Source organism: Blastococcus sp. SYSU D01042, assembly GCF_054050515.1.
In genome coordinates this window covers 107,940-161,770 of sequence record NZ_JBJGZM010000009.1, presented here as the reverse complement: position 1 = coordinate 161,770, position 53,831 = coordinate 107,940, and the positions used below count along the sequence as shown (strand labels likewise).

Here is a 53,831-nt window from a genome sequence, read left to right as displayed (position 1 = left end):
GCGGGTCCTACGTCGGGGAGATCGCGAAGCAGCACTGGGCGCTGATCTCCCGCCTCGCCGACGCCGGCGTCCGGGTCGAGGTGCCGCTCTACGGCCTCGCCCCCCAGCACACCTACCGCGAGGCCTATCCGCTCGTCACCGAGGTGTACCGCGACCTGCTCGGCGAGGTCGACGCCTCGATGATCACCGTCGCCGGGGACTCGGCGGGCGGGGGACTGGCGCTCGGCTTCGCCCAGACCCTCGCCGCCGAGGGGCTGCCCCAGCCGCGCAAGCTGGTGCTCCTCTCGCCCTGGCTGGACCTCACGCTGAGCCACCCCGACCTGCCGGCGCTCGAGCCGCGCGACCCGTGGCTGAACATCGACGGCACCGTCGAGGCGGGCAAGGCGTGGGCGGGCGGCGACGACCCCACGCAGCCGCGGCTGAGCCCGGTCAACGGCGAGCTCTCCGGGCTGCCGCCCGTGGACGTCTACGTGGGCACCCACGAGCTGTGCCTGCCCGACGTGCTGCTGCTGCAGGAGCGCGGTGCCGCTGCCGGCGCGCAGCTGCGCGTGACCGTCTGCCCGGGCGCGGGGCACGTCTACCCGCTGGTCCCCGCCCCGGAGGGCCGGGCCGAGGCCCGCCGGATCGTCGAGGAGATCGCCCGCGGCTGACCGGCGGTGACCCGCGACCCGGTCGCCCGTCCGGGCGACGCCGGCCGGTCGGACATCATGGCCGGGTGATCACGATCGGGGGAGCACCCGGAACCGGCGCCTCCCGGGTCTCGTTGCGCTGACCATGACCTCGGACGGGAGCCGGCGGCCGGTGACGGTCGCGCGGGACGGCGCGTGGGCGGAGTGGGCGCCCAGCGGCCGCACGGCCGTCCCGTTCATCGTGCTGCTGGTCATCGTGGCCAACCTGGTCGGCGTCGGCACCGTCGTGCTGCTGCTCGTCGGGGTGGACGACGGCAGCGGCGCCGGCGGTCGCAGCGAGGTGCTCTGGACCGCCGCGGCCTACCTCCTGCTCGCCCTGCCGGCCGGCACGGCGGCGGGGCTGCGCCGCCAGCGGTCGACCAACCGCTGGCTGATGGCCGGCCGCGAGCCGAGCGGAGCCGAGGCCGGCCAGGCGCTGCGCCTGCCGCTGGACGTCGCGCTCATCGCCGCCTGGATCTGGTTCGTCGGGGCGGTGCTCACCGGCACGGTCGCCGCGCTCGTCCTCCCCGAGCCGCTGGTCGGGCTGCGCGTCGGCGTCGCGGTCACCCTGGGCGGCGTCGTCACCGCCGGCGTCACCTACCTGCTCACCGCCCGGGCCGCCCGCGCCGTGACCGCGCGCGCTCTCGCCGCGCACCCCCCGGCCGGCGCGCTGGTGCTCGGTGTCCGGCCGCGCCTGCTGCTCACCTGGGCGCTCACCAGCGGGGTGCCGCTGCTCGGCGTCGTCCTGCTCTTCCTCGACCCGAGCAACCCCGACGGGCCGGGGCAGCGGGCCGTCGTCTTCCTCGTGCTGGTCGCCCTGCTCGTGGGCGCGCTGGCCACGCTGCTCACCGCCCGCGCGGTGGGGCAGCCGCTGCGCGCCCTGCGCCGGGCGGTGCAGCAGGTCGGGCGCGGCGACTACGCCGTCGACGTGCTGGTGGACGACGCCGGCGAGATCGGGCTGCTGCAGGAGGGCGTCAACACGATGGCCGCCGGCCTGGCCGAGCGGGAGCGGCTGCGCGACCTGTTCGGCCGGCACGTGGGGGCGAGCGTGGCCCAGGAGGCGCTGCGGACCGGGGCGAGCCTGGGCGGCGAGGAGCGCACCGTGGCCGCGCTGTTCGTCGACATCGCGGGCTCCACCTCGCTGGTCCGCCGCACGGGGCCGGAGCAGATGGTGGGGTTGCTCAACCGCTTCTTCGCCGTCGTCGTCGAGGCTGTGGAGGACGAGGGCGGGCTGGTGAACAAGTTCGAGGGCGACGCCGCGCTGTGCGTCTTCGGTGCCCCGGCCGACCACCCGGACCCGGCCGGCGCCGCGCTGCGGGCCGCCCGCCGCATCTGCGACGCCGTCGCGGACGCCGGTGAGGTGGACGTGGGGATCGGCGTGGCGTGCGGGCCGGTGTGGGCCGGTCAGGTGGGTGCGGCCAGCCGGCTGGAGTACACGGTCATCGGTGACCCGGTGAACGAGGCGGCGCGCCTGACCGAGCTGGCCAAGGACCACCCCGGCCGCGTCGTGGCCAGCGCGGCGACGGTGGCCGCGGCTGCCGACGAGCGCGGGCACTGGACCGCCGGCCGGGCGGTCACCCTCCGCGGCCGGGACGAGGAGACGCGCACCTACGTGCGGGCCTGAGGCCGCGCTAGACCTGGGTCGAGGAGGGCTGGGTCGGCGGGCGGTTCGGCCTGCCGGGGTCGTGCGACTTGACCACGACCAGCACGTCCTCGGGCTGCAGGGTGCCGATGAGGGGGTCGTCGAAGCGCAGCGTGCGGCCGCCGCGGGTCACCGACAGCACGATGTCGCGCAGGTCGCGGGGGCCCAGGCCGACCTCGCTCGCCGTCGCCGTCCGCTGGTGGAGGTCCAGGCCCTGACCGCCGGTGACCAGGTCCTCGACCACGGCGACGACGCGGGGCGAGTCGGTGGAGAGGCCGAGCAGCCGCCCGGAGGTCGCCGAGGTCGTGATGACCGTGTCGGCGCCGGACTGGCGGAGCAGGTTGGCGTTCTCCTCCTCCCGCACGCTGGTGGTGATCGGCACGCTCGGGTTCAGCTGCCGCACGGTCAGGGTGATCATGACCGCGGCGTCGTCGCGGTTGGCGGCGACGATGACCGCCCGGGCGCGCTCCACCGAGGCCCGGCGGAGCACCTCGGTGCGGCCGGCGTCGCCGACGATGCCGGTCATGCCCAGCGAGTTGGCCTCGTCGATGGCCCGCGGCTCCGGGTCGACGACCACGATCTTGTCGGCGGGCGTCCCGCTCGCGACCAGGGAGCGGATGGCGCTGCGGCCCTTGGTGCCGTAGCCGCACACGATGACGTGCTGGCGCACGCGGGACCTCCAGCGTCGGATGCGGAACTCCTCCCGCGAGCGCGCGGTCAGCGCCTCGAGGGTGGTCCCGATGAGCACGATCAGGAACATGATGCGCAGCGGGGTGATCAGCAGGATGTTGGTCAGCCGCGCCTCGGGCGAGACCGGGGTGATGTCGCCGTAACCGGTCGTGGAGAGCGTGACCGTGGCGTAGTACGTGGCGTCGAGCAGCGAGATCGGGCCGCCCTTGCTGTCCTCGTACCCGTCCCGGTCGATGTACACGATGAGCACGACGACGACGAGGACGATGCCGGCGATCCACACCCGGCGCAGCACCTGGCGGACCGGCGAGACCTCCTCGTGGGCGATCCGGACGCCGGCGTGCTCGGTCTCGACGCCCTCCCGCTCCATCTCCACGCCGCGGACAGTAATCAGGGGAAGGCCCGCACGCGCGCCGCCGCCCCGCCTGCGTCATCCGGACGGGGCGGTCGCAGTTCTGTGACGATGTGCCCATGAGCGACCAGCGCACGGCCCTCGTCCTCGGCGGCGGCGGCATCACCGGCATCGCGTGGGAGATCGGCCTGCTGGCCGGCCTGGCCGAGGCCGGGGTGGACCTGACCACCGCCGACCTGGTGGTCGGCACCTCCGCCGGATCGGTCGTCGGCGCCCAGGTGACCGCCGGGGCGGACCTGGAGGCGATGTTCGGCCGCCAGCTGGAGCCGCCCGCGCAGGAGAAGGTCGCGCGCATGTCGCGGGCCAACCTCGCCCGCTACGCCTGGGCGATGCTGGTCAGCCGCGGCCGGGACGAGGAGTTCCGCCGCCGGGTGGGGCAGGTCGCCCTGGCTGCCGAGAAGGCGGGGCTGACACCGTCCGAGCAGGAGCGGCTCGACGTCATCGGCTCCCGGCTGATCGGCCGGGAGTGGCCCGACCGGCAGCTCACCGTCACCGCCGTGGACGCCGCCACCGGGGAGTTCGTGCCGTTCGACCGGACGTCCGGGGTGCCGCTGCTGCACGCGGTCGCCGCCAGCTGCGCCGTGCCGGGCGTCTACCCGCCGGTGACCATCGGCGACCGGCGCTACGTCGACGGCGGCATGCGCTCCCCGGCCAACGCCGACCTCGCGCAGGGGTACGACCGGCTGGTCGTGCTCGCCCCCATCCCGCGGGGTGTGGGGCCGCTGGTCAGCGTCGACGCCCAGGTCTCGGGCATGGTGTCGGCACGGGTCGCCGTCGTCTCGCCCGACGCGGGCAGCCGCGCGGCGATCGGGCGCAACGTGCTCGACCCCGCCGCGCGGGCCGGCTCCGCCCGGGCCGGCCGTGCCCAGGCCGCCGACGTGCTCGCCCGCGTCGCCGACGTCTGGACGGGCTGAGCCCCCTAGACGACCGGCTCGGCCACCAGCGAGCCGGCCGAGTGCGCCGTGCGCAGCTCGGTCTTGAGCACCTTGCCGCTCGGGTTGCGGGGCAGCGCACCGACCACCGAGTACTCGCGCGGGTTCTTGTACCGGGCCAGCCGCTCGCGGCACCAGGCCGCGAGCTCCTCCGGCGTGGGCGGGTCGTCCGGGTCGCGCGGCGCGAGGACGGCCAGCGGCGCCTCGCCGTACCTCGTGTCGGGCACCCCGATGAGCGCGACCTCGCCGACCTTCGGGTGGGCGGCGAGGACGTCCTCCACCTCGGCGCAGTAGATGTTCTCCCCGCCGCTGATGATCATGTCCTTCTTGCGGTCGACGACGTAGAAGTAGCCGTCCTCGTCCTGCCGCACGAGGTCACCGGAGTGGAACCAGCCGCCGGCGAAGGCCTCGGCGGTGGCCTCCGGCTTGCCCCAGTACTCCTTCATCACCATCGGGCTGCGGTAGACGATCTCGCCCACCTCGCCGCGGGGGACGTCCAGCATGGCGTCGTCGACCACGCGCACCTCGACGTTGAGGATCGGGGTGCCGATCGAGCCGATCTTGCGCACCGAGTCCTCGCCGCGCAGCAGGCAGGTGACCGGGCTGCACTCGGTCTGCCCGAAGGCGGTCACCACCTCGGCCTGGGGGAACGCGTCGATGAGCGCCCGCAGCAGCGTCGTCGAGGCCGGCGCGGCACCCCAGGAGACCCGGCGCAGGTGCGAGAGGTCGCGGTCGGCGATGCCGGGGACGGCGAGGACGGCGGCCCACATCGCGGGGACCAGGAAGATGCTGGAGACCTGCTCCCGCTCCATCAGGTCCAGCGTCTCGGCCGGGTCGAAGGCGCCGGACCTGATGATCACGTGCGTGCCGCCGAGCAGCAGCGGCGGCATGCCGCCGGCCAGGCCGGCGATGTGGAACAGCGGCGCGCCCGGGACGCCGACGCGGTCCTCGGGGTCCCAGCCGAGGGTGGTGATCTGGCTGAAGGCGTGCATGAGCAGGTTCCGGTGGGTGAGCACCGCGCCCTTCGGGCGGCCGGTGGTCCCCGACGTGTACATGAGGAACGCGGGCCCGTCCTCGTCGACGACCACGTCGAGGGGCTCGTCGCCGGCCTCGGCCAGCGCGTCCTCGTAGTCCCCGCCGATCACCAGCGTGCTGGTCACCTCCGGCGCCAGGTCGCGCGCCTTCGCGGCGACCTCGGCCAGGGCGGTGTCGACGACCAGCGCGACGGCGCCCGAGTCGGTGAGCACGTAGGCGACCTCGTCGGGCACCAGCCGGAAGTTGACCGGGACGACGATCGCGCCCAGCCGCACGCCGGCCAGGTAGGCCTCCCAGGTCTCCATGCCGTTGAGCGCCAGGACGGCGACCCGGTCGCCGGCGCCCACGCCGCGCTCCCGCAGCGCGCGGGCCAGCCGGGTCACCCGCTCGTCGAGCTCGCCGTAGCTGCGGCCGCGGCCGCCGAAGCGCAGGGCGGTCAGGTCCGGGTTCTTCCGCGCGTGCCGGGCGAGCTGGTCGCTCAGGGTCATGCCCCGGCCCTGCAGCACGGGGATCTCGACGCTCACGGGCGCTCCTGGGGCCGGCCGGGTGTGACCTGCGTCATGCTGGCGCTGCGCCCCGGGGCGGTCAAGCGTCGTCGTCGAGCTCCAGCAGCCGCACGGCCAGCCGCTTCCAGAGCGGCAGGTGCGGATCGGTGCTGGCCGGCCGGGGCTCGAAGGCGTAGACCAGGGCCACCCCGCGCATGCTGGTGAACAGCAGCTCGGTGAGGTCGGCGTAGACCGGCGAGGCGGCGATCTCCGGCCCCCAGATGCCGTCGCCCACCGCGGCGATCGCCGCCCGCAGCCGGCCCTCGCCGCCGCGCAGCGCCGCCCGAAGCGCGGGATCGGTGCGCGCGGCGGTCCACAGCTCGGTCGCCGCCCAGAACGGCGGCTCCTGGAACGTCGCCCACATCAGGTCGATCGCGCGGTCCACCCGCTCCCGGCCGGTGGGCCCGTCGGCCATGAGCGCCACCGACCGGCGGCGCACCTCGTCGAGCTTCGTCGTCGCCAGGTGGTCGGCAGCGGCGACGAGCAGCTCGGCGCGGGAGGGGAAGTGGTGCAGCAGCCGGCCGCGGGAGACGCCGGCGCGGGCCTGGACGGCGAGCGTGGAGGCGCCGGCGTAGCCGTCCTCTACCAGGCACGCCACCGCGGCGTCGAGGATCAGCAACCGGCTGTCGGCGGTGCGCGTCGACCGGGAGCGCGGTGCGGTCGGCTGGGCGGGGACGGCCATCCGTCGAACCTTAGGGCGGCTTCCGTCGCAGCGACAGTCATCGTTGACTGCCCGGGGGCGGGCTGCCACGCTGCCGGGGGTCCGCAGCACCCGACCGAGGGACGGAGGACGGGGCGTGCAGCTGACGGAGCTCCGCTACGAGGTCGCCGACCGGGTCGCCACGATCCGGCTGCACCGGCCGGACCGGCTCAACGCGTTCACCCCGACCATGGCCGACGAGCTGGCCCGGGTGGCCGCGGCGGCCGACGCGGACGACGAGGTCCGGGTCGTGGTCGTCACCGGCTCGGGCCGGGGCTTCTGCGCCGGGGCGGATCTCTCGGGCGGGCCGGGCAGCTTCGCCGACCGGCGCTCGCGGGCCCTGCCGCCGGGACCGCTGCGCGAGGAGATCGCAGGCTACCGGCGGGACGCCGGCGGGGTGGCGGCGCTCGCCTTCGCCGCCCTGCGCAAGCCGGTGATCGCCGCGGTCAACGGCCCGGCCGTCGGCATCGGGGCGACGCTCACCCTGCCCATGGACATCCGGATCGCCGCCGCGTCGGCCCGGTTCGGCTTCGTGTTCGGCAAGGTCGGCCTCGTGCCGGAGGCGGCGTCGTCGTGGTTCCTGCCCCGGGTCGTCGGCATCAGCCAGGCCATGGAGTGGGTGGCCACCGGGCGGGTCTTCGGCGCCGAGGAGGCGCTGCGCGGCGGGCTGGTCTCGCGTGTGGTGGAGGACGACGAGCTGCTGCCCACCGCCCACGCGCTGGCCGGCGAGATCGTCGCGAACACCAGCGGGGTCGCGGTGGGGGCCGCCCGGCAGCTCCTGTGGTCGATGCTCGGCGCGCCCACGCCCTGGGACGCGCACCGTGCCGACTCCCGGGCGATCGTCGAGCTCGGCGAGGGCGCGGACAGCGCCGAGGGCGTGGCCGCCTTCCTGGAGAAGCGGCCGCCACGCTTCACCGCCCCGCTGGGGGACGGCGAGATGGCGGGTGTCCCGCGCTGGCCCGCGCCGCCGCCGGACGTGCAGCCCGGCGGCTGACCGGGCGCCGTCTGCCCGGACCTTCCGCACGGGCCGCCCGGCTCACCGCGACCCGACGAGCGGCGCGGGCACCTCGGGGCGCGGCGCTGGCGGGAGCCAGGGGACGTCCACCCGCAGGGTGTCGGCGGGCTCCTCGGGCTGCTCGGGCCCGACGGTGTCGACGACGGGACGGCGACGGGCGGCCGCCACGTGGATCGCCTTGGACGCGGCCGCCACGCCCACGAGGACGACCGCGAGGCTGCTGAGGAACGCGGCGTAGAGCTGGTGCTTGGCGAGCTCGTAGTAGCCGTCGCCGAGCGCGCTGACGCACAGCAGGAGGGCTCCGCCGCCGGTGAGGAACAGCGTCACGCCCCAGGCCCGACGGCGACCGGAGAGCGCCTGGTAGGCGCCCACGAGGCCGGTCGCACCCCAGAACAGCGGCAGCCACGGCCAGGCCAGCGGCGCCAGCGCGGCCTGCAGCCGTTCGGCGGGGTTGGGCCGGGCGGCGAGCTCGGGCTCGGTGGCCGCCGGGTCGTGGACGTTGGACAGGTAGTCCGGTCGCGTCGCGGTGGTCGCCTCGACCCCGCCGCGCACCAGCTCTGCCGCGCGGACCGGGTGCCGGAGCAGGAAGCCGGCGATGTTGCCCCGGGTGAGCTGGTCCTCGCTGGCCAGGAAGGCGGGCTCCAGCCAGCCGGCGCGGGGGTCCCAGGCGGTCATGCCCGCGTAGACCTCCAGCGAGGGGTCCATGCCCAGCTTGACCAGGTCCGCGCGCGGGTCGGACGACTGCGCGAGGACGGTGCCGAACCACAGGTTCCAGGTGTTGCCCCGGGTGAAGCCCTCGCCGGTCGAGGAGAGGTAGAGCGCGCCCGAGAGCAGCAGGACGACGGACAGTGCGGCGCCGAGCAGCCGGCGGCCGGGGCGCCAGACCAGCAGGGGGGCGACGAGGGCGACGAGCGGGACGAGCTGGTTCTTGTCCAGGACGACCAGCCAGGCGATCGCCGCCAATACCACGACGTGCCGCGTGCCCACCCGTTCGGCCGCGGCCAGCCAGATGGCTGCCGCCAGCAGTGCGACGAGCCCGAGCAGCCCGGCGGCGTCCGAGAACGGGCTGTTGAAGTACGCCACGAAGGTGATGTCCAGGACGACGACGGAGATCGCCGCGCCCACGGCCGCCCGTGCGCGGAGCGACCCGGGCCAGGCCAGCACGACGGCGCCGACGAAGAGGCCGAGCAGGACGCTGTCGACGACGCCGAGAACGCGCAGGTCGAACCCGCCGCCGCCGAGGGTGCTGCGGTAGAGCCACACGACGGGCTGGAGGACCCACTCCCAGGAGGAGTAGGCCCGGAAGGTCGAGTCGTCGCAGGTCCGGCCGGGATCCATGGGCACGTACTGCCAGGCGGTGCTGGTGAAGGTGAGTGCGGGGTCCGACCGCAGACCGAACTTGCACATCAACCGGGTGCCGTCGCCGTTGTCCGCGACGCCGACGGTGCGGCCGGCGAACAGCTGGGCCCAGGACAGCACGGTCACCACGATCGCGAACAGGGCCGCCAGTGGCCGCGGGCCCCGGGCGCCGCCGAGGCGCTCCCGCCATGGCCGTCGGGCGGCAGCCGGGGTTTCGCTGTTCGTGATCACCCGGTCACCTTAAGCAGCCGAGCGCCGCCCGCCCGGCTTACGGGCCGGAGCGGTCTTGCTGGTGCTACCTCCCGGGGCGGGCGGGCCAGCTGGGGTTCAGGTGCACGAGCAGCGTCTCGCCGAAGTCGCGCATGTTCTCGACCTGCTGCGGGGTGAGCTGGTCGAACAGGTGCCGGCGGACGCTCTCGACGTGGACCGGCGCGGCCGCCTCGAGCGCGGCGAAGCCCTCGTCGGTGAGGACGGCGAGCTGCCCCCGACCGTCCTCCGGGCAGACCTGCCGGCGTACCCAGTCGCGCTCCTCGAGCCGGGCGACCGCGTGCGAGAGGCGGCTGCGGGAGGACAGGCAGCGGTCGGCCAGCTCGCTCATCCGCATCCGGCGCTCGGGGGTCTCGGAGAGCGCGACCAGGATCTCGTAGTAGGCGTGCGAGATGCCGGTGGCGTGGGTCAGCTCCCGGTCGAGGCGGTCCTGGAGCAGCTGGGCGCTGAACAGCCACGCCCGCCAGGCCCGCTGCTCGTCGGCGTCGAGCCAGCGGGTCCCCCCGGGGTCGGGGGTGCCGGCAGGGGCGGACGACACGTGCGCGGTCATGCCCCCATCCTACTGGCGGAATAGTTCAGCTCTCAACTACGCTACGGTGCACCAGAAGGTCAAACGCTCAACAATCTGGAGAACACCATGACCAGCACCATCGCCCAGATCCCTGGCTACGTCGTCGGCACCTGGGACATCGACGCCAGCCACTCCACCGTCGGCTTCTCGGTCCGCCACATGATGGTGAGCAAGGTCCGCGGCTACTTCCGCGACTTCTCCGGCGAGCTCGTCACCGCCGAGGACCCGGCCCGGTCCAGCGTCACCGCGCGGATCAACATGGACTCGATCGACACCCGGCAGGAGCAGCGCGACGCGCACATCCGCTCCGCCGACTTCTTCGACGTGGGCAACCACACCGAGATGACCTTCCGCTCCACCGCGGTGGCCGCCGACGGCGACGACTGGACCGTCACCGGCGACCTGACCATCAAGGGCATCACCAAGCCCGTCACGCTGGCACTCGAGCTCAACGGCTTCGGCCCGGACGCCTACGGCGGCACCCGCGCCGGCTTCTCCGCCAAGACCGAGATCTCCCGCAAGGAGTACGGCGTCGACATCGACATGCCGATGGACGGCGGCGGCGTCGTCGTCGGCGACAAGATCACCGTCGAGCTCGAGATCGAGGCCGTGCTCCGCACCGCCTGAGGAAGACCCCGTCCCCCTCACCCCTCGCGAGCTCGGGGGTGGGCCTCGGGACGGGCCGGTTCGAGCGACACCCGAGAGGCCCCGGACGCACCGCCGTCCGGGGCCTCTCGCGCGTCCTCCGTCACCGCTGGGATCAGGTGACCTGATCCCAGCTGCGGGCGTCGGGGACCATGGGGGCATGTCGACCGCCGGTCTCGTCCGCACCCGCTTCCCCTCGGCCGTGCTGGTCGCCGTCGGGCTGGCCGCCGGCTTCGGCATCGCGCAGGGGACCGGCATCCGCGCGCTCGGCGGTGCTGTCTTCGCCGCCGCGGGGGTCGCCGCCGGCGTGCTGTGGCTGCGCCGGAAGGGCGCGGCCACCGCGGTCGCGCTGGCCGCCCTCTACGTCGGCGCCTTCGTGCTGGCCCACGTGCTCGCCATCGGCGTCGGCATGCCGGCCTGGCTGGCGGTGAGCCTGGTCACTCTGACCGCCGCAGGGGTCACCTTCGGGGTGGCCGACGCCACTCGGGGGCCGGACCCGGCCGCCTGAGCGACTACTCTGGGAAGGTCGCCGGGCCGGCGGCCGTTGAACGAGATGCCGCGAGCCGACGCCGCGGATCCCCGAATCCCCTGAGGTGCCCTTCCGCATGCCCACCCGCGACGACCTGCGCAACGTGGCGATCATCGCTCACGTCGACCACGGCAAGACGACCCTGGTCGACGCCCTCCTCCGCCAGGCAGGCGCCCTCGGGCGCGCCAAGGGCGAGGGGACGGACAACGACTCCACGCAGGACCGCGTGATGGACTCGATGGACCTCGAGCGCGAACGCGGCATCACCATCCTGGCCAAGAACACCGCGATCCACCTGGCCGACGAGAACGGCAACCCCGTCGTCGTCAACATCGTCGACACCCCGGGTCACGCCGACTTCGGCGGCGAGGTCGAGCGCGGCCTGTCGATGGTCGACGGCGTCTGCCTGCTCGTCGACGCCTCCGAGGGCCCGCTCCCGCAGACCCGCTTCGTGCTGCGCAAGGCGCTCGGCAAGGGGATGCCGGTCATCCTCGCGGTCAACAAGACCGACCGCGCCGACGCGCGCATCGCCGAGGTCGTCGACGAGTGCTACGAGCTGTTCATGGAGCTCATGGAGGACGCCGGCCTGGACGCCGACAACCTCGACTTCCCGATCGTCTACTGCAGCGGTCGGTCCGGGCGGGCGTCGCTGACGCGCCCCGAGAACGGCACCGAGCCGGACAACGAGGACCTCGCCCCGCTGGTCAAGACGCTCCTGGACACTGTCCCGGCGCCGGTCTACGACGCCGAGGAGCCGCTGCGCGCGCAGGTCACCAACCTCGACGCCTCTCCGTTCCTCGGCCGCCTCGCCCTGCTGCGCATCCACTCCGGTGAGATGAAGCGTGGCCAGCAGGTGGCCTGGTGCAAGGTCGACGGCACCCTCAAGAACGTCAAGATCACCGAGCTGCTGGTGACCGAGGGCCTGACCCGCACGCCGGCCGACAGCGCCGGCCCCGGCGAGCTGGTCGCCATCGCCGGTATCGAGGACATCATGATCGGCGACACGCTCGCCGACCCGAACGACCCGCGTCCGCTGCCGCCGCTGACCGTCGACGAGCCCTCGATCTCGATCACCATCGGGATCAACACCTCGCCGCTGTCGGGCAAGTCGGGCAAGAAGCTCACCGCCCGCCTGGTGAAGAACCGCCTCGACCAGGAGCTGGTCGGCAACGTCAGCGTGCGCATGCTGCCCACCGACCGCCCCGACACCTGGGAGATGCAGGGCCGTGGCGAGCTGGCCCTGGCCATCCTGGTCGAGCAGCTCCGCCGGGAGGACTTCGAGCTGACGGTCGGCCGCCCGACCGTCGTCACCAAGACCATCGACGGCAAGCTGCACGAGCCGGTCGAGCGGGTCACCATCGACACCCCCGGCGAGTACGTCGGCACGCTGACCCAGGCCCTGGCCACGCGCCGGGGCCGGCTGGAGAACCTGGTGCACCACGACACCGGCTGGGCGCGGATGGAGTACCTCGTCCCGTCCCGCGGGCTCATCGGGTTCCGCACCGAGTTCCTCACCGAGACCCGCGGCACCGGCGTCCTCAACAGCAACTTCGAGGCCTACGAGCCGTGGCTGGGCGACATGCGCGCCCGCCCGACCGGGTCGCTGGTCGCCGACCGCCAGGGCGTGGCGACGACCTACTCGATGTTCTCGCTGCAGGAGCGCGGCCAGCTCATGGTCCAGCCGGGCACCGAGGTCTACGAGGGCATGATCGTCGGTGAGAACTCCCGTCCGGACGACATGGACGTGAACATCACCAAGGAGAAGAAGCTCACCAACATGCGCAAGTCCACCTCCGAGGAGCTCGAGCGGCTGATCCCGCCGCGCGTGCTCAACCTGGAGCAGGCGCTGGAGTTCTGCGCCGAGGACGAGTGCGTCGAGGTCACGCCGGCCACGGTCCGGATCCGCAAGATCGTGCTCGACCAGACCGAGCGCGGCAAGGCGAAGAACAAGAAGCCGAAGCCGGCCTGACCCGGCTCGCAGGAGGCCCCCGGTGCGCACCGCGCGCCGGGGCCCTCCTGCTTTTCCGCGGAAGAGCGGCCCGCTTCTCCGCGGAAAAGCGGAGGGTGAGGAGGGGGGTGTGGCGAGCCGCGCACGGGTCGTGACGACCGGCCGGACGGGCCCGGCACGCCGGTCCGGAGCTCCCCGGGACCCGCGCGTCGCGCCGCCTACGTTCTCCTCGGGGCCATGGGTCGTGGCCCGGGGGACGAGGCACGAGAGGCGGCCGCACGCATGACGACGATCACCCGAACGGCTCCGGTGGAGAACCACTTCCGGGGCGGGATCGATGTGCGGGTGAGCCTGCGGGACGGTGCCGGTGACGGGAACTCCGCCTTCGACGGCGCGTGGTTCCCGCGCAGCCGCGACCTCGAGGTCGAGCTGCCCGAACTGATCGCCGAGCTGGACCGCCGCGGCGTGCGGATCGAGCGCTTCACCTACTCGCTCGACGGCTGGCAGGCCGCGCCGCGCAAGCTCGTCGCCGGCGACCGCGTCGTCCGCACCGGCGGCTTCCGCAGCATGGACCCGCTGGTCGTCTGCCTGACCTGGGGCGGGGGCGCCCAGCGCGCCGACCTGCTCGTCGTCCCGCCGGAGACCGACGTGCTCACCGGCGCCCGCGCGCTGCGGCTGTGCATGCGCCGCGGGTTGCCGCGCTCGCCGCAGATGGTGCTGGCCGCCGCCCGGTCGACGCCGCTGCCGCAGGTCCCGCAGGTCCACCGCCGCGCGGTCTAGCGGCGGCTACGCCCGTCGCGAACCCGCTGGACGCCGGGGGAGCGGGTCCGCTGCGCTGGGGCCATGCGGCTCCTGGTCATCGGCGGTACCCAGTTCCTCGGCCGGCACGTGGTGGACGCGGCGCTCGACCGCGGTCACGACGTCGCCACCTTCACCCGCGGCGTCTCCGGGCCGCCGCCCGACGGCGTGCGCGCGCTGCACGGCGACCGCGACGACGCCGGCGCGCTGCCCCGGGCGCTCGACGGCTGGGCGCCGGAGCTCGTCGTCGACACCTCCTGCCGCACCCGCGCGGCAGCCGACCACGCAGCGGCGGCGCTGGGCGGCGTACGCGGCTACGCCTTCGTCAGCAGCCTGAACGCCTACCGGGGCTGGCCGCCCGGCCCGATCGGGCGGGAGGACGACGAGCCGACCTGGGACACCGACGAGGACGCGTACGGGCCGGACAAGGCCCACGCCGAGCGGGTGCTGGCCGCGGCCGTCGGCCCGGGCTTCCTCACCGCGCGCGCCGGGCTCGTCGTCGGGCCCTTCGACTACGTCCACCGCCTCGGGTGGTGGCTGGAGCGCATCGCCCGGGGCGGCCGCGTCGTCGTCCCGGCCGAGGGGATGGAGCAGCCGATCGCGCTGGTCGACGCCCGCGACCTGGCCGGCTGGCTGGTCGCGATGGCCGAGCAGGGCCGCGGCGGAGCGGTGAACGCGACCGGGCCCGCCGGGATGACGACGTTCGCGGGCCTGCTCGAGCTGTGCCGCGAGGTCACCGGCGGCGACGCGGAGTGGGTGCCGGTCGCCGAGGACGAGCTGCTGGCCACCGGCGTGCAGCCGTGGCTGCACCTGCCGCTGTGGTTGCCGGCCGCGGACGCACGGGCGGCGTGGGACGTGGACACCACCCGCGCCCGGGAGCTCGGGCTGCCGAGCCGGCCGCTGGAGGCGACGGTCGCCGACACCTGGGCCTGGCTGCGCACCGGGACGCGGCAGCAGTACTCGCCGATGGGGCTACCGGAACCGGGGCTGCCGGCCGACCTCGAGGCGCGGCTGCTCACCCGCTCGGATCAGCGAACCTGATCGTGGAACGTCCTCCCTCACGGTGTGCGGTGAGGGAGGACGCTCGATGACCAGGTCAGCTGATCCCCAGCGCGGGGACGAGCTAGTCGCGCGGGGCGCTGGGCCGACCGGCCGGGACGCGCTCGGCGGCCGGTCCGTCGGTCTCCGCGACGACGTTGCGCTCGGCGGCAGCGGTCTCGGCGGCGAGGGCGTCGGCCGACTCCGCGGCGACGTCCTTGCGGTACTCCCGGAAGGAGTGCACGACGGCCAGCGCCCACACCGCGGCGATGAGCGCGTAGACGGCGTAGCGGGTGCCCTCCGCGGCGTCGATCCAGTCGCTCCGGAGCAGCGTCCGCGAGTTGGTGAGGATGATCAGCCCACCGACGAACGAGCCGAGCATGCGCGGCGGGATGTGCCGGACCAGCCACGCCGCGATCGGTGCGGCGACCGAGCCGCCGATGAGCAGCGCCGCGACCCAGGCGAAGTCGATGCCCTGGGACCCGAGCGCGAACAGGAACCCGAGGCTCGCCGCCAGGGCGACGATGAACTCCGCGGTGCTCACCGAGCCGATGACCTTGCGCGGCTCCATCCGCCCGCTGGCCAGCAGGGCCGGGGTCCCCACCGGGCCCCAGCCCCCGCCGCCCGTGGCGTCGACGAATCCGGCGACCAGGCCCAGCGGGCCGAGGAAGCGCTTGCGGACCGGCTTGCCGAGGTTGCGCCGGTCCACACCGCGGAGGGTGAACCGGATCAGCAGGTAGACCCCCAGCGTCACGAGGACGACCGACATCACGGGGGCGGCGACCTCGGTGGAGAGGTTGGACAGGAAGGTCGCACCGGCGAAGGCGCCGATCGCGCCGGGGATGCCGATCTTGGCGACGACCTTCCAGTCGACGTTGCCGAACTTCCAGTGCGAGAGGCCGGACGCCAGGGTCGTCCCGATCTCCGCGAGGTGGACCGTGGCCGAGGCGGCCGCCGGGTTGGTGCCGATGGCCAGCAGCAGCGTCGTCGAGGTGACGCCGTAGGCCATGCCGAGGCTGCCGTCGACGAGCTGGGCGCCCAGGCCGACGAGGGCGAGCAGAACGAGGGTCTTCACGGGGAACTGACTCCGGGTCTCAAGGAGGAGGGCGCGGGCGCACGACGGCCCGCGGAGGTGGCAGGGGTGAGACGAGGGGCGCCGGGAGACGGCGCGGGGAGCTCAGCAGCCCGGACAGGCGGCGGCGCAGACGCGGAGCAGATCGACGTGCAGGCGGCTCACCAGGAGCAGCGTCGTCGGTCGCGTCACGGCGGTATGTCTACCAGATCGATGCGCTTAGGGAGAAAGCGGCGTCCAGCCAGTGGGATCAGGCGCGGAGCAGGTCGTTCCGGATGGTCGCCCAGGCCACCGCGCCACCCACCGCGAACAGCGCGGCGCACACCACCATCGCGGCGCGGAAGCCGTCGGTGAGCGCCGCGGGCTGCGCGTAGTCGGTCCCCGAGAGCCCGACGGCGACCGGGAGCGCGGCGACGGTCAGCAGCTGGGCGGCGCGGGCCACGGCGTTGTTGACCCCGCTGGCCACCCCGGCCAGCGCGTCGGGGGCGGCGCCGAGCACGCTGGCGGTCAGCGGCGCGACGGTCAGGGCCATGCCGAGGCCCTGCAGCACCGCGCCGGGGAACACCTCCATCCAGTACGGCTGCCCGCCGTCGACGCCGACGAGCAGGAGCGTGCCGGCGGCGACCACGAGCGGGCCGGCGGTCATCGGCAGCCGCGGGCCGATCCGCTGCGCCAGCGCGCCGGCCCGGGGGGAGAGCAGGGTGATCAGCAGGATCGTGGGCAGGGTCGCCGCCCCGGCCGCGGTCGCGCCGTAGCCGAGCACCCCCTGCAGCTGCAGCACGACGAACAGCGAGCTGCCGCCGAGCGCGCCGTAGACGGCGAGGGTGACCAGGTTGGCGCCGGTGAACTGCCGGTCGGCGAACAGCCGCGGCGGCAGCATGGGCGAGGCCACCTGCCGCTCGCGGACGACGAAGGCCACCCCGGCGACCGCCGCGAGGGCACCGGCCACAACGACGGGCAGCCCGCCCCGGTCCTCCCCGGCGGTGATCAGCGCGTAGGTCAGGGCACCGAGCGCGACCGCGCCGAGCACCGCGCCCAGGACGTCGAAACGGCCGTGCGGCCCGGGGTCCCGGCTCTCCGGCACGTGCCGGCCCGCGAGCAGGACCAGCAGCGCGAGCGGCACGTTGACCAGGAAGATCAACCGCCAGCTGACCAGGTCGATCAGCGCCCCGCCGATGAACGGCCCGACGAGCGGGGCGACGCCGGAGAGGGAGGACCACACGCCGATCGCCGTCGGCCGGTCCTCGCGGCGGAACGAGGACTGGATGAGGGCCAGGCTGCCCGGCGTCAGCAGCGCCCCGCCGACGCCCTGCAGCGCGCGGGCGGCGATCAGCTGGCCGGGGGTCTGCGCCAGGCCGCACAGCACGGACGCCGCCGCGAACCAGAGGACGCCGACCAGGAAGACCCGGCGGCGTCCGTAGCGGTCGCCGAGCGAGCCCCCGAGGAGGATCAGCGCGGCCAGCGGCAGCGTGTAGCCGTTGATGATCCACTGCAGGTCCGACAGCGAGGCGCCCAGCTCGCGGCCGAGCGTCGGCAGCGCCACCTGGACGGCGGTGGCGTCGAGGAACGCCATGCCCGAGGCGAGCACCGTGGCGGTGAGCAGCCACCGGCCCGGCGCGGTGCCGAGGGCGACCGAGGACGGTGCGGGGTCCACGGCGCCGGTCACGGGCCTAGCCGACCACGAAGTCGGTCAGGAAGTAGGCGACCGCGGCCACGGAGCCCGCCGCCGGGAGCGTGACGATCCACGCCACCACGATGTTGCCCGCCACGCCCCAGCGCACGGCCGAGAGCCGCCGCGTCGAGCCCACGCCCATGATCGAGGTGGTGGTGATGTGCGTCGTCGACACCGGGACGGCGAACACCGTCGCGGTCGTCACCATGACGCCCGAGGCCACCGTCTGCGCGGCGAAGCCGCCGGCGGGCGTCAGCTGGATGATCCGCCGGCCCAGGGTCCGCATGATGCGGAAGCCTCCCGCGTAGGTGCCGGCGCTGATCGCGCCGGCCGCCGCCAGCACGACCCAGAACGGCACCTCGAAGCTGTCGATCTCGCCGGCGGTGAAGAGGGCCAGGGTGATGATGCCCATCGTCTTCTGGGCGTCCTGCATGCCGTGGCCCAGGGCCATGGTGGCCGAGCTGAGGATCTGCGCGTACCGGAAGTTGCGGTTGGCCCGGGACACGTGGGCCCGCCGGAAGGTCCACAGCAGGGCCAGCATGAACAGGTAGCCCAGCCCGAAGCCGACCAGCGGCGAGACGATCATCGGGATGATGACCTTGTCCAGGATGCCCATCCACTGGACCGAGTGGGCGGCGGCGAGCGCCGCGCCGACGAGGCCGCCGATGAGCGCGTGCGAGGACGAGGACGGCAGCCCGAACCACCAGGTGATCAGGTTCCAGACGATCGCGCCGACGAGGGCGGCGAACACGATCTCCAGGCCGTTGTTGCCCTCGGGTGGGTCGATGATGCCCGCGCCGACGGTCTTGGCGACCTCGGTGGACAGCAGCGCCCCGACCAGGTTCATCACCGCCGCCAGGGCCAGGGCGACCCGCGGCGTCAGCGCCTTGGTGGAGACGGCGACCGCGATGGCGTTGGCGGCGTCGTGGAAGCCGTTGGTGTAGTCGAACGCGAGCGCCACCAGGATGATGACGATCAGGCCGATGAAGGCCGCATCCATCAGAGGTCAGGACTCCTTGACCGCGATGGTCTCGACCACGTTGGCGAGGTGCTCGAAGGCGTCGGCGGCCTCCTCGAGCTGGTCGGCGACCTCCTTGAGCTTCAGGATCTCCAGGGCGTCGAACTCGCCGCTGTAGAGCCGGGAGAGCAGCCGCCGGTAGAGCTTGTCGGCCTCGTTCTCGATCCGGTTGACCTCGATCCAGTAGTCGGAGAGGTCCTTGAGGGTCTTGAGCCGCGGCATCGCCTCCGCCGTCACCTGCGCGCAGCGCTGCAGGAGCGCGACCTGCTGGCTCATCTCGGCCGGCAGGGTGCCCAGGCCGGTGAGGATCACCAGGTCGGCGGCGGCCTCGACGTAGTCCATGACGTCGTCGAGGTTGCTGGCCAGGGAGTAGATGTCCTCGCGGTCGAACGGCGTCACGAAGCTGGTGTTCAGGGCGCGGAAGATCGCGTGCGTCGCCTGGTCGCCGACGTGCTCGAGGTCGCGCAGCTGGATGGCGAGCTCCGGCCGGCGCGCGTGGTCGTGGACGAACTCGCCCAGGACCTCGGTCGCCGCCACCAGGTTCTCCGCCGAGGCGGTGAACAGGGGGTAGAAGCTCGAGTCCTTGGGCGTCAGGCTGAAGGGCACGCGGGAGGCTCCGTCTCGGTGTGGGCACCGGCCGGCGACGCGGAGCGCACGCACGGCCGTCGGGCAGCATAGGTCGCCCGGTGTTCACCCCGCTGTCACCGGGGCGTCACCTGTGAGCGGCGTCGCCCTCGACGTCGTCGTCGTCCACCCCGGCGAGTGAACCGATCAGGTCGGCCCGGCCGCGCGCCACGCGGGACCGGATGGTGCCGACCGCGCACCCGGCCACCGCCGCGGCCTCGGAGTAGGACAGCCCGAGCAGCTGGGTGAGCACGAACGCCTCGCGGCGGTCGGGGTCCATCCGGGCCAGCAGGTCGCTCACGCCGGCGCCCTCGCCGACGGGATCGCGGCCGCCCGACGACGGCAGCGCGGCCAGGTCGGCGTCGTCCCGGACCAGCACGAGCCGACGGCGGCGACGGCTGCGGACGGCGTCGGCGCAGACCCGGCGGGCGATCGTGAGCAGCCAGGTGCGCACGGAGGACCGGCCCTCGAAGCGGTGCAGCGAGGCGAACGCGCGGAGGAAGGTCTCCTGCGTCAGGTCGTCGGCCGTGCCGGGGTCGCCGAGCGCGACGCACAGCCGCCAGACGTCGGACTGGGTGGCACGGACGAAGGCGGCCGCGGCCAGGGGGTCGCCCCCGGCCGCCTCGGCCGCGAGGGCGTCCAGGTCCTCCACGCCCCGAGTGTCCCGCACGCCGGGCGGGCCGTGGGCCGGACACCGCCCGATCAGGTGTGAGCCAGGTCTCGGGAACTCCGCGCGGGTGCGGAGCGACCAAGGGGGCATGCCGTGCGACCCCTTCCGCGACGCGATCTCCGCGCGCCTCGACGACGAGCCCCTCGGGATGCCCGCTCGTGCGCTGGAGGACCACCTCGACGCCTGCGCGGCCTGCGCGGCCTGGGCCGACCGGGCCGCACTGGTGACCCGGCGGGCGCGCCTGGCCCCGGCACCGCCGGTGCCCGACCTGGTCGGGGCCGTCCTGCGGGCGCTGCCGGGGGAGCTCCCCGGCGCGGCCGCGGCGGCGCGCCGGCGGCTGGTCGACACCGCGCTCCGGCTCGCGCTGCTCGCCGTCGGGGTCGCGCAGGCGGCCATCGCCTGGCCGGTGCTCGTCTCCGGCCCGGGGGCGATGAGCGCGCCCGCCCACATGGCGCACGAGACCGGTGCCTGGAACCTGGCCGTCGCCGCGGCCTTCCTCGCCGTCGCCGCGGCGCCGCGGCTGGCCGCCGGCGCGCTGCCCTTCCTGCTGTCCTTCACCGCGCTGCTCGTCCCGGTCACCCTCGCCGACCTGGGTGCGGGGCACGTGCACGCCGACCGCGCGCTGGTGCACGTGCTGCTGGTCGTCGGCGTCGCCCTGGTGTCGGCCGGTGCCTTCCGCGGGCGCACGCGCCGCCGGCGGGCCGGGGTGCGGCTCGCCCGCGTCCGGCAGCGGGCCGCCGCGTGAGCCGCCGTCGCGGGCGCTCCCTGCTCCTCCTCCTGGCCGGCTGGTTGCTGGCCGGCGTCGCCCTGGCCGGCCCGGCCTCCGCGCACGCCGTCCTCGTCTCGACCGAGCCGGGGGAGAGCGCCCGGCTGGAGACCGCGCCCAGCGAGGTGACGCTGCAGTTCAGCGAGGGGGTGTCGCTCGGCGCCGGGTACGCGCGGGTGCTGACCGCCGACGGCGAGCGGGTCGACACCGACGACGCCTCCGTCGACGACGGCGTGGTGACCATCCCGCTCGAGCCCGACCTGCCCGACGGCGGCTACCTGGTCACCTACCGCATCGTCTCCGCCGACTCCCACCCCGTGCAGGGTGCGTGGTCGTTCGTCGTCGGCGAGGGCGAGCTCGTGTCCGCCCCGGCCGACCAGGGGGCGTCGGCGGACCGGCTGGTGGAAGGGGCGCAGCAGGCGTCGCGGGCCGTCGGGTTCGGCGCGATCGCCCTGGCGATCGGCGTGCCCGTGCTCCTGCTGGTCTGCCTGCCCGGCGGGTGGTCCTCCCGCCGGCTGCGCGCGATGGCCTCCGGCGGCGCGCTCGCGGCGGCGGGGACCGGCCTGCTGCTGTTCCTGCTGCAGGGGCCGTACGCGGCCGGCACGGGCTTCGGTCAGCTGTTCTCGCCCGACCTGCTCGCGGCCACCGCCGCCACCTCCACGGGGTGGGCGCTGCTCGCCCGCGTGGTGCTGGCGCTGGCGCTGTACGCCGCGCTCCGCCCCGCCTGGCGGCGCGGAGGAGCCCCGGAGGTGCCCGAGCTGGCGGCCGCCGGGCTCTTCGCCACCGGGCTCGCCGTCGCCACCGCCGCCACCGGTCACGCGGTCGCCGGGCAGTGGCCGGCGCTCGCGGTCGTCGTCACCGCGGTGCACGTCGTGGCCATGGCGGTGTGGTTGGGCGGGCTGACCGCGCTGCTGCTGGTGGTGCTCCGGCCCGCGGCGGAGGACGAGGACTTCCCCGACGCGCTGCGGCGGTTCTCCCAGCTGGCCTTCGCCGCGGTCGCCGCCCTGGTGGTCACCGGGGTGCTGCAGTCGATCCGCGAGCTCGGCTCGCCCACCGCGCTGGTCGACACCGTCTACGGGCGGCTGCTCATGGCCAAGCTGACCTTCTTCGTCGTGGTCCTGGGCGCGGCCGGGGTCTCGCGGGTGTGGGTGCAGCAGCGACTGGGTGTGCGCCGGGCGCCCGCCGGCCGCCGGGACCGCGCGCCCGCGCTCGCCTTCGCCGCCGCCGCCTCCGCCGGTCCCCGGGACGCCGCCGACCTGGCCGACGACGAGTCGGTGCTGGCCCGCAGCCGCCAGCAGGCCGACGACGCTGCCGACCAGCTGCCGTCGCTGCGCCGGTCGCTGGTGGTCGAGGCGGTGCTGGGCGCGGCGATCGTGCTCGTCTCCGCCGTCCTGGTGGGCACCCCGCCGTCGCAGGCCACCGCGACCGACCCGGTCGACGTGGTGGTGGACCTCGAGGGCGGCTCCGGCGAGGCCGGCAGCGTCCAGATCTCGGTGCAGCCCGCCCAGGCCGGCCCCAACACCCTGCACCTCCACCTCTACGACGACGAGGGGCGCCCGACGCAGCCCGAGGAGCTGCGCGTCACCGTCGTCGAGGAGCAGCAGGAGATCGGCCCGCTCGACGTGGAGATCGCGCCCGCCGGGCCCGGCCGCTACGTCGCCCAGCAGATGACCCTGCCGACCGCAGGGACCTGGCGGCTGACCGTCACGGTGCGGCTCGACGAGTTCACCGCGACCACGGCCTCCACCACCTTCTCGGTGCGCTGACCGGCGCCCGCCCTTCCAGAACGAGGAGCTCCATGTCCCCCTCCCGTGCCCGCTCGCGGGCCGCTGTCGTCCTCGCCACCACCACCGTGGCGCTGGCCGCGTCGGTGACCGTCGCTTCGACGGCGTCCGCGCACGTGACGGTCTCCAGCCCCGACGCCGCTCCCGGCGGCTACGGCAAGCTGGTCTTCCGGGTGCCCAACGAGAGCGACACGGCCAGCACCGTCGCCCTGCGCATCCAGATCCCGGCCGACGCGGCGATGGCCTCCCTCCGCGTGCAGCCGGTGCCGGGCTGGACCGCCACGCTCACCAACTCGGACCTGGCCGAGCCGCTGGAGGCGCACGGGCAGGAGATCACCAGCTACGTGTCCGTGGTCGAGTTCCGCGCCGAGCCCGGCAACGGCATCGCGCCCGGGCAGTTCCAGGAGTTCGCCCTGTCCGGCGGCGCCTTCCCGGAGGAGGACCAGCTGTCCTTCCCGGCCGTGCAGACCTACAGCGACGGCACCGAGTCGGCCTGGATCGAGCCGACCGTCGAGGGCGAGGCGGAGCCCGAGCGGCCCGCGCCGGTCCTGCAGCTGAGCGCCGCGTCGGAGTCCGCGCACGGCGGGGAGAGCACCGCAGGCGCCTCGGCCGACGCGGAGGCGGACGACGACGGCTCCTCGGGCACCGCGACGACGGCCCTCGTCCTGGCGGTGGTCGGCCTGCTGGCCGGCGTGGGCGGTCTCGCACTCGGCTGGAGCGCCCGCCGTCGTACCGTGGCCCCGTGAGTCGGTCCCTCCCAGCACGCACCCGCTCGTCGCTGCCCGCCCTCGTCCTGGCGGCCGGGCTGGCCCTCACCGCCTGCGGCGGGGGCGGGTCGGCCACGGACGAGGCGGGCGGCGAGGGGCACGACCACACCGGGGGACCGGCCACGGTCGAGGGACCCGAGGACGACTACGCGGGCCTCGACCTCGCCGAGCCGTACAAGCGGCCGCAGATCCAGCTCACCGACACCACCGGCGCCCCCTACGACTTCCGGGCGGCGACGGAGGGCCGGCCGACGCTGCTGTTCTTCGGGTACACCGAGTGCCCCGACGTCTGCCCGACGACGATGGCCGACGTCGCCGTCGCCCTGCGCGACGTCGAGCGATCGGTCGCCGAGCAGGTGCAGGTGGTCTTCGTGACCACCGACCCGGCGACGGACACCCCCGAGGTGCTCGGGACCTACCTCGACCAGTTCGACGCCGACCTGCCCACCTCGTTCGTGGGCCTCACCGGCGAGCTCGACGCCGTGGTGCAGGCCCAGCTGGCCGCGGGCGTGCCGCAGGCGGAGGACGAGGGGCGGCTGCACTCGACGTTGCTGCTGCTGTACGGGGCCGACGACCAGGCCCGGGTCGCCTTCGACACCGGCAACGACTGGCGCGACATCGCCGCCGACCTGGGCAAGGTCGTCGGCAGCTGACCTGCTGACCGGCCGGCCGGGACGGGGAGTCCCGGCCGGCCCGGCTCAGCCGACGTCGGCGACGGTGTTCAGCGGCGCGGGGAACAGGCTGTTCGCGCGTGCCAGGTCGGTCTCGAAGTCGACCTCGACGGCGCTGTACTGCGAGATGTCGACCGGGCGGACCTGCATGCCCTCGGTCGCGATGGCGGTCTCGATGCCGCGCTCGAAGTAGTCCTGGTCGCCGCAGGCGGCCAGGTGGTCGAGCAGGGTGGCCTTGTCGGCCGACGAGACGTAGTTGATGCCCACGGCCTCGCCCAGCCCGCCAACGACGGTCTTGGACAGCTCGTCGACGTAGCCGTCCGCGTCGAGGGTGTACTTGACCTCCTCGTCCGCGACGGTGCTGGTGTCGACGCACACGAAGCTCTGGTCGGCCGCGATGGTCGGCAGGGCGAGCTCGAGCACCGCCGGGTCGAAGACCACGTCGCCGTTGAGCCACAGCACGCCGCCGTCCCGCGTCGAGCGCAGCCCTCGGAGCAGGCTCTTCGACGTGTTGGTCTCGGCGAAGTCGGGGTTGTAGGCGAACAGCAGGTCCGGTGCGGCCTTCATGACCCGCTTGCTGCGGTAGCCGACCACGGCGGTGATGCTGACGTCGTCCCCGAGGACGGAGCGCAGCCCGTCGAGCTGGCGCTGCAGGATGCTGCGGCCGTCGCGCAGCTGGGTCAGCGGCTTGGGCAGCGAGCGCCCGAGCCGGGTGCCCATGCCCGCGGCCAGGATGACGACCTGCACCGGCTGGGCGGAGGTCCGCCGGCCGGTCGTCCGCGTCGAGAGGGGTGCCATCCCCCGACGAACGGGGTTCAGTACGCGGTCACCGTTGCGCACGGCCATCATCTCCCTCTGTCGTGCTGGTCTGCCCGGACGCGGTTGCGGACGGGAGGATGAGATCGAGGACCCGCCGGGTCGCGGCGCCGTCCTCGAGGTGGGTGAACAGCTCCTGGAAGCGCGCGTACTGCGCGGCGTACCGCTCGCTGACGCCGTCGATGTCGGCGATCGCGTCGACGAGCTCCGCGCTGGTGCGCACCAGCGGCCCGGGGGCCACCTCCTCCAGGTCGAAGTAGAAGCCTCGCAGCTGGTCCCGGTAGCGGTCCAGGTCGTAGGTGAAGAACACCATCGGCCGCCCGGTGTTCGCGAAGTCGAACATCGTGGAGGAGTAGTCGGTGACCATCAGGTCCGCGGCCAGGTACAGGTCGCGGATGTCCGGATGGCCGCAGACGTCGCGGACGACAGAGCCCTCGACCAGCTCCAGCCGGTCCATGACCATGTTGTGCAGCCGCAGCAGCAGCACGTGGTCCTCGCCCAGCCGGTCGGTGAAGGCGTCGAGGTCGATCGGGAACTCGAAGTCCCGGCCGTCCTTCCCCTCGAACACCAGGTCGTCGCGCCAGGTCGGCGTGTAGAGCACGACCGTCTGGTCGTCGCGGATCCCGAGGTCGGCACGCACGCGGGCGCGCACCTCGTCGCGGTCCGGGGCGTGCAGCAGGTCGTTGCGCGGCAGCCCGGTCTCGTGGATCGGCCCGGTGAAGCCGAACGCCTTGCGCAGCCGCTCGGTGGTGACGGCGTTGGGGGAGAGGAGCAGGTCCCAGCGGGCGATGTCCTGGTCCAGGTAGGCCAGCCGCCCCTCGGGCGCCCACAGCACGTCGTTGTGGATGCGCTTGAGCATCGTGCCGTGCCAGGTCTGCAGGTAGGTGGTGCCCGGACGCTTCTCCCAGTCCAGCGGGATGTGGTCGTTGGAGATGACCAGGTCCGCGCCCTCGAGCGCGGCGATCGACTCCGGGCTGCCGAAGGTCGCCGTGGCGACGTCGGCGGGGAAGCCGTCGGCGGTGTGCGGTGCGGTCAGCCAGGTGTGGGTGGCGTCGACGCCGCGGGCGCGCAGCTCCTCGTAGAGCGCGCGCGGGCTGTCGGAGAAGTGGCCGCGGAAGGCCACGTAGACGATGTTCACCGGGCCACCCCCGCGGGGAGCAGCAGCTCGGCCAGCTCCTGCCAGGAGGAGACGACGGTCAGCGCGCCGGCGGCCAGCAGTGCGGCGGCGCGCTCCTCCCGCTCCTCGGGCAGGACGAACAGCAGGTTGCCGACGACGGGGCACCCGGCGGCGACCGCGGACCGGACCCCGGCGACGGCGTCCTCGACGGCGAGGCCCCGCTCGGGCGCGATGCCCAGCTGCACGCAGGCGTGGGCGTAGACCGCCGGGTCGGGCTTGCTCGTCGGCACGGGCAGCGAGTCCTCGGCGCTGTACCGCCGCTCGGCCGGCAGCAGCTCGTCCAGGCCGGTCGCGGTGAAGCAGGCGGCCAGGCGGGCGAGCGCGCTGGAGCTGACGACGGCGAGTGTGAGGTGCCCGGCGAGGGTCGCCAGCGCCTCTTGCGTCGGCGGGTGCGGCTGCAGGGTGCGGCCCAGGTGCTCGGTGACGGCGCGGCGCTCCTCGGCGACCCACGGCTCGACGTCGGCGTCGTGCACGCCGGCCTGCTCGGCGAGGGTGCGCGCCGTCGTCCGGAAGTTCATCCCGGTGGCCGCCGTGCGGAGCTCGGTGGCGGTGTAGCGCCGGTCGATCCCGAGCGAGGCGAGGAAGGCGTTGGTGACCTCGGCGGAGGCGTCGAACGCGGGCTCCTCGGACGGGAAGAGGTTGCCGTCGGCGTCGCAGAGCAGGTGGGTCACCCGCTGCAGGACGGTCGGCGGAACGGTCGGCACCGGGTGGTCTCCCTCGGGTCGGTGGTGGGGGCGGGTCATCGGAGCGGCACGGCGGTGCCGGTGGCGAGCGAGCGGCGGACGCCGTCGCGCGCGAGGCGTTCCATCGCCTGCTGCAGATCGGCCACGAAGGCGGGCTCGTCGCCCAGGTCGCCGAACAGCGAGCGGAAGCCCAGCAGCGGCCGCGGGTCGGTCCCGCCGGCCCGCGCCAGGGCCTGCAGCCGCTCGGCGTGCGGGTCGTCGACCACCAGCGGTGCGCCGGCCTCGTCGGTGCCGCGCAGGTAGGTGAACCAGCCGGCGACGGCGAGGGTCAGCAGCCGGTGCGGACGGCCGGAGGCCAGCGCCTCCTGCAGGGAGGGCAGCAGGTGGTGCGGCATCTTCGCCGACCCGCGGCGGCACAGCCGGGGCAGCCCGTCGGAGATCGCCGGGTTGGCGAAGCGCTGGAGCAGGGAGCGCTTGTAGTCGGCGAGGTCGATGCCCTCGGGCGGGGGCAGCAGCGGGGTGACCTCGTCGTCCATGAGCCGCTCGACGTAGTGCGCGAACGCCGGTTCGGCCATGACCTGGTCGAGGGTGTCCAGGCCGGCCAGCGCCCCGAGGTAGCCCAGGGCGCAGTGGCTCGCGTTGAGCAGCCGGGTCTTCATCAGCTCGTAGGCGGCGACGTCGGCCACGAAGCGGACGCCGACCTCGTCCAGCGGCGGGCGGCCGTTGCAGAAGTCGTCCTCGATGACCCACTGCGAGAACGGCTCGGTGATGACCGGCCACCGGTCGTCCACGCCGTAGCGCCGGGCCACGGCCTCGCGCTCGCCGGGCGAGGTGTGCGGGGTGATGCGGTCGACCATGCTGCTGGGGAAGGCCACCCGGTCGGTGATCCAGCGGGCCAGGACCTCGTCGCGCAGCCGGGCGAAGCCGACGACGGCGGCGCGGGCGGCGTCGCCGTTGCGGTGCATGTTGTCGCAGGAGACCACGGTGAACGGCGGCAGGCCGGCGCGCCGGCGGCGGTCCAGGGCCTCCACCAGGTAGCCGAACACGGTGCGTGGGCGGTCCGGGCAGCGCAGGTCGGCCTGGATGTCGACGTCGTCGGCGTCGAAGGCGCCATCCGCCGGGCTGAGCCGGTACCCGCTGCCGGTGATGGTCAGCGAGACCATCCGGGTGCGCTCGTCGGACAGCAGGTCCAGCACGCGCGCGGGGTCCTCGGGCGCGAAGTGGTAGTCGACCATCACGCCGACGACGCGGGCGCGCTCGCCGTCGGGGCTGCGCTCGACCACGGTGTACAGGTGGTCCTGGGGCGCGAGGGCGTCCTTCATCGTGCGGCTGTGCAGGCCGACGCCGACCACGCCCCAGTCGTCGCTGATGCGGCGCTGCGCGACCTCGTCGAAGTAGAGCAGCTGGTGGGCGCGGTGGAATCCGCCGACGCTGAAGTGGACGACGGCGGGCGTGAGTGCGGACCGGTCGTACGTGGGGACGACGAGCTGGTCGCCGTAGTGGCCGAGGGACTGCTCGGTGAGCGCCCGGATCTCCGGCTGCGGGGCCACGGGGGTGGCGGGCGCGGAGAGCGGCAGGATCTCGACCTGCGTCAATGGCACCCCTCCTTCGTCGCGTCCGTCCTGCCGACTCAGGCGGTGGTCCGGGGACGGACCGACGTCGAGTCAGCAGTGAAACGGGGCGGCACCGAGCCGCGCAATGGTTCCGGCGCCGATGTGTCCAGGTCGCAACCGGGAGCAGGCGAACGGTCGGCGCGCGTGGTTCCACGCCGGGAGGAGACTCATAGCCCGATGCGCCCGTTGCCAAACCGGCCGGTCGCCCGGTCGGGTGTGACCTCGCTCTACCGCGACGGATGACATCGGTGTCAGCAACGGCTGGGACCCGTGTGACGTGTGGGGGGGTCACGCGGCGTGTCGCCGACGACGCGCCGAACTCCTGGTCACGGGATGGTCACGCGATGTTTCGATGTGCACGGCCGATCACGGGCCGTCGACATCGTCGCGCGAACGGGCAGGTGCATGCACGCAGGGATGGCGGAGACCCCGACCGAGCAGCTGGTCGCGGTGCCGCGGGCGTCCCGGCGGCACGCGGCGGCGCGTCGCACCCGCCCTGCACCGCACCCGGACCGTCGTCCTGGTGTCCTGCTCGGTGCGCTGCTCGCCGGCGGCCTGGTCGCCGCGGCGCTCGGCTTCACCGGTCCCGCGGGGGCGTCGGCGGAGAGCACGTCGGTGCTCGCCGCCCAGCAGCAGATGCTCGGTGCCGAGGAGCAGCTCGAGGTGCTGCCCCAGGCGTCGGTGACCGTCGCCGAGGCCGAGGCGCGGCTGGCCGAGGTCGCCGCCTCGCGGGCCGCCCGGGCGGAGGCCGCCGCCCAGGCGGAGGCCGCCGCCGCAGAGGCCGCGGCCGCTGCCGCCGAGGCCGCGCGGCCCAAGACCGTGCTGCCCGTCGCCGGGGCGCGGCTGACCAGCGGCTACGGCAGCCGGTGGGGAACGTTCCACTACGGCATCGACCTGGCCGCGCCGATGCGCACGCCGGAGTACGCGGCCGCGGACGGGGTCGTGCTGCGGGCGGGCTCGGCGTCGGGCTTCGGCCTGGCCGTCTACATCCTCCACGAGAACGGCGACGTCACCGTCTACGGCCACATGGACAAGATCCTCGTGGAGCCGGGGCAGTACGTGGACGCCGGCGAGACCATCGCCCTGCTCGGCAACCGCGGGCAGTCGACCGGCCCGCACCTGCACTTCGAGGTGCACAGGGGCGGGATGGACGGCAAGCGGGTCGACCCGCTGCCCTGGCTGCGCGAGCGCGGCGTCGACATCTGAGGTCGTCCCGCCCGTGGTGGGATGCCCGCGTGGGGCAGTCGACCGAGGAGTCCAACCGCAGGCTGCTGCGGGCGCGCGACGCCATGGACCGGCGCTACGCCGAGCCGTTGGACATCCCGTCGCTGGCCCGGATCGCCTTCGTCTCCGAGGCGCACTTCATCCGGACGTTCCGGGCGACCTTCGGCGAGACGCCGAACCGCTACCTGCAGCGGCGGCGGGTGGAGCGGGCGATGTTCCTGCTGCGCTCCACCGATCGCAGCGTGACCGACATCTGCATGGCGGTCGGCTTCTCGAGCCTCGGCACGTTCAGCCGGGTGTTCCGCGAGGTGGTGGGGGAGCCGCCGAGCGTGCACCGGCGCCGCGGCCCGCTGCCGCCCGCGCCGTCCTGCTTCGCGATGGCGTGGCTGCGGCCGAGCAGTTTCGGAGAAGCGCAGCGGGGGTGAGCCTCCCTAGCGTCGTCCCCATGCTGACCTCGATCACCATCACCCAGATCTACGTCCCGGACCAGGACCAGGCGCTCGACTTCTACGTCGGGAAGCTCGGCTTCGAGGTCCAGTCCGACATGGCGTTCGGCCCGATGCGCTGGCTGACCGTGAACCTGCCCGGTCAGCCCGACCGCGCGGTGCTGCTGGAGAAGCCGGGGGCGCCGTCGATGAGCGAGGAGACCGCCGCGGAGGTGCGGGCCGCGGTGAGCAAGGGCGTGGCCGGCGGGCACCTCTTCTTCGCCTGCGACGACGCCTACCGCACCCACGCCGAGCTCAAGGCCAAGGGCGTGGAGATCACCGAAAAACCGGTCGACCAGCCCTACGGCATCGACTTCGGGCTGCGCGACCCGTTCGGCAACCACATCCGCATCGCGCAGATGAAGACCGCCTGAAGCGGGCGGCGCGGCCGGTGCCGCGCCGCCACCCCTGCGCGGGTGCTCATCCCCCACCCTGTACAGTCGTTCCCGGCCCGGACGCACCAGACCGGGCCGGTACGGGGCTGTGGCGCAGCTGGTAGCGCACCACACTGGCAGTGTGGGGGTCAGGGGTTCGAGTCCCCTCAGCTCCACCCCGATGACCAGGCCGCTCTCCTCCGGGAGGGCGGCCTGAGTCGTCCCTGGCGCAGTCGGGCACCGGGTCGACCGTTGCGGCCGTGAGCTCAGCGCGGACCGTCCGCGCCGTCCCGCAACGGGACGAGGCTGGGGCTGCCGATCTCCCAGAGCGCCTCGTTCAACGCCTGGGACAGGAGATTGTGCTCGCTGTCCGGCCAGAGAGCGGTGCCAGCGAGGTAGTCGGTCATCTCGGTGCGGGATCGGTTGCCGCCGCACTCGAGGTAGGCCCACCACAGCGGCGTCGACTCCACGCCTCCGAGCCGGTGGGCGACGACGGTGAGGGGGCAGGCCACGGCGGTTCCGGTCATGAGGTCTTCCTGGCGAGGACGGAGTGGCCGCCCCGGTCAGGGACGACCGCGATCGGTGCTTCGTAGGGCACCGAGCAGCTCCCCGGTGTGCACCAGGTGGTCCGCGACGTCGCGCACCTTCCGGTTGCTGGTCATCGATGCGCGCGCCAGGAGCTGGAACGCTTGATCGGGGGTCAGCCTGTACCGCTCCACGAGCACGCCCTTGGCCTGGTCGATCACTGCCCGGGACTCCAGCGCGAGCTGCAGGTTCTCCGCCGTGTCACGGGCGCTCCGGTAGGCGTGCAGGTTGCCGGCCGCGACCCCGGCGTACGGGCCGAACCGGGTGGCGGCCGATCGGCTGTCCTCGTCGAAGGCGTGGCTGCGGCGGGAGTAGAGGTTCAGCGCACCGGACACCTGGGCGTCGCCGTCGACGACCAGCGGCACGGACAGCGAGCTCAGGGCGCCGCGCTCGACGGCCCGACGCGTGTAGCCCGGCCACCGGGCGTCGGTCCGCGTGTCGGCGATCTCGACGAGTTCGCCGGTCCGTGCTGCGTGCAGGCACGGTCCCTGGCCGCGCTCGTACTGGGTCTCGTCGAGGGACGAGGCCATCTGCCCGGTGGACGCCACCGTCGTGGGCCGGCCCTCCACCAGGAGCGTCACCGAGGTGTCGGGGTTGCCGGGCATGACGCCCGTCACGAGGCCGGCCACCTTCTGCAGCAGGCTGTCCATGGACAGCTCGCGCAGGGACAGCCGGCCGAGCTGCTCCAGCGCCTGGGTGGCCGGCGTCGGCTCAGGGGGGTGCGTGCCGTCCACGGCGTTCCTCCGGTGGTGTCACCGGGGGCGGGAGGACCTCGGCCGCGGACCCGGTCGGGGCCGCTCGCGGATACGCCGTTGCTCGGACGTACGTGCCGACGCGTGTGCGCATCGCCGTTGCGGGCGACAGTACGCGCCCATCAGCAGCAGGGGGTCTGCGTCGTCACCGGCCCTGGCTCAGGACTTCTTCGAGCCCTTCTTCTTGCCGCCCTTCTTCCCGCCCTTCTTGCCCAGCTCGCTCTGGGCGGCCGAGCTGGTCCGCGGGTTCTTCTTGCCTTCCTTCTTCGCCTTCGCGTTCGCCTTCTTGGCCGTGTCGCTGCCCTTGCCGCTCTTCTCCGCCATGCCGCACCTCCGGTCCTGTCCTGCGCCGCCGGGTCCGGACGGCTTGGTCGAAGCCCCTACCCGGCGCGGACCAGCGGGAACACCGGTCACCCCTCCGGGAGGCGGACGCCCGCGACCTCCTGGGAGACCTCCCAGACCCGGGCGGCCTCCTCCGCGCTGCGCAGGGTGGGGTACAGCCGCTGCGGCGCAGGTGGGCCGCCGAGGTGGCCGAAGCCGCCAGGTCCGTAGAAGCCGCCGCCCTCGGCGTCCGGCGAGGTGGCGGCGTGCACGGCAGGCAGCGGAGCGGTCTCGACCGTCCCCAGCAGGATGCCCCGCTCCGACAGCATCCGGATGACCCGCCGGCTGGGGACCTCCGCGCTCCGGCCCAGCTCCGGACGGGCGGCCAGCAGGCTCGTCGGCGCGACGCCCGGGTGCGAGAGGTTGCTCGTGATGCCCCACCCGGCGGCCCGGCTGCGCCGGTCCAGCTCGAGCCCGAACAGGCCCATGGCGATCTTGGACTGCGAGTACGCCCGCATCCCGTCGTAGGAGCGCTCCCACCCGAGGTCGTCCCAGTTCACGGCCCCCCGCCGGGCGGCGATGCTCACCTGCCAGGTCACCCGGGCGCGGCCGGCGCGCAGCAGCGGCAGCAGCCCGGCGACGAGCGCGACGTGGCCCAGGTGGTTGGTGCCGAACTGCAGCTCGAAGCCGTCGGCGGTCGTCTGCCGCCCGGGTGGCGTCATCACGCCGGCGTTGTTGACCAGGACGCCGACCGGCCGGCCGTCGGCGCGCATCTTCTCGCCGAGGGCGGCCACGGAGGCCAGCGAGGACAGGTCGAGGTCGAGCAGCTGCACGTCCGCGTCCGGCGTCTCCGCGCGGATGGCGGCGACGGCCGCCTCCCCCTTGCGCGGGTTCCGGACGGGCAGCACGACGTCGGCGCCGGCCCGGGCGAGACGGCGGGCGATGCCCAGCCCGATGCCGTCGCTCCCCCCGGTGACGACGGCACGCGTGCCGGTGAGGTCGGGGACGGTGATGTCGGTGGTTCTGCGTGGCACGGGGACTCCTCGGTCGTCGGTCAGGTGTCCCCACCGTCGCCCGGATCGGCGCCGCCGTTCAGGGCCGGTCGATCCGCTGACCGGCAGGGCCAGGCTGCGGGCGAGGGGTGGATCGGCAGGGCGTGGCTGCGCCGTGGCACGGCCGGTAGGAACGGGAGGACACGAGGGAGGCACGGATGGACATCGACCGGATCGGGCTGGCGGACTACCTGCGCCGCCGTCGCGAGGCGCTGCAGCCGGAGGACGTCGGCCTGCCCCGCGGTGCCCGCCGCCGGACGAGCGGCCTGCGGCGGGAAGAGGTCTCCGCGCTGTGCCACATGTCCAGCGACTACTACTCCCGGCTCGAGCGGGGGCGCGGACCGCAGCCGTCCGAGCAGATGGTCGCCGCCATCGCCCAGGGGCTGCACCTCTCGCTCGACGAGCGGGACCACCTGTTCCGCCTCGCCGGGCACCACCCGCCCGACCGGGGCGCCGTGAGCGAGCACATCAGCCCGGGGCTGCTGCGCATATTCGACCGGCTCCAGGACACCCCCGCCGAGATCGTGACCGAGCTCGGCGAGACGCTCCGCCAGACGCCCCCCGGGGTCGCGCTGACCGGGGACCTCACCGCGTACCGTGGCCCCGCCCGGAGCATCGGCTACCGGTGGTTCACCGACCCCGCGACGCGGCAGCGCTACGCGCCGGACGACCACGCGTTCCTGGGCCGCATGTGGGCGTCAGGCCTGCGCGGGGTCGCCACCCTGCGCGGACCGGGCTCGCGGGCCGCGCAGCTCGCCGACCTGCTGCTGGCCCGCAGCGAGGAGTTCCGCCGCGTCTGGGACCGGCACGAGGTCGGCATCCGCCCGCGCGAGGTCAAGCACTTCGTCCACCCCGAGGTGGGCCCGCTCGAGCTGCACTGCCAGAACCTGCTCGATCCGCAGCAGTCGCACTCGCTGCTGGTCTACACCGCCGCCCCCGGCAGCGAGAGCTACGAGAAGCTGCAGCTGCTGTCGGTGCTCGGGGCGCAGCCGGTCGGGTAGGAGCGGTCAGCCCAGCCGGACGACCATGACCGCGACGTCGTCGGAGGGCTGGTCGGCCAGGGGCATCAGCGCGCTGCAGACGTCCTGGACACCGGCGTCGACCGGGCAGTCGGACAACGTCTCGACCAGCCGCGCCAGGCCCCGGTCGAGGTCGGCGTCGTGCCGCTCGACCAGCCCGTCGGTGTAGGTGACCAGCAGGCTGCCCGCCGGGACGACGACCGGCGTCGTGCTCCGGGAGACCGGCAGGCCCACACCCAGCAGCCGCCCGCGTGCCTCGGTGAGCAGCCGGACCGCGCCGTCGGGCGTGCGCAGCGCCAGCGGGGGGTGCCCGGCGTTGGCGACCTGCAGCAGCCAGTCGCCCCCGGGGGTCTGCGGCGGGTGCGCGTGGGCGTGCGCGAGAGTCGCGAGGCCGGGGACGGCCAGGGCGCCCATGAGCTCGTCGACCCGGTCCAGCACGTCGGCGGGATCGGGGCGGGCGGTGTCGTAGGCCGTCGTCCGCAGCAGGGTGCGCAGCGTCCCCATCGTGGCCGCGGCGTCGATGTCGTGCCCCACGACGTCGCCGATGCTGATCCCGATGCTCCCGTCGGGGAGGGCGAGCAGATCGTAGAAATCGCCTCCGACCGCGGCCGACGACGACGCCGACTCGTAATGGGCGGCCACCTCGATGCCCGGGAGGTCGGGCAGCTGGGCCAGGAGGACCCGCTGCAGCGTCTCGGCCACCGACCGCTGCCCCTGGTAGAGGCGGGCGTTGTCCAGGGCCAGGCTGGCGCGGCCGGCGAGGTCCAGCAGCAGGTCGACCGCGGAGTCCGGGAAGGCGGCGTCCTCGGAGCCGGCCAGCACCAGGATCCCTGTGGTGCGGCCGCGGGCCCGCAGCGGGATGGCGACCAGCGAGGTGAGGCCCAGCGGACCGCCGAGCGCGTGGATGTGGGCCTCGGGGTAGCGGCGGCGCACGTCGGGGGAGGTCGTGTCGGGGACGACGACGTGCCTGCCCGTGCGGACCGCCTCGGCGCCGGGGGAGCGGGGCGTCAGCGGGCGGCCGTCGAAACGGGCGGCCACCGCGGCCGGGTCGGCGGGCGCGCCGTCGAGCCCCTCACGGAGCCGGATCGTGGTCGAGGTGAGCGTCTGGTCGTCGTCGATGCGGGCCACGAAGGCGCACTCGGCCAGCGCCGGCACGCAGAGGTCGGCGAGCCGGGCCAGCAGCGCGTCCACCTCGAGGGTCCCGGTCAGCGTGCTGGAGGCCTGCGCCATCAGCTGCAGGCGCCGCTCGGCGGCCTGGGACGTCTCGCGCGCCCGCCGCTCGGCCGCGAAGGCCTCCCTCCGCTCCCGTTCGACGCTGACCCGGGCGGTCACGTCGCTCTGCACACCGACGAAGCTGATCAGCTCGCCCTGGCCGTCGAACACGGGGGTGAGCGAGAGCTGGTTCCAGAACGCGGTGCCGTCCGCCCGGTAGTTCAGCAGGGTCACCCGGGCCGGCCGGCGCTCCTCGATGGCCTCGCGGATGCGGGCCACCGCCAGCGGGTCGCTCTGCGGTCCCTGCAGGAAGCGGCAGTTGCGGCCGACGGACTCCTCCAGCGAGTAGCCGGTCACGCGGGTGAAGGCGGGGTTGACCCACACCAGCGGGTTGTCCGGCTGGTGCGGGTCGGTGATGGCGAAGCAGATGTCGGTCGCCACGATCGCCTGCTCGCGGAGCGCTCGCACGGGGTCCTCGGTGGCGCCGGCTCCGTCGGGCAGCTGCCCCTCGGCGACCGGGAGGAAGACCACCAGGGCGAGGTCCCGGTGCTGGTCGTCGTCGGGCTCCGCACCGAGGACCACCGGCTCGCCGGAGCGGTCGGCGCGCAGCGGGAAGCCGGTGACCCACAGCAGCTTGTCGTCACCCTCGACGGCCGCCGCCGCCCGGTCGGTGTCGTCGCTGCGCCGCGGCTGCAGCCGGACCGGCTCACCTGCGACGGGATGTCCGTCGGCGACCCGGGACAGCGGGGCGTCGGTGCCGGCGAGCGGTCGGCCGGAGAGATCGGTCAGGCCCGCCGCGGACCCCCATGCGTCCACGCCGATGGGCAGCCCCACATCGCCGGCCAGCTCGATCGCGGCACGGTTGGCGAAGGTGACCAGACCGTCGGCGCGGTTGATCAGCAGCACGGCGGTCGGGGTGTCGCCGAGCACGGCGGGCAGGAGGGAGCCCGAGTCGCCCAGCGGGGCCACCGCGGTGGCCGCGGCCACGACGGCGGCCTGCCCCTGGATGCCTCCCCGACCAGGGGAAGGACGGGGGGCGGAGTCCGTGAGGGCCTCGTCCCGCATGCGTCCAGACTAGATCACGCGCAATCTAGTGGGCGCTGCCCGGAAAGCAGTGGTCGGCAGCGCCCTGGTGGGAGCACCCTGCGTGCCGTGGCGAGCAGCGACGTCTGGGACGCCGGGACCGCGGCCCGCTACGACCGCGAGTCGGCCTTCATGTTCGCGCCCGACGTCCTCGACCCGGCGGTCGACGTCCTGGCCGAGCTGGCGGGGGAGGGGCCGGCGCTGGAGCTCGCGATCGGCACCGGACGGGTGGCGATCCCGCTGGCCGCCCGCGGCATCCCGGTCACCGGCATCGAGCTGTCGCAGCCGATGGCCGACGAGCTGCACCGCAAGCATCCCGGCATCCCGGTGGCGGTCGGCGACATGGCCACCACGACCGTCCCGGGCAACTTCTCGCTGGTCTACGTGGTGTGGAACAGCCTCGGCAACGTGCGCACGCAGGCCGGCCAGGTCGCCACCTTCGCCAACGCCGCCCGGCACCTCGCACCCGGCGGGCACTTCGTCGTCGAGCTGACCGTTCCCGCGCTCCGGCGCTTCCCGCCGGGCCAGGCGGCGGTGCCCTTCCACATCGGCGGGCACCACGTCGGCTTCGACACCCTCGACCTGGTCACCCAGCAGGGCACCTCGCACCACTACTGGCGCACCGACGACGGCGCCGTGCACTACGCGGCCAGCAACTTCCGCTACGCCTGGCCGGCCGAGCTGGACCTCATGGCGCAGCTCGCCGGGATGGAGCTGGTCCGCCGGTCGGCCGACTGGTCCGGCGCGCCGTTCACGGGGGACAGCGAGAGCGCCGTGTCGGTCTGGCGGACGCCGGCCTGAGCCTTCAGAGGTGCGCGGTGTCGTCCAGGCGCACGACGCTGCGGTTGGCGAAGAAGTCGTCCTGCTCCAGCACGGTGATCCCGCCGCTGGTGGTCCGGAAGGCCACCCGGTCCGCGGACTCCAGCGGCATCCCGATCCACGCGGTGACGACGAAGGTGAGCGCGAAGCCGTGGGTGACCACGACCTGGTGCGCGCACGGACTGGCGAGGACCTCGTCCACGGCGGCGGAGACGCGGGTGGCGAACTGCCGCCTGGTCTCCGCGCCCTCGACCCCCTCGTCGTGGTCGAGCCGGTTCCCGGTCGCCGGCGCGCCGGAGGTCCGAGGACCACAGCCCGACCGGGGCACCGGCAGGGACGAGCTCCCGCACCCGTGCCGCGACGGCTCGCGCCTGCCGCTCGCCCCGCTCGGTCAGGGCGCTGTCGAACCAGCCGCCCACCAGGCCGGCGGCGTGGTGCTCGGCCTCGGGGTGGGTGACGACGACCAGCCGGCGCACGCCTGCTCCTCTCGGCGACGACCCGTGCGGGTGCCCGCAGCGGGACGGACGATGCCGGACGGCATGATCGGCGTCGACACGGGGCCTGCCGCCTCCCGGCCGGCCCGCGCTGCTGACCGCTCCTGGAAGGACCCGCCATGCCCACGCTGGACCGCGCCGGCGACGTGTTCGTGCTCGACCTCGGCGACACCGAGAACCGCTTCCACCCGGACTGGCTGACCGCGGTGGGCGCTGCGCTCGACGAGGTCGAGCAGGCCGACGGCGCCCGCGCGCTGGTGACCACGGCGACCGGGAAGTTCTTCTCCAACGGGCTGGACCTGGAGTGGCTGGCCACGCACGAGGAGGAGCGCGGCGGGTACGTCGCCGACGTCCAGGACCTTCTGGCGCGCGTGCTCGCGCTGCCGCTGGTCACGGTGGCGGCGATCCAGGGCCACGCCTTCGCGGCCGGCGCGATGCTGACGCTGAGCCACGACGTCCGGGTCATGCGCGCCGACCGCGGCTTCTGGTGCCTGCCCGAGGTGGACATCCACATCCCGTTCACGCCCGGCATGTCCGCGCTGATCCAGGGCCGGCTCACCCCGCGGACCGCGCACGAGGCGATGACGACCGGACGCCGCTACGGCGGGGCGGAGGCGCTCGAGGCCGGCATCGTCGACCACGCCGTCGGCGAGGACGCGGTCCGGACGACGGCGCTGGAGATCGCCGGCGCCCTGACCGGGAAGGCCGGGGACACCCTCGGCACGATCAAGTCGCGCATGTACGGCCCGGCGCTGGAGGCCCTGCGCGCCGCTCGCGGCTGATGCCCTCGGAGGACCGCTCGGTGCTGGACCGCCCGGCGCCCGGTCCGGACGGCGTACTGCGGTACGGCGGGCACGACGACGCCGTCGTCGACCTCCGGTTCGGCGGGCCCGGCGCCGAGGGCCGCCCGCTGGTCGTCGTCGTCCACGGCGGCTTCTGGCGCCCGGCCTACGACCGCGTGCACGTGCGCCCGCTCACCGCGGCGCTGGCCGACGCCGGCTGGACGACCGCGGCGGTCGAGTACCGCCGGGTGCCCGGGCGGCCCGACGACACGGTGGACGACGTCGCCGCCGCGCTCACCGCCCTCACCGGTGCCGCGGAGCTCCACGGCCGCTGCGACGGGCGGCTGGTGCTGGTCGGGCACTCGGCGGGCGGGCACCTGGTGCTGCAGGCCGCCGCCGACCGGCGCTCCCCGGTGCCCGCCGGGGTGGTCGCGCTCGCGCCGGTCGCCGACCTCGCCCTGGCCGAGCAGCTCGCGCTCGACGGCGACGCGGTCCGCGCCTTCCTGGGCGGTCCGGCCGCCGACCGCCCCGACCTGGACCCGGTCCGGCAGCCGGCCCCGCGCACCGCCGTGACCGTCCTGCACGGCACCGACGACGCGATCGTGCCGCTCGCCGTCGGCCGCTCGTACGTCGAGGCCCACCCCGCGGCCCGGCTCGTGGAGGCCGGGGGCGGCCACTTCGCCGTCATCGACCCGCGCAGCACCGCCTGGCCGCAGCTGCTCGCCGCGCTCAGTACCGGCTGAGCTCGGCACCGAGGTGTGGCGCGTGTGCGCGGATGACGACGGCGTTCCGTGGTCGCCGGGACCGGACGTGCGTGTACCGGCGGCCCGCCGTCCTCAGCCGGGCGCGGGCTCGGCGTCGGCGCCGCGGCTGACCTCGGCCAGGCGCTGTTCCAGGAAGGCGCGCTCCGCGGCGTTCGCCGTGAGCTCCATCGCGCGCCGGTAGGACCGAGCTGCGCCGGCGGCGTCGCCCAGGCGGCGCAGCAGGTCGGCGCGCGTGGCGGGAAGGTAGGGGTAGTCGGCGAGCCGGGGATCGGTCGCCAGCTCGTCCAGGAGCGGCAGGGCGGCGGCCGGACCGTCGGCGAACGCCACGGCGGCGGCCCGGTTGAGCGCGACCACCGGGGTGTTCCACACCGCCAGCAGCCGGTCGTAGAGGTGCACGACGCGCGGCCAGTCGGTCCGCTCCAGGGACGGCGCCATCGCGTGCACGCCGGCGATCGCCGCCTGCAGGGTGAACCGCCCCGGTGGGCCGGACGCCAGCGCACCGGCCGTCACCGTGAGCCCCTCCAGGATCGCGCGCTGGTCCCAGCGCGTCCGGTCCTGGTCGGCGAGCAGCAGCAGTCGGCCCTGCTCGTCGGTCCGCGTGGCCCGGCGCGCGTCGGTGAGGAGCAGCAGGCCCAGCAGGCCGCGGGTCTCGGCCTGCTCGGGGAGCAGCGCGGCGAGGGTGCGGGCGAGGTGCAGGGCCCGGTCGCAGATCTCCTCACGGACGAGAGCGTCCCCCTCCCCGGCCGTGTGGCCGGTGCTGAAGAGCAGGTGGACGGCGGTGAGCACGCTGTCCAGGCGCTCGGGTAGCTCCGTCCGGCCCGGAACCCGGTAGGGGATCCGCGCTTCGGAGATCTTCTTCTTCGCCCGGGTGATCCGTGCCGCCATCGTCGGCTCGGACACCAGGAAGGCCCGGGCGACGTCGGCCGTGGGAACCCCGCAGACCAGGCGCAGGGTGAGGGCGACGCGGGCCTCGGGGGCGAGGGCGGGGTGGCAGCAGGTGAACACCAGCCGGAGCCGGTCGTCCGGCACCGCGGCGTCGGGCCGGTCGCGGTCGGCCGGGTCGTCGGCCGGCTCGTGCGGATCGACGGTCGCCGGCTCCACGAGCAGCGGGAGCTTGCGCCGGAGGGTGACCTCGCGACGCAACCGGTCCAGCGCCTGGTTCCGCGCCGCCGTGGTCAGCCACGCCCCAGGCCGCTCCGGGACGCCGTCCCGGGTCCAGGTCTGCAGCGCGCGGACGTACGCCTCCTGCGCGCACTCCTCCGCCAGGTCCAGGTCGCCCGTGACGCGCACCGTGGCGGACAGCACGAAGGCCCACTCGGAGCGGTGGGCCTGCGCCAGCGCGGCAGCGACCGCGTCCGCCTGCCCGGCGGACGCGGTCGGCTCGTCGCCGGTACCGATCAGAACGGGTTCGTCGTCGCGTCCACGACCGGGCGGACCTCGACGCCGCCGCCGGGGGCGGGGCACAGCCCGGCGATCTCGACGGCGTGGTCGAGGTCGCGCGCCTCGACGACGTAGAAGCCGCCGAAAGCCTCCTTGGTCTCGACGAAGGGGCCGTCCGTCACGGTGCCGCCACCCTTGATCGTGGTGGCCGTCGTGGTGGGCGCGAGCGCCGCCCCGGCTGCGATGGACCCACCGAGCTCGACGACCTGCTTGGAGAACGTGCTGTGCGCGTCGAACACCGCGGCCCACGCCTCGGGCGACATGGTCGCGTAGAAGGCCGGGTCTTCGTAGATGAGGATCGCGTACTTGGCCATGGAGATACCTCCTGCACTGGGTCGCGGGCCGGCCTGTCCGGCTCCGTCATCATCGACGACGAACACCCTGCTGCCGGATCGACAGCCAGGCCTGGATCGTCTCCGCGTTTTTTCTGCCTGGCTGCAGTGGTAGCGACCGGCACACGCAGTGCAGCCGAGCCGGTTCGCCGACCGCGGCGTGCGGTCCTACCGTTCGGTCCATGCAGGTCGATGCCGAATCGCCGGGCAGCACCACCGTCGTCGTCATGGGGGTGTCCGGGTCGGGGAAGACGACCGTCGCCGAGGCACTGGCCGAGCGGCTCGGCTGGGAGTTCGCCGAGGGCGACGACTTCCACCCCCGGGCCAACGTGGAGAAGATGGCCTCCGGTCAGCCGCTGGACGACGACGACCGCTGGCCGTGGCTGCGCACGATCGGGGGCTGGATCGACCAGCGCGAGGCGACCGGCCGCTCCGTCGTCGTCACCTGCTCGGCGCTCAAGCGCAGCTACCGCGACCTGCTGCGCGAGGGGCGGCCCTCGGTCTGGTTCGCCCACGTCACCGCCGACGCCGAGCTGCTCCGCGAGCGGATCGGGGCCCGGACGGGCCACTACATGCCGGCGTCGCTGCTCGACAGCCAGCTGGCCACGCTCGAACCGCTCGCACCGGACGAGGCCGGGGCGGCCATCTCCGGTGCGGGGTCGCCCGCCGAAGTCGTCGAAGAGCTGCTCGCCGCCCTCCGGTCCGCGGGCCGTCCCGCGCCCTGACCGGGGCGGGACTCAGTCCTCGGCCGGCGCGTCCACCGGGCGCCGGTCGGCCGGTGAGCCGGGGGAGTCGCCGTCCCGGGCCCGCGCCCGTCGCTCCACCCGGAGGGCGGCCGCGGCGCGCACGGTCGAGGCCTGGTCGGCCAGCTCCGCCGTGCCGCCGGCCAGCCGCTTCTGGACGACGAGCAGCTCGGCGCGGGCGTCGCGGATGGCCCGGAGCACCTCGTCGAGGCTGCCGGCGAGCACGTAGGTGCGGCCACCGACCAGGTGCACGACGGTGTCGGGCACGCTCTCGATGCGCTCGATCTCGCCTGGGTCGATGGTGAAGTGCTCGCCGTTGCGGCAGGTCACTGCGATCACGCCGACCGCTCCTTCCGCTGGGTCGCCTGGTGCGGCACTTCCTGCTTCGGCACCCGGAGCCTCCAGCTGGAGCCCAGCCCGCAGCTGTTCACCCGGGAGAGCAGGTCAGAAGCCGAAGAGCAGGCCCAGCCCGCCGAGGGTGAACACGACCATGACCAGCACCAGCGGGAGCTGGTCGGAGGCGCGCGCCCGCCGCGCCGAGAGCAGCGCTCGCTCGTGCGCCAGCACGACCCCGACGACGTGGCCGGTGATGATGGCGCCGACCTGCACGAGCGCGATGGCGTCCGCGCTGACCGCGGTGAGGTCCACCCGGTTGCCGTAGGTGCCGAAGAGGTCCACACCGTCGGCACCGAAGGGGTTGCTGAGCAGGATCCAGGTCGTCTGCCCGTCCAGCGCCAGCAGGCTGAAGTAGTGCGCCACGGTGTAGCCCAGCGCGATGGGGATGACCGTCGCGCCGTACCGCCCGGGCTGGACCGACTCGTCCTGCCCGGCCAGCCGGCCCGACAGGCGGGTGCCGACGACGTAGAGCGCGGAGACCAGCGCGATGGCAAGCAGCAGCCCCACCGTGCCGGAGAACGAGTCGTTCGCAGCCCCCGGCCCGGTCTGCCACCACACGGTGCGGGTCAGCCCGTCGAAGGCGGTCGAGCCGAGCAGCACCATCACCAGCGCGGCGAGCCCGGGCTGGGCGGGGGTGGCCACGGCGTTGGCCAGCGGGTTGCGCAGGACGAGGCGGCCGTCGCCGCGCCGTCCCCAGGGGGAGAGGCGGGCGACGAGCGTCGAGTAGGCCTCGAAGCCGTCGCCGGCGGCGAACCAGCGCTCGCCGAACCACTGCGCCAGGGCGAGCTGCACGACGGCGTAGCCGATGAGGAACACCGCCACGGTTCCCGGCTCGGAACGGTCGGGGTAGACCAGCTCCAGCCACACGAACACGGTGAGCGCGGCCGCGGCCGGCCACAGCCCGAGGGCCGGCAGCCGGTCCGCGCCCGGGGCGGCCGGGCCCAGCGGGCGCAGCAGCCGGTGCAGCAGCCGCAGCGGGTTGACCACCCGCCACACCGGGCCGAGCAGCAAGCCGGCCGGGACGAGGCCGACCCAGAAGGTGACGTACAGGGCCCAGGGGCCCAGGTTCCGGCGGGTCTCCGCGGGGCCGGCCAGCGCTGCGACGACGACGAACGCGGCGACCAGCAGCGCCAGCGCCTGCAGCGTGCGGCGCACCGCGCTGCTGTCCACGAGGCGCTGCAGGCCGGCCGGCAGCGGGCGGCCGGAGTCGGCGCCGCCCAGGTGCGGGCGGCGCCAGAACAGCAGCAGCACGGCGAAGCTGGCCAGGATGGCCGCACCCGCGCCGTACAGCGCGAACCCGATGGGGATGGGCAGGTCGGTGCGCGACCCCACCCCGTGGGCGAGGACCTCCACGCGGGTCAGGAGACCTGCAGGGTGAGCAGCACCGTGCCCGCGTCGTGCAGCTCCACCTCGAAGACGCCGGGGATGTCGGCGGTGAAGGCGATCTCGGCCGGCGTCCCGGGGACGAGGTCGGCGATCAGGTCGTAGCCGTGGACGTGCACCTCGTCGGCCGTGTCGCCGGTGATGGCCAGCGTGACCTGCTCCCCGGCTGCGACCGGCACCCGGCCGGTGTCGCCGGCGACCCCTCCGCCGGTCACCCGCACCTCGATGCGGGTGCCCCGCTCCACCGGCGCCGCGGGGGCGGCCTCGGCGGGTTCCGCCGTCGTCCCGCTGCCGGTGGCCGGGGTCGAGGAGCTGGTGGCGGCCGCGTCGTCGCCGGCCTCCGCGTCGGTGCCGGCGCAGGCGGCGAGCGGGAGGAGGAGGGCGAGGGCGGCCACGGCGAGGGCGTGGCGCAGTGGGGCCGGGCGGGTGGTCACGAGCAGCAGTCTCCGGGGGTGCGAGGGGACGGGGCGGCCGGGGTCAGGCGCGGGTGGACGCGCGCGACCCCTCGGCGGGCTCGTCGGCGGGGGTGTCGGGGAAGGGCTCGACCGCACCGGCGCGCCGGGAGTACCGGGCCACGCCCCACGCCATGGCCGCGATGATCGCCAGGGTGCAGGCGAGCACCACCAGGTTGGCGACCAGCCAGACGCCGCCGCCGGAGTCCTTGAGCTCGCGCTGCAGGATGTCGATCTCCGGGATGGCGGCGCGGGTCATCCCGTCCTCGGCGGGCACCTCCTCGGCGTCGATCGCCTCGTCGGCCGGCAGGTAGATCGGGAACGCGGTGAGCACCCGGCCGTCGTGGACGCGCAGCAGCGTCTTCCAGGTCCCGTCCAGCGGGACGGGCTCGGTCGTGCGGTACTCGCCCTCGCCGACCCGTTCGAGCGCGTTCACGACCAGGCCCTGGCCCTGCCACGAGGTGATCTGCACCCAGGCGGGGTCGTCCACGAAGTCGGCCGGGTCGAGCTGCACGGTGACGTCCGCGGTGCGCGGGTCGCTCTCGACGTCGGTGATGGAGAAGGTCGCCTCGACGTCCTCGGGCACCGTGGCCACCAGGCCGTTGGCGACGCACGCCGCCAGGGCGACCAGGGAGGCGAGCAGCACCGAGCGGGCGACGGCGGGCCGCGGCAGCCGGCGCCGCAGGCCCAGCGCCAGCAGCGCACCGAGCAGACCACCGGCGACGCCTCCGGCGATCGCCATCAGCGTGCCCTCGACCAGGATGTCGCTGCCCCACGACAGCGTCTGCACCACGTGGGTCCACCCCGCCTCGGTCGCGTGGCCGATCGTGCCGATGCCGATCCCGGCGACGGCGCCGAACAGCAGCGGGCGCCGGGCCGGCGAGAGGGCCAGCGCGAGCAGCTCGACGACGATCGCGGAGCCGAGGTAGAGCGGGAAGGTCGGGACGATCTCGTCGAAGCCGGGGCCCACGACCAGCGCGATGCCGCTGCGGATGACGAGGAAGAACGCGGCGGCGGCCAGCGCTCCGCCGCGGCCCGTGAACAGCCGGGCGGTCACCAGGGCGATGCCCGCGGCACCGGCGATCAGGAACGGCTCGAGCACCAGCCGGAACTGGGGGACGTCGAAGTCGTACTCGCCCTGGAACACCGACATGCCCAGGAGCAGACCGCCGGTGGCCGCGGCCTGGCGCACGAAGCGCGTCCGGCGGCCGGCCTTGACGTCGCCGTCGTCGGTGGACAGCGTGCCGTGGCCCTCCTGCTCGAGCACCAGCAGGCCGATGATGGACAGGCCGGCGCCGCCGATGAGCATGAGGTGGGTCGGACCCCAGAGGGTGACGTCCTGGCCGAAGAGCCGGTGCCACACGTCGTCCAGCGGGAAGCCGAGCAGGGCGTAGAAGCCCGAGACGGTGATCAGGAGGCCGCCGACGGGCACGTCCCAGCCGCGCACGAAGCGGACCGCGGCCGGGCCGGGCTCCTCGTCCAGAGGCATGGCGCAGGCGAGCACGCCGCCGGCGAAGACGCCGAAGAGCCCGAACAGGATGAGGAAGTGCGCGGGGTTGGCCAGCGGACCCTCGTCGCGACCCACGCCGATGTGCAGCGCGATGTCCCAGAGCATGCCCAGCAGCGCCACGAGCAGCGAGATCGTGGTGAGGATGGTGGGCAGCGCCACCCACGGCGGCACACCGGTGGCCGAGCCCAGCTTCGTCCCGACCGTGGTGAGGACGGTGGAGCGGCGGGTGCGGTGCAGCCACACGAGGCCGAGCAGGACGACGGTCAGGCCGGCGCCGATCGCGGTGGCGAGGGCGACCTCGCCGAGCGCGGCCCCCCCGGCGGGACGTGTCTCAGCGGCGAGCAGCACGCAAACCCCCTCAGTCGGTGTAGGCGCTATGAGACACCTTCACCGTGACATCGACAACTGATACATAGAACGAGCGGTTTACCGTGTGGTTGCGTGGGTGAGGAGGTGGGCGTGGTCACCCCAGCCGAAGGACCGTCCGAGGACGACGACCGCGAGCTGACGGTCGACCAGCTCGCGGCGCGGGCCGGCGTCACCGTGCGCAACGTGCGGGCGTACGCGGCCCGCGGCCTGCTGCCGCCGCCGCGGATGGTCGGCCGCACCGGCTACTACGGCCGCGACCACGTGGCCCGGCTGCTGCTGGTGCGGGAGATGCTGGCCGAGGGCTACACGCTGGCGATGATCGAGCGGACCCTGGACTCGGCGCCGCCGACCGGCAGCTCGGCCACCCTGGCGCTGCACCGCGCCCTGCTCGCGCCGTGGCTGCCGCCCGAGCCGGAGCTGACGACCGGCGCCGAGCTGGCCGCGCGGGCCGGGGTGCCCGAGAGCCCCGCCGTCGTCGACAGCCTGGTGCGGCTCGGTCTGGTCGAGCGGGTCGACGACACCCGGCTGCGGGTGCTCGACCCCGCGCTGCTCACCGCCGGCATCCAGGTGCTCGCCCTCGGCGTCCCGCTCGACGCGCTGATCGACGCGCAGGCCCGGGTCGCCGAGCACGTGGGGGAGATCGCCCGCACCTACGTGCGGATGTTCGTCGAGACCCGGTGGCAGGCGTGGGTGGACGGCGGCTCGTCGCCCGACGAGGTGGAGGAGATCAAGGCGACGGTGGCCCGGCTGCAGCCGGTCGCGGCGCAGGCCGTGCTCGCCGCCTTCCGCACCCAGATGGCCGGCGCGGTCCAGGAGGCGGTGGCGACCGCGCTCAGTCCGCTGGAGGGGGCGTGACCCCCGCGGGCCCGGTCGGGCCGCCGGCCGGGCGCCCGCCGCGGATGTCCTCGTAGTCGCCGAGCTGCTCGTGCTCGCGGGCCTCCTCGGCGGCCTCCGCCTCGGCCTCCTGCGCAGCGAGCCGGCGGTCGCGCACGACGGCGACGACGACGACGGCGACCAGGATGGCGGCGGGGACGAAGAAGCCGAGCGTGCCGATGACCGCGACGCCGTCCATGGCCAGGACGTCGGGGGCGCTGCTCACCGCTCCATGTGACACCGGCTGCTGACGAGGTGTCAAACCGAGCACCCGTGGGGTCGAACCGGGCGTCAGTCGCTCCGCTTGCCCTCGCGCCAGTAGCCCATGAAGGCCACCGAGCGCCGGTCGATGCCCACGGTCTGGACGAGGTGGCGGCGCAGCGCCTTGACCACCCCGGCCTCGCCGGCCAGCCAGGCGTAGACGCCCGAGGAGCCCGTGGTGGCGGACGGCTCGGTCGGGACCTCCCAGAGGATGCCGCTGTCGACGTCGACGTCCTCGAGCACGGCGGCGGGGGAGGGGGCGAGGTCGTCGGCGAGCTCGGCCGCGGCGTCGACCACGGCGGCGGTGAGCAGCGCGCCGCGGGGGGCGGCGCCGGCGCCGGTCGAGCGGGGCAGCCAGGTCACCTCGACGCCGGCGGGTGCGGCGAGCTCCTGCACGTCACCGGCCTCGGGCACCTCGAGCAGCACGCGGGCCCTCTGGCCAGCCGGCAGGGACTCGACGATCGCGCAGATGGCCGGCACCGCGGTCTCGTCGCCCGCGACCAGGAGGCAGGAGGCGTCCACCGGGGGGTGCCACTCGTAGCCGCCGGTCGGGCCGGGGAAGCGCGCGTTCGGGCCGATCAGCACCACCTGGTCGCCGATCGCGGCCGACTCGGCCCAGGCCGAGGCGGGGCCGGTGGCGCCGTGCAGCACGAAGTCGACGTCGACCTCGCGCTGCTCCTGGCGCAGGGCCCGGACCGTGTAGGTGCGGATGGGCATCTGGCGCTCGGGCGGCAGCGCCCGCCAGGCGCCGTACCAGTCCGGGTCGGTCGGGACGTCGTCGACGCTCTGCCCGGGCAGCGGGAGCACGACCTTGATCCGCTGGTCCTGACCGCCGTCGCCGAACTCGTCCATGTCGACCCCGGCGAAGGTCACCCGCAGGAAGCTGGGGCTCAGCTGCTTCAGGCGGGTGACCTGCACGGCGAAGGGCCGGTAGGCCGGGATCTGCACTGTCTCGACGGTCATGCGTTCTCTCCCGGGTGCCGGTAGGGAGGCGGGCGCCGACTTAGGCTAGCCTCACCTGGCTCTGCGCCGAGTCTCGCACACGGCGGCGAGCAGATCCAGGGGCACGTGCGACCGGTGCACGTGCGCGCACGCGAGGAGAACGATGAGACGCCCTGCCCTGTCCGCGACCGGCCTGCTCCTGGTCGCTGCCCTGTCCCTGGCCGCGTGCGGTGGCGGGGACGAGCCCAGCTCCGCCACGGGCTCCACCCCGACCGGCGACGAGGACTTCCCGCGCAAGGTCGAGCACGCCATGGGCAGCACGGAGATCCCCGAGCGCCCGGAGCGCGTCATCGTCCTGGACACCGGAGAGCTCGACGCGGCGCTGTCCCTCGGCGTCACCCCCGTCGGCGCGGTGACCACGGCCGTCTCGGACGGTTTCCTCACCTACCTGGCCGACGACGCCGCGGACGTGGAGGTCGTCGGCACCATCGCCGAGCCCGACCTCGAGGCGATCGCGGCGGCGGAGCCCGACCTGATCCTCTCCAACAAGACCCGGCACGAGGACCTCTACGAGTCCCTGTCCCAGATCGCCCCGACGGTCTTCGCCGACCGGGTCGGCGCGGTGTGGAAGGACAACCTCCGGCTGGACGCGGAGGCGCTGGGGCTCGAGGACGAGGCCGAGGAGCTGATCGAGGCCTACGAGGCCGACGCCGCCGCGCTGGGGGAGGAGATCGGCGACCCGGCCGGGACGACCGTGAGCACGATGCGCTTCGTCCAGGGCGCCCTCCGCGTCTACACCGCCGAGTCGTTCATCGGCACCGTCATGGCCGACATCGGGCTGGACCACCTCCAGCTGCCGACCGACGGCGTGCCCACGTTCGCGGAGCTCAGCCCCGAGGAGGTCACGCAGGCCGACGCCGACATCGTCCTGTACTCGTCGTACGGGCCGGTCGACGACTCCGGTGAGGCCGGGGTCGTGGCGGGGCCGCTGTGGCCGCTGCTGACCGCCGTCGAGGAGGATAGGGCGCACGCCGTCGAGGACGACGTCTTCTACACCGGCATCGGGTTGCGGGCGGCGACCCTGCAGCTGGAGCAGCTCCGCGACCTGCTCACCTGAGCCCGGACGCGCCGAGGGCCGCCTCCCGCGATGGGGAGGCGGCCCTCGGTCGGGGTGGTGCAGGTGTCAGGGCGTCTCGGTGGAGATCTGCGCCGCCAGGTACTGCGGGGCGCCGACGCGCTCGATGGCGCCGAGCTGCGCCTCGAACCAGTCGGCGTGCTTCTCCTCGTCCCGGACCATCTCCTCGAAGACGGCGGCGGTGCCGTGGTCACCGAGCTCGTGGCACTCCTTGGCCGAGGCGTTGAACTGCGCCACGGCGGCCTTCTCGCTGTCCAGGGCCAGGACCAGCATCTCCTCGGCGGTCTCGCCGACGCGGATGGCCCCGAGGCGCTGGAGGTTGGGGTGGCCGTCGAACAGCAGCACGCGCTGGATCAGGTCGTCGGCGTCGCGCATCTCGTCGATGGAGAGGTCGTAGAAGACCTTGCCCAGCTTCGGGAGTCCCCAGGCGTCCAGCATGCGGGCGTTGAGGAAGTACGTGTTGGTGACGGTGAGCTCGAAGGTCAACGCATCGTTGAGCAGTTCGACCACTCGGGGACTAACGGGCTGCACCTGCGGCTCCCAGCTGTCGCTCGGTCATGACCGGGCAATGCTGGCACACGAGCTCGCGCATGGTGTCCACGCAGCCCCCGCACGTGCGGCCGGCACCGGTGTCCCGGGCGACGTCGGCGATGCAGCGGGCGCCGTTGGCGATCGACTCGATGACGTCCTGGTCGGTCACCACGTTGCAGTGGCACACGTACATGCGCGGTTCGCCTAACCGGGAGACGGCGGGGGAGCGTGCTGCCGGACCGGGGTCGGGCACTGCTGGGGAGGTTAGCCTCACCTCACCCCGGTACGCCAGACCTGCTGGTCAGGGTGGCGCGTCCTGGCTAGGTTCGAGCCGTGCCCGACCTCGCCGACCGCGCCCGCGCCCTGCTGGACCTGCACACCGCGCCGGAGGTGCTCGTCCTCGCCAACGTGTGGGACGTCGTGTCCGCCCGGGTGGTCGCCGGCACCGACGGCGTCCGGGCGCTGGCCACGGCCAGCCACTCGATCGCGGCCACCTTCGGCTACGAGGACGGCGAGCGGATCCCGCTGGACCTGCACCTGGACATGGTCGCCCGGATCGCAGCCGCCGTGGACCTGCCCGTCTCCATGGACATGGAGGCCGGGTACGGCGACGCGGGGGAGACCGCGCGGCGGGCGATCGCGGCGGGCGTGGTGGGCGGCAACCTGGAGGACGCGATGCGGCCGCTGGACGACGCGGTGGCCGCGGTCGAGGCGGTGCTGGCGGCCGGCCGCGACGCCGGGATCGGCTTCGTCCTGAACGCCCGCACCGACGCCCTGTTGCGGGCCGATCCGGCCGCCGACCGGACCGAGGTGCTCACCGAGGCGGTCCGCCGCGGGCGCGCCTACCTGGAGGTGGGCGCCCCGGTGGTGTTCGTCCCCGGCGCGGTCGACCGCGAGGAGATCGCCGTGCTGGCCGAGGCGTTCGGTCCCGGGCGGCTCAGCGTCATCGCGATCCCGGGGCGGTCGCCGTCGGTGCGGGAGCTCGAGGCGCTGGGCGTCGCCCGGGTCTCCACCGGGCCGAACACGCAGCGGGTGGCGCTCACCGCGCTGCAGGACGCCACGACCGCGCTCGTCGGCGGCGGAGAGCTCCCCTCGACGACGCGGCAGCTCAACTAGGCGCCGGTGCGCGCCTCCGAGCGGCTCGCCTGGGCGGCCGAGGTCGTGGCGCCCCGCCGCACCGACCGCCTGCTCGAGGTCGGCTGCGGCCACGGCGTCCTGCTCTCGCTCCTGGCCGCGCGCGTGCCGGACGGCGAGGTCGTGGGCGTGGACCGGTCGGCGACGATGACCGCCGCGGCGGGCCGCCGGAACGCCGACGCCGTGGCCGGGGGGCGGGTGCGGCTGCACACCGCGCGGCTGACCGACGCCGACCTGGGCGCCGCGCCGTTCGACGTCGTCGTCTCCTTCGACGTGCGCGCCTTCTGGACGCCGCCGGCTCCGGAGTGGGACGTGGTCGAGGGGTGCTGCGCCCCGGCGGCCGCGTCGTCGTCGCCTTCTCTGTGATGACGCCGGACGCGCTCGAGCCGGTGACCGGCGCTGTCACGCGGCTCGCCGCCGAGCGGGGGTTCGAGCGGGTCGCCGTCCACCATGCGGAGACCACGCCCTACCCGTCGGCGGCCGTCGAGCTGCGGCGGGTCACATGAGCAGCGAGCGCACCGTCCACAGCAGGACGACGACGGCCACGGCGACGGCGAGGCCGCCGAAGAGCCGGCGCTCGCGGACGCGATCGGCCTCGGTCTCGTCGGCGAGGGCCATCGGGTCGGCCCACACGGGGAGGACGCCGCCGCGGGCGGCGAGCTCGGCCGCGGTCAGCACGACCGGCGGCGAGACGCGGTACGGGCGGCCGGCGAGGGTGCGGGCGACGTCTGCCGCGGCCCGGTCGGCGGTGGTGCGGCCCCTGCTCATACGGAGACCCTCCCGGTCTTCTCGGTCTTGTCCCAGGTCATCGCCGCGCCGCGGAACTCCTTGACGTAGGCGTCCACGGTGATGGCGCACATCATCGGGCCGAACCCGACGAGGTAGAGCCCGATCGGGGCCAGCCGGGCGCCCCAGCCGGTGAGCTCCAGCTTGCGCACCAGGAAGGCCATCGGCACGCACAGCACCAGCCAGCTGTAGACGAACAGCGTCCAGCCGCTGCTGTCGCCCCCGCCCCACGGCACCAGCATCGGGAAGGTGGCGCCGGTGAGGACGGCGAAGGAGACGACGCCGGGGAAGAGCAGCGCCTCCCGCCAGACCTTGAGCCCGACCCGCGGGTCGACCGAGATGGTCATGGTGATCATGAAGACGAAGGTCGCCACCGGGACGAAGACCGCGGCGCCGAAGACGGTCGCGGCCAGGTCGCTGTCCAGCAGGTACAGCCCGATCAGGCCGATGGAGGTGAGCAGCATGGCCACCGGCAGCAGCAGGATGGCGAACCAGAAGACCCCGAAGAAGAAGCCGCCCAGACCCGGGTGCACCGACTTCCGGAACCACAGGTGGCGGTACATCGAGGTGATCTGCACGTTGCCGCGGGCCCAGCGCAGCCGCTGCTTCCACAGCGCGTCGATCCCGGCCGGCTCCTCGGCCAGCACGCGGGCGTGCGGCTCGAAGACGACCCGGCGTCCGGCGAGCTGGGTGCGGAAGGTGGTCACGGTGTCCTCGGCCAGCGAGGAGGTGTCGATCTGCCCGCCGATGGCCTCGAGGTTCTCGCGGGTGTGCAGCTGGGCGCCGCCGGCCAGGCAGGCCATCGCGCCGGCCACGTTCTGCGCCCGCCGCGACGCCGCCTGCGCCGCCAGGTAGTCGAACCCGATGAAGCGGGTCAGCCCGTGGGCGTCCTCGCTGCCCTCGCGGATGTAGGCGGTGACCGCGCCGACGGTCGGGTCGGCGAGGTGGCGGGTCATCTTGCGCAGCGAGTCCGGCGCGTAGATGACGTCGGCGTCCATGATCAGGAGCGCCTCCATCCAGTCGTCGGCCAGGACCTCGCGCAGCCCGTGGTTGAGCGTGTGCGCCTTGCCCTCGCCGCCCTTCTCGCGGCGCAGGTGCACCACCCGGCCGGGGAAGCGCGCGCCGAGCGCGGCCATCACGGCGGGGGTGTCGTCGGTGCTGGCGTCGTCCACCACGTAGACGCGCAGCCGGTCCGGCGGGTAGTCCAGCGCCATGAGGCGGTCGACCGAGGCGGTCAGCACGGCCGCCTCGTTCCACGCCGGCACCAGCACCGCCACGTTGGGCAGGAAGGGCCCGGTCTCGCGGTAGTGGTTGCGGACGGCGTGCAGCGGGATGAGCAGGAACTGCGCCAGCCCGGCGACGACGGGGATCGCGCCGAAGCCGACGAACACCAGCAGGACGGCGACGAGCACCCCGCGGCCGACCTCGGCCAGGTCGGGGGCAGCGGCCAGGACGTCGGTCACCGGGCACCCACCAGGCCGCGGGCGGCGCCGGCCTCGGCGACCCAGGAGTAGCGGCCCACGGTCGAGGCCTCGTGGCTGTCGGTCGAACCGACCAGCGTCACGCCGGCGGCGGCGAAGGCGAGCACCACCCGCGGGCCGGGGCAGCGCCACTTCTCGTTGACCTCGACCGTCGTGCCGGTGCGGACGGCGGCCTGCGCGACGGCGTCGACGTGCTCGTCGGTCAGGTCGGACTCGTGCAGCCCGATCTTGGGCAGCAGCGAGAAGACGTGCGCCAGCTGGCCGCGGCCGGCCCGCTCCATGGCGCGCACGGTGGCGTCCACGAGCATGCCGAGGGCGTCCTGCGCGGCCAGGCCGCGGCCGAACTCCTCCAGCGTGCGGCGCGGGCTCCACGGACCGTCCGGACCGGGGAACTGGTGGTCGGCGATGAGCACGCGGTCGACGCCACCGGCGCCGACCACCAGGTCGGCCGGCACGTCGAGGCGGCCGGAGGCGTCGAGGATCTTGGCCTCCACGCCGGTGAGCACCTCGAGGCCCTCGACCCGCGGCAGCGCCGCGACCTCGGCCAGGAACTCGGGCACGTAGGTGGTGGAGGTGCGGACGTGGTCGACCATCCGAAGGCTGGCCAGCCCGGCGTCGCGGGCGGCGGCCAGGTTCTCCAGCGTGCTGCTCAGCGCGTCGTCGGACCACGTCGAGTGCACGTGGTGGTCGGTGCGCACGAGCTCGGCGGTCATCGACCGGCCTCGCCGGGGGCGGCGAGCACGTCGGCCGGGTCCAGGAAGACGTCCTCCAGGAAGCGGACGACGGCCACCTCGGCGAAGGGCACGGAGTCCGGCAGCGTGCGGCCCAGGGCCAGGTCGAGCGCGAGCGAGGGCATGTCCACCCCGGCGGCGACGGTGAGCGGCATCGCGCCCGGGAAGCGCGGGTTCACCTCGAGCAGCGCGGCGCGCCCCTCGGCGTCGCGGCGCAGCTGCACGTTGGCCACGCCGAC

General features: G+C 74.4%; 60 protein-coding genes, 1 tRNA gene and 1 pseudogene (2 of these 62 cut by a window edge). 27 read left to right on the top strand and 35 right to left on the bottom strand.

What is annotated here, in order from left to right:
- A protein-coding gene (locus ACI79H_RS16645) for an alpha/beta hydrolase fold domain-containing protein (protein WP_456555524.1) crosses the window boundary here: on the top strand, positions 1-650 show its 3' portion. The gene continues 235 nt to the left of window position 1, outside the view; the window shows 650 of its 885 coding nt (coding positions 236-885); the start codon falls outside the window, past its left edge; its stop codon occupies positions 648-650.
- Positions 651-774: 124 nt separating this feature from the next.
- Positions 775-2,292 (top strand): adenylate/guanylate cyclase domain-containing protein, encoded by a 1,518-nt coding sequence (locus tag ACI79H_RS16640; RefSeq protein WP_456555523.1) that lies wholly within the window; start codon positions 775-777, stop codon positions 2,290-2,292.
- Positions 2,293-2,299: 7 nt separating this feature from the next.
- Here ACI79H_RS16640 and ACI79H_RS16635 read toward each other — a convergent pair whose 3' ends face one another.
- Positions 2,300-3,370, bottom strand: coding sequence for a potassium channel family protein (locus ACI79H_RS16635; RefSeq protein ID WP_456555529.1), 1,071 nt, complete (start codon positions 3,368-3,370; stop codon positions 2,300-2,302).
- 101 nt (positions 3,371-3,471) lie between these two features.
- Here ACI79H_RS16635 and ACI79H_RS16630 point away from each other — a divergent pair, with 101 nt between their 5' ends.
- Positions 3,472-4,326, top strand: coding sequence for a patatin-like phospholipase family protein (locus tag ACI79H_RS16630; RefSeq protein ID WP_456555522.1), 855 nt, complete (start codon positions 3,472-3,474; stop codon positions 4,324-4,326).
- A gap of 5 nt (positions 4,327-4,331) precedes the next feature.
- On the opposite strand, the gene ACI79H_RS16625 is transcribed toward ACI79H_RS16630, so the two are convergent.
- Together ACI79H_RS16625 and ACI79H_RS16620 are read right to left on the bottom strand one after the other, a co-directional pair.
- Positions 4,332-5,903 carry a long-chain-fatty-acid--CoA ligase gene (locus ACI79H_RS16625; RefSeq protein ID WP_456555521.1) on the bottom strand — a complete coding sequence of 524 codons (1,572 nt, stop codon included), beginning with the start codon at positions 5,901-5,903 and terminating at the stop codon, positions 4,332-4,334.
- Between the two features lie 61 nt (positions 5,904-5,964).
- Positions 5,965-6,606, bottom strand: a complete 642-nt coding sequence (locus ACI79H_RS16620; protein WP_456555520.1) for a TetR/AcrR family transcriptional regulator — start codon at positions 6,604-6,606, stop codon at positions 5,965-5,967.
- Positions 6,607-6,721: 115 nt separating this feature from the next.
- On the opposite strand from ACI79H_RS16620, the gene ACI79H_RS16615 reads away from it, so the two are divergent.
- On the top strand, positions 6,722-7,618 hold the full coding sequence (locus tag ACI79H_RS16615) for an enoyl-CoA hydratase-related protein (RefSeq protein ID WP_456555519.1): 897 nt from the start codon (positions 6,722-6,724) through the stop codon (positions 7,616-7,618).
- 42 nt (positions 7,619-7,660) lie between these two features.
- Here ACI79H_RS16615 and wsfD read toward each other — a convergent pair whose 3' ends face one another.
- Both wsfD and ACI79H_RS16605 read right to left on the bottom strand, forming a co-directional pair.
- Positions 7,661-9,229, bottom strand: a complete 1,569-nt coding sequence (gene wsfD, locus ACI79H_RS16610; protein WP_456555518.1) for a glycan biosynthesis hexose transferase WsfD — start codon at positions 9,227-9,229, stop codon at positions 7,661-7,663.
- Between the two features lie 64 nt (positions 9,230-9,293).
- Entirely contained in the window at positions 9,294-9,815 is a 522-nt protein-coding gene (locus ACI79H_RS16605; RefSeq protein ID WP_456555517.1) for a MarR family winged helix-turn-helix transcriptional regulator, read from the bottom strand.
- Positions 9,816-9,902: 87 nt separating this feature from the next.
- On the opposite strand from ACI79H_RS16605, the gene ACI79H_RS16600 reads away from it, so the two are divergent.
- The 5 genes from ACI79H_RS16600 (at position 9,903) to ACI79H_RS16580 (ending at position 14,797) form a co-directional block, all read left to right on the top strand.
- Positions 9,903-10,463 carry a YceI family protein gene (locus tag ACI79H_RS16600; RefSeq protein WP_456555516.1) on the top strand — a complete coding sequence of 187 codons (561 nt, stop codon included), beginning with the start codon at positions 9,903-9,905 and terminating at the stop codon, positions 10,461-10,463.
- A gap of 178 nt (positions 10,464-10,641) precedes the next feature.
- Positions 10,642-10,989, top strand: a complete 348-nt coding sequence (locus ACI79H_RS16595; protein ID WP_456555515.1) for a hypothetical protein — start codon at positions 10,642-10,644, stop codon at positions 10,987-10,989.
- Positions 10,990-11,086: 97 nt separating this feature from the next.
- Positions 11,087-12,979 carry a translational GTPase TypA gene (gene typA, locus ACI79H_RS16590; protein WP_456555514.1) on the top strand — a complete coding sequence of 631 codons (1,893 nt, stop codon included), beginning with the start codon at positions 11,087-11,089 and terminating at the stop codon, positions 12,977-12,979.
- Positions 12,980-13,240: 261 nt separating this feature from the next.
- Positions 13,241-13,738, top strand: coding sequence for a DUF5994 family protein (locus ACI79H_RS16585; RefSeq protein ID WP_456555513.1), 498 nt, complete (start codon positions 13,241-13,243; stop codon positions 13,736-13,738).
- Between the two features lie 63 nt (positions 13,739-13,801).
- A complete protein-coding gene (locus ACI79H_RS16580; RefSeq protein ID WP_456555512.1) occupies positions 13,802-14,797 on the top strand; it encodes an NAD-dependent epimerase/dehydratase family protein in 996 nt (331 codons plus the stop codon).
- Positions 14,798-14,879: 82 nt separating this feature from the next.
- Here ACI79H_RS16580 and ACI79H_RS16575 read toward each other — a convergent pair whose 3' ends face one another.
- The 5 genes from ACI79H_RS16575 to ACI79H_RS16555 all read right to left on the bottom strand — a co-directional run bounded on the left by ACI79H_RS16575 (position 14,880) and on the right by ACI79H_RS16555 (position 19,832).
- The gene (locus ACI79H_RS16575) at positions 14,880-15,869 is read right to left on the bottom strand and encodes a sulfite exporter TauE/SafE family protein (protein WP_456555511.1); all 990 of its coding nucleotides are present in this window, start codon (positions 15,867-15,869) and stop codon (positions 14,880-14,882) included.
- A gap of 247 nt (positions 15,870-16,116) precedes the next feature.
- Complete coding sequence (locus tag ACI79H_RS16570; protein ID WP_456555510.1) at positions 16,117-17,532, bottom strand: MFS transporter; 1,416 nt, start codon at positions 17,530-17,532, stop codon at positions 16,117-16,119.
- Positions 17,533-17,536: 4 nt separating this feature from the next.
- Positions 17,537-18,538 carry an anion permease gene (locus tag ACI79H_RS16565; RefSeq protein ID WP_456555509.1) on the bottom strand — a complete coding sequence of 334 codons (1,002 nt, stop codon included), beginning with the start codon at positions 18,536-18,538 and terminating at the stop codon, positions 17,537-17,539.
- Between the two features lie 6 nt (positions 18,539-18,544).
- Positions 18,545-19,162: a DUF47 domain-containing protein gene (locus tag ACI79H_RS16560; protein ID WP_456555508.1), complete on the bottom strand. Its 618-nt coding sequence runs from the start codon at positions 19,160-19,162 to the stop codon at positions 18,545-18,547.
- Positions 19,163-19,268: 106 nt separating this feature from the next.
- Complete coding sequence (locus tag ACI79H_RS16555; protein ID WP_456555507.1) at positions 19,269-19,832, bottom strand: sigma-70 family RNA polymerase sigma factor; 564 nt, start codon at positions 19,830-19,832, stop codon at positions 19,269-19,271.
- Positions 19,833-19,938: 106 nt separating this feature from the next.
- Between ACI79H_RS16555 and ACI79H_RS16550 the strand changes: the two genes are divergently transcribed.
- From ACI79H_RS16550 to ACI79H_RS16535, 4 genes are read left to right on the top strand one after another with little or no spacing between them, the layout of a single operon-like run.
- Positions 19,939-20,595: a zf-HC2 domain-containing protein gene (locus ACI79H_RS16550; RefSeq protein ID WP_456555506.1), complete on the top strand. Its 657-nt coding sequence runs from the start codon at positions 19,939-19,941 to the stop codon at positions 20,593-20,595.
- Positions 20,592-22,382 (top strand): FixH family protein, encoded by a 1,791-nt coding sequence (locus ACI79H_RS16545; protein ID WP_456555505.1) that lies wholly within the window; start codon positions 20,592-20,594, stop codon positions 22,380-22,382. The genes ACI79H_RS16550 and ACI79H_RS16545 overlap by 4 nt, the downstream gene beginning before the upstream one ends.
- Positions 22,383-22,414: 32 nt before the next feature.
- A complete protein-coding gene (locus ACI79H_RS16540) occupies positions 22,415-23,146 on the top strand; it encodes a YcnI family copper-binding membrane protein (RefSeq protein ID WP_456555504.1) in 732 nt (243 codons plus the stop codon).
- Positions 23,143-23,820: an SCO family protein gene (locus tag ACI79H_RS16535; RefSeq protein ID WP_456555503.1), complete on the top strand. Its 678-nt coding sequence runs from the start codon at positions 23,143-23,145 to the stop codon at positions 23,818-23,820. The genes ACI79H_RS16540 and ACI79H_RS16535 overlap by 4 nt, the downstream gene beginning before the upstream one ends.
- Positions 23,821-23,865: 45 nt before the next feature.
- Here the strand turns inward: ACI79H_RS16535 and ACI79H_RS16530 are convergent, their stop codons facing one another.
- From ACI79H_RS16530 to ACI79H_RS16515, 4 genes are read right to left on the bottom strand one after another with little or no spacing between them, the layout of a single operon-like run.
- Positions 23,866-24,636, bottom strand: coding sequence for a phosphocholine cytidylyltransferase family protein (locus tag ACI79H_RS16530; protein WP_456555502.1), 771 nt, complete (start codon positions 24,634-24,636; stop codon positions 23,866-23,868).
- A gap of 28 nt (positions 24,637-24,664) precedes the next feature.
- Entirely contained in the window at positions 24,665-25,792 is a 1,128-nt protein-coding gene (locus ACI79H_RS16525; protein ID WP_456555501.1) for a CDP-glycerol glycerophosphotransferase family protein, read from the bottom strand.
- Positions 25,789-26,535 (bottom strand): HAD family hydrolase, encoded by a 747-nt coding sequence (locus ACI79H_RS16520; protein ID WP_456555500.1) that lies wholly within the window; start codon positions 26,533-26,535, stop codon positions 25,789-25,791. Before ACI79H_RS16520 ends, ACI79H_RS16525 begins: the two co-directional genes overlap by 4 nt.
- A gap of 35 nt (positions 26,536-26,570) precedes the next feature.
- On the bottom strand, positions 26,571-28,115 hold the full coding sequence (locus ACI79H_RS16515; protein WP_456555499.1) for a mannitol dehydrogenase family protein: 1,545 nt from the start codon (positions 28,113-28,115) through the stop codon (positions 26,571-26,573).
- 429 nt (positions 28,116-28,544) lie between these two features.
- Here ACI79H_RS16515 and ACI79H_RS16510 point away from each other — a divergent pair, with 429 nt between their 5' ends.
- The 4 genes from ACI79H_RS16510 to ACI79H_RS16495 all read left to right on the top strand — a co-directional run bounded on the left by ACI79H_RS16510 (position 28,545) and on the right by ACI79H_RS16495 (position 30,386).
- The gene (locus ACI79H_RS16510) at positions 28,545-29,333 is read left to right on the top strand and encodes a M23 family metallopeptidase (protein ID WP_456555498.1); all 789 of its coding nucleotides are present in this window, start codon (positions 28,545-28,547) and stop codon (positions 29,331-29,333) included.
- A 29-nt stretch (positions 29,334-29,362) separates the two neighbouring features.
- Positions 29,363-29,776, top strand: coding sequence for a helix-turn-helix domain-containing protein (locus ACI79H_RS16505; protein ID WP_456555497.1), 414 nt, complete (start codon positions 29,363-29,365; stop codon positions 29,774-29,776).
- 20 nt (positions 29,777-29,796) lie between these two features.
- Positions 29,797-30,210, top strand: coding sequence for a VOC family protein (locus ACI79H_RS16500; RefSeq protein ID WP_456555496.1), 414 nt, complete (start codon positions 29,797-29,799; stop codon positions 30,208-30,210).
- Between the two features lie 103 nt (positions 30,211-30,313).
- Positions 30,314-30,386 (top strand) — tRNA-Ala (locus ACI79H_RS16495).
- A 90-nt stretch (positions 30,387-30,476) separates the two neighbouring features.
- Here the strand turns inward: ACI79H_RS16495 and ACI79H_RS16490 are convergent.
- The 4 genes from ACI79H_RS16490 to ACI79H_RS16475 all read right to left on the bottom strand — a co-directional run bounded on the left by ACI79H_RS16490 (position 30,477) and on the right by ACI79H_RS16475 (position 32,902).
- Positions 30,477-30,737 (bottom strand): hypothetical protein, encoded by a 261-nt coding sequence (locus ACI79H_RS16490; protein WP_456555495.1) that lies wholly within the window; start codon positions 30,735-30,737, stop codon positions 30,477-30,479.
- Between the two features lie 36 nt (positions 30,738-30,773).
- The gene (locus tag ACI79H_RS16485) at positions 30,774-31,529 is read right to left on the bottom strand and encodes an ANTAR domain-containing protein (RefSeq protein ID WP_456555494.1); all 756 of its coding nucleotides are present in this window, start codon (positions 31,527-31,529) and stop codon (positions 30,774-30,776) included.
- 177 nt (positions 31,530-31,706) lie between these two features.
- Positions 31,707-31,871, bottom strand: coding sequence for a hypothetical protein (locus ACI79H_RS16480; protein ID WP_456555493.1), 165 nt, complete (start codon positions 31,869-31,871; stop codon positions 31,707-31,709).
- 86 nt (positions 31,872-31,957) lie between these two features.
- A complete protein-coding gene (locus ACI79H_RS16475; RefSeq protein WP_456555492.1) occupies positions 31,958-32,902 on the bottom strand; it encodes an SDR family oxidoreductase in 945 nt (314 codons plus the stop codon).
- 176 nt (positions 32,903-33,078) lie between these two features.
- Between ACI79H_RS16475 and ACI79H_RS16470 the strand changes: the two genes are divergently transcribed.
- Entirely contained in the window at positions 33,079-33,921 is an 843-nt protein-coding gene (locus tag ACI79H_RS16470; protein ID WP_456555491.1) for a helix-turn-helix transcriptional regulator, read from the top strand.
- Positions 33,922-33,927: 6 nt separating this feature from the next.
- Here ACI79H_RS16470 and ACI79H_RS16465 read toward each other — a convergent pair whose 3' ends face one another.
- Complete coding sequence (locus ACI79H_RS16465) at positions 33,928-36,216, bottom strand: SpoIIE family protein phosphatase (protein ID WP_456555490.1); 2,289 nt, start codon at positions 36,214-36,216, stop codon at positions 33,928-33,930.
- 87 nt (positions 36,217-36,303) lie between these two features.
- Between ACI79H_RS16465 and ACI79H_RS16460 the strand changes: the two genes are divergently transcribed.
- The gene (locus ACI79H_RS16460; RefSeq protein ID WP_456555489.1) at positions 36,304-37,035 is read left to right on the top strand and encodes a class I SAM-dependent DNA methyltransferase; all 732 of its coding nucleotides are present in this window, start codon (positions 36,304-36,306) and stop codon (positions 37,033-37,035) included.
- 4 nt (positions 37,036-37,039) lie between these two features.
- On the opposite strand, the gene ACI79H_RS16455 is transcribed toward ACI79H_RS16460, so the two are convergent.
- The gene (locus ACI79H_RS16455; protein WP_456555488.1) at positions 37,040-37,381 is read right to left on the bottom strand and encodes a histidine phosphatase family protein; all 342 of its coding nucleotides are present in this window, start codon (positions 37,379-37,381) and stop codon (positions 37,040-37,042) included.
- Positions 37,382-37,397: 16 nt separating this feature from the next.
- Positions 37,398-37,472: pseudogene (locus ACI79H_RS16450) on the bottom strand (histidine phosphatase family protein); the annotation flags it as partial.
- A gap of 194 nt (positions 37,473-37,666) precedes the next feature.
- On the opposite strand from ACI79H_RS16450, the gene ACI79H_RS16445 reads away from it, so the two are divergent.
- Both ACI79H_RS16445 and ACI79H_RS16440 read left to right on the top strand, forming a co-directional pair.
- Positions 37,667-38,329: an enoyl-CoA hydratase-related protein gene (locus ACI79H_RS16445; protein WP_456555487.1), complete on the top strand. Its 663-nt coding sequence runs from the start codon at positions 37,667-37,669 to the stop codon at positions 38,327-38,329.
- The gene (locus ACI79H_RS16440; protein WP_456555486.1) at positions 38,329-39,072 is read left to right on the top strand and encodes an alpha/beta hydrolase; all 744 of its coding nucleotides are present in this window, start codon (positions 38,329-38,331) and stop codon (positions 39,070-39,072) included. Before ACI79H_RS16445 ends, ACI79H_RS16440 begins: the two co-directional genes overlap by 1 nt.
- A 93-nt stretch (positions 39,073-39,165) precedes the next feature.
- Here the strand turns inward: ACI79H_RS16440 and ACI79H_RS16435 are convergent, their stop codons facing one another.
- Together ACI79H_RS16435 and ACI79H_RS16430 are read right to left on the bottom strand one after the other, a co-directional pair.
- Positions 39,166-40,398 (bottom strand): RNA polymerase sigma factor, encoded by a 1,233-nt coding sequence (locus tag ACI79H_RS16435; protein WP_456555485.1) that lies wholly within the window; start codon positions 40,396-40,398, stop codon positions 39,166-39,168.
- A 92-nt stretch (positions 40,399-40,490) separates the two neighbouring features.
- Positions 40,491-40,847 (bottom strand): YciI family protein, encoded by a 357-nt coding sequence (locus ACI79H_RS16430; protein ID WP_456555484.1) that lies wholly within the window; start codon positions 40,845-40,847, stop codon positions 40,491-40,493.
- Positions 40,848-41,047: 200 nt separating this feature from the next.
- Here ACI79H_RS16430 and ACI79H_RS16425 point away from each other — a divergent pair, with 200 nt between their 5' ends.
- Positions 41,048-41,590: a gluconokinase gene (locus ACI79H_RS16425; protein ID WP_456555483.1), complete on the top strand. Its 543-nt coding sequence runs from the start codon at positions 41,048-41,050 to the stop codon at positions 41,588-41,590.
- 12 nt (positions 41,591-41,602) lie between these two features.
- Here the strand turns inward: ACI79H_RS16425 and ACI79H_RS16420 are convergent, their stop codons facing one another.
- The 4 genes from ACI79H_RS16420 to ACI79H_RS16405 form a co-directional block, all read right to left on the bottom strand.
- The gene (locus ACI79H_RS16420; protein ID WP_456555482.1) at positions 41,603-41,947 is read right to left on the bottom strand and encodes a flagellar FlbD family protein; all 345 of its coding nucleotides are present in this window, start codon (positions 41,945-41,947) and stop codon (positions 41,603-41,605) included.
- A 105-nt stretch (positions 41,948-42,052) separates the two neighbouring features.
- Positions 42,053-43,357 (bottom strand): hypothetical protein, encoded by a 1,305-nt coding sequence (locus ACI79H_RS16415; protein ID WP_456555481.1) that lies wholly within the window; start codon positions 43,355-43,357, stop codon positions 42,053-42,055.
- A 5-nt stretch (positions 43,358-43,362) separates the two neighbouring features.
- Positions 43,363-43,821, bottom strand: a complete 459-nt coding sequence (locus ACI79H_RS16410) for a hypothetical protein (RefSeq protein WP_456555480.1) — start codon at positions 43,819-43,821, stop codon at positions 43,363-43,365.
- A 43-nt stretch (positions 43,822-43,864) separates the two neighbouring features.
- Entirely contained in the window at positions 43,865-45,697 is a 1,833-nt protein-coding gene (locus ACI79H_RS16405; protein ID WP_456555479.1) for a hypothetical protein, read from the bottom strand.
- Between the two features lie 93 nt (positions 45,698-45,790).
- Here ACI79H_RS16405 and ACI79H_RS16400 point away from each other — a divergent pair, with 93 nt between their 5' ends.
- Positions 45,791-46,573, top strand: coding sequence for a MerR family transcriptional regulator (locus ACI79H_RS16400; RefSeq protein WP_456555478.1), 783 nt, complete (start codon positions 45,791-45,793; stop codon positions 46,571-46,573).
- Here ACI79H_RS16400 and ACI79H_RS16395 read toward each other — a convergent pair.
- Together ACI79H_RS16395 and ACI79H_RS16390 are read right to left on the bottom strand one after the other, a co-directional pair.
- Positions 46,551-46,817: a hypothetical protein gene (locus ACI79H_RS16395; protein ID WP_456555477.1), complete on the bottom strand. Its 267-nt coding sequence runs from the start codon at positions 46,815-46,817 to the stop codon at positions 46,551-46,553. The two genes, ACI79H_RS16400 and ACI79H_RS16395, sit on opposite strands and share 23 nt — an antisense overlap.
- A 65-nt stretch (positions 46,818-46,882) precedes the next feature.
- Positions 46,883-47,815, bottom strand: coding sequence for a siderophore-interacting protein (locus tag ACI79H_RS16390; protein WP_456555476.1), 933 nt, complete (start codon positions 47,813-47,815; stop codon positions 46,883-46,885).
- Positions 47,816-47,957: 142 nt separating this feature from the next.
- Here ACI79H_RS16390 and ACI79H_RS16385 point away from each other — a divergent pair, with 142 nt between their 5' ends.
- Complete coding sequence (locus tag ACI79H_RS16385) at positions 47,958-48,911, top strand: ABC transporter substrate-binding protein (RefSeq protein WP_456555475.1); 954 nt, start codon at positions 47,958-47,960, stop codon at positions 48,909-48,911.
- Positions 48,912-48,977: 66 nt separating this feature from the next.
- Here ACI79H_RS16385 and bfr read toward each other — a convergent pair whose 3' ends face one another.
- Together bfr and ACI79H_RS16375 are read right to left on the bottom strand one after the other, a co-directional pair.
- Positions 48,978-49,439, bottom strand: a complete 462-nt coding sequence (bfr, locus tag ACI79H_RS16380) for a bacterioferritin (protein WP_456555474.1) — start codon at positions 49,437-49,439, stop codon at positions 48,978-48,980.
- A 7-nt stretch (positions 49,440-49,446) separates the two neighbouring features.
- Positions 49,447-49,653 carry a (2Fe-2S)-binding protein gene (locus ACI79H_RS16375; RefSeq protein ID WP_456555473.1) on the bottom strand — a complete coding sequence of 69 codons (207 nt, stop codon included), beginning with the start codon at positions 49,651-49,653 and terminating at the stop codon, positions 49,447-49,449.
- Between the two features lie 140 nt (positions 49,654-49,793).
- Between ACI79H_RS16375 and ACI79H_RS16370 the strand changes: the two genes are divergently transcribed.
- The 3 genes from ACI79H_RS16370 to ACI79H_RS16360 are packed head-to-tail and all read left to right on the top strand — an operon-like array spanning position 49,794 to position 51,100.
- Positions 49,794-50,576, top strand: a complete 783-nt coding sequence (locus tag ACI79H_RS16370) for an isocitrate lyase/PEP mutase family protein (RefSeq protein WP_456555472.1) — start codon at positions 49,794-49,796, stop codon at positions 50,574-50,576.
- Positions 50,577-50,582: 6 nt separating this feature from the next.
- Entirely contained in the window at positions 50,583-50,960 is a 378-nt protein-coding gene (locus ACI79H_RS16365; RefSeq protein WP_456555471.1) for a class I SAM-dependent methyltransferase, read from the top strand.
- Positions 50,960-51,100: a hypothetical protein gene (locus tag ACI79H_RS16360; RefSeq protein WP_456555470.1), complete on the top strand. Its 141-nt coding sequence runs from the start codon at positions 50,960-50,962 to the stop codon at positions 51,098-51,100. Before ACI79H_RS16365 ends, ACI79H_RS16360 begins: the two co-directional genes overlap by 1 nt.
- Here the strand turns inward: ACI79H_RS16360 and ACI79H_RS16355 are convergent.
- The 4 genes in view from ACI79H_RS16355 to ACI79H_RS16340 are tightly spaced (each overlapping or abutting the next) and all read right to left on the bottom strand, a layout consistent with a single transcriptional unit that may run on beyond the window.
- Positions 51,093-51,362, bottom strand: coding sequence for a hypothetical protein (locus tag ACI79H_RS16355; protein WP_456555469.1), 270 nt, complete (start codon positions 51,360-51,362; stop codon positions 51,093-51,095). The genes ACI79H_RS16360 and ACI79H_RS16355 overlap by 8 nt on opposite strands.
- Complete coding sequence (locus ACI79H_RS16350) at positions 51,359-52,843, bottom strand: glycosyltransferase (RefSeq protein ID WP_456555468.1); 1,485 nt, start codon at positions 52,841-52,843, stop codon at positions 51,359-51,361. The genes ACI79H_RS16355 and ACI79H_RS16350 overlap by 4 nt, the downstream gene beginning before the upstream one ends.
- Complete coding sequence (locus ACI79H_RS16345) at positions 52,840-53,574, bottom strand: histidinol-phosphatase (RefSeq protein WP_456555467.1); 735 nt, start codon at positions 53,572-53,574, stop codon at positions 52,840-52,842. Before ACI79H_RS16345 ends, ACI79H_RS16350 begins: the two co-directional genes overlap by 4 nt.
- Positions 53,571-53,831, bottom strand: the 3' portion of a protein-coding gene (locus tag ACI79H_RS16340; RefSeq protein WP_456555466.1) for an ATP-grasp domain-containing protein. Its footprint extends 735 nt past the window's final position; only the last 261 of its 996 coding nucleotides appear in the window; its start codon lies beyond the right edge, outside the window — the gene reads right to left on this strand; it ends in the stop codon at positions 53,571-53,573. Before ACI79H_RS16340 ends, ACI79H_RS16345 begins: the two co-directional genes overlap by 4 nt.

Bases quoted from the DNA above. Each gene is read 5' to 3' on its own strand.
- ACI79H_RS16640 (WP_456555523.1), top strand. From the start codon at position 775: ATGACCTCGGACGGGAGCCGGCGGCCGGTGACGGTCGCGCGGGACGGC.
- ACI79H_RS16635 (WP_456555529.1), bottom strand. From the start codon at position 3,370: ATGGAGCGGGAGGGCGTCGAGACCGAGCACGCCGGCGTCCGGATCGCC.
- ACI79H_RS16630 (WP_456555522.1), top strand. From the start codon at position 3,472: ATGAGCGACCAGCGCACGGCCCTCGTCCTCGGCGGCGGCGGCATCACC.
- ACI79H_RS16620 (WP_456555520.1), bottom strand. From the start codon at position 6,606: ATGGCCGTCCCCGCCCAGCCGACCGCACCGCGCTCCCGGTCGACGCGC.
- ACI79H_RS16605 (WP_456555517.1), bottom strand. From the start codon at position 9,815: ATGACCGCGCACGTGTCGTCCGCCCCTGCCGGCACCCCCGACCCCGGG.
- ACI79H_RS16600 (WP_456555516.1), top strand. From the start codon at position 9,903: ATGACCAGCACCATCGCCCAGATCCCTGGCTACGTCGTCGGCACCTGG.
- ACI79H_RS16595 (WP_456555515.1), top strand. From the start codon at position 10,642: ATGTCGACCGCCGGTCTCGTCCGCACCCGCTTCCCCTCGGCCGTGCTG.
- typA (WP_456555514.1), top strand. From the start codon at position 11,087: ATGCCCACCCGCGACGACCTGCGCAACGTGGCGATCATCGCTCACGTC.
- ACI79H_RS16585 (WP_456555513.1), top strand. From the start codon at position 13,241: ATGACGACGATCACCCGAACGGCTCCGGTGGAGAACCACTTCCGGGGC.
- ACI79H_RS16580 (WP_456555512.1), top strand. From the start codon at position 13,802: ATGCGGCTCCTGGTCATCGGCGGTACCCAGTTCCTCGGCCGGCACGTG.
- ACI79H_RS16565 (WP_456555509.1), bottom strand. From the start codon at position 18,538: ATGGATGCGGCCTTCATCGGCCTGATCGTCATCATCCTGGTGGCGCTC.
- ACI79H_RS16550 (WP_456555506.1), top strand. From the start codon at position 19,939: ATGCCGTGCGACCCCTTCCGCGACGCGATCTCCGCGCGCCTCGACGAC.
- ACI79H_RS16540 (WP_456555504.1), top strand. From the start codon at position 22,415: ATGTCCCCCTCCCGTGCCCGCTCGCGGGCCGCTGTCGTCCTCGCCACC.
- ACI79H_RS16530 (WP_456555502.1), bottom strand. From the start codon at position 24,636: ATGGCACCCCTCTCGACGCGGACGACCGGCCGGCGGACCTCCGCCCAG.
- ACI79H_RS16510 (WP_456555498.1), top strand. From the start codon at position 28,545: ATGGCGGAGACCCCGACCGAGCAGCTGGTCGCGGTGCCGCGGGCGTCC.
- ACI79H_RS16500 (WP_456555496.1), top strand. From the start codon at position 29,797: ATGCTGACCTCGATCACCATCACCCAGATCTACGTCCCGGACCAGGAC.
- ACI79H_RS16490 (WP_456555495.1), bottom strand. From the start codon at position 30,737: ATGACCGGAACCGCCGTGGCCTGCCCCCTCACCGTCGTCGCCCACCGG.
- ACI79H_RS16480 (WP_456555493.1), bottom strand. From the start codon at position 31,871: ATGGCGGAGAAGAGCGGCAAGGGCAGCGACACGGCCAAGAAGGCGAAC.
- ACI79H_RS16470 (WP_456555491.1), top strand. From the start codon at position 33,079: ATGGACATCGACCGGATCGGGCTGGCGGACTACCTGCGCCGCCGTCGC.
- ACI79H_RS16465 (WP_456555490.1), bottom strand. From the start codon at position 36,216: ATGCGGGACGAGGCCCTCACGGACTCCGCCCCCCGTCCTTCCCCTGGT.
- ACI79H_RS16445 (WP_456555487.1), top strand. From the start codon at position 37,667: ATGCCCACGCTGGACCGCGCCGGCGACGTGTTCGTGCTCGACCTCGGC.
- ACI79H_RS16440 (WP_456555486.1), top strand. From the start codon at position 38,329: ATGCCCTCGGAGGACCGCTCGGTGCTGGACCGCCCGGCGCCCGGTCCG.
- ACI79H_RS16430 (WP_456555484.1), bottom strand. From the start codon at position 40,847: ATGGCCAAGTACGCGATCCTCATCTACGAAGACCCGGCCTTCTACGCG.
- ACI79H_RS16425 (WP_456555483.1), top strand. From the start codon at position 41,048: ATGCAGGTCGATGCCGAATCGCCGGGCAGCACCACCGTCGTCGTCATG.
- ACI79H_RS16390 (WP_456555476.1), bottom strand. From the start codon at position 47,815: ATGACCGTCGAGACAGTGCAGATCCCGGCCTACCGGCCCTTCGCCGTG.
- ACI79H_RS16385 (WP_456555475.1), top strand. From the start codon at position 47,958: ATGAGACGCCCTGCCCTGTCCGCGACCGGCCTGCTCCTGGTCGCTGCC.
- ACI79H_RS16375 (WP_456555473.1), bottom strand. From the start codon at position 49,653: ATGTACGTGTGCCACTGCAACGTGGTGACCGACCAGGACGTCATCGAG.
- ACI79H_RS16360 (WP_456555470.1), top strand. From the start codon at position 50,960: ATGACGCCGGACGCGCTCGAGCCGGTGACCGGCGCTGTCACGCGGCTC.
- ACI79H_RS16355 (WP_456555469.1), bottom strand. From the start codon at position 51,362: ATGAGCAGGGGCCGCACCACCGCCGACCGGGCCGCGGCAGACGTCGCC.
- ACI79H_RS16345 (WP_456555467.1), bottom strand. From the start codon at position 53,574: ATGACCGCCGAGCTCGTGCGCACCGACCACCACGTGCACTCGACGTGG.